The 57,671-nt window shown below is 38.9% G+C and carries 45 protein-coding genes, 2 pseudogenes and 1 riboswitch (1 of these 48 running past the window's edge); of the genes and pseudogenes, 13 read left to right on the top strand and 34 right to left on the bottom strand.

Going from position 1 to position 57,671, the window contains the following annotated elements:
• The 5 genes from MW695_RS13645 to MW695_RS13625 all read right to left on the bottom strand — a co-directional run.
• Positions 1-308 carry the 5' portion of an ECF transporter S component gene (locus tag MW695_RS13645; RefSeq protein WP_247105912.1) on the bottom strand. Its footprint begins 382 nt before the window's first position, so only the first 308 of its 690 coding nucleotides appear in the window; the start codon lies at positions 306-308; its stop codon lies beyond the left edge, outside the window.
• The gene (locus MW695_RS13640; protein ID WP_247105911.1) at positions 290-1,921 is read right to left on the bottom strand and encodes an ABC transporter ATP-binding protein; all 1,632 of its coding nucleotides are present in this window, start codon (positions 1,919-1,921) and stop codon (positions 290-292) included. The genes MW695_RS13645 and MW695_RS13640 overlap by 19 nt, the downstream gene beginning before the upstream one ends.
• Positions 1,903-2,781 (bottom strand): energy-coupling factor transporter transmembrane component T, encoded by an 879-nt coding sequence (locus MW695_RS13635; protein ID WP_247105910.1) that lies wholly within the window; start codon positions 2,779-2,781, stop codon positions 1,903-1,905. The genes MW695_RS13640 and MW695_RS13635 overlap by 19 nt, the downstream gene beginning before the upstream one ends.
• A gap of 15 nt (positions 2,782-2,796) precedes the next feature.
• A complete protein-coding gene (locus MW695_RS13630) occupies positions 2,797-3,609 on the bottom strand; it encodes a DUF4430 domain-containing protein (protein ID WP_247105909.1) in 813 nt (270 codons plus the stop codon).
• Positions 3,610-3,738: 129 nt separating this feature from the next.
• A complete protein-coding gene (locus tag MW695_RS13625) occupies positions 3,739-5,613 on the bottom strand; it encodes a DUF4430 domain-containing protein (protein WP_247105908.1) in 1,875 nt (624 codons plus the stop codon).
• A gap of 129 nt (positions 5,614-5,742) precedes the next feature.
• A riboswitch (cobalamin riboswitch) is annotated at positions 5,743-5,932 on the bottom strand.
• A 298-nt stretch (positions 5,933-6,230) separates the two neighbouring features.
• Between MW695_RS13625 and MW695_RS13620 the strand changes: the two are divergent.
• A pseudogene (locus MW695_RS13620) lies at positions 6,231-6,742 on the top strand (transposase); the annotation flags it as partial.
• Here the strand turns inward: MW695_RS13620 and MW695_RS13615 are convergent.
• The 7 genes from MW695_RS13615 to MW695_RS13585 form a co-directional block, all read right to left on the bottom strand.
• Complete coding sequence (locus MW695_RS13615) at positions 6,734-8,218, bottom strand: glutamate synthase subunit beta (RefSeq protein ID WP_247105907.1); 1,485 nt, start codon at positions 8,216-8,218, stop codon at positions 6,734-6,736. The pseudogene MW695_RS13620 and the gene MW695_RS13615 overlap by 9 nt on opposite strands.
• Complete coding sequence (gltB, locus tag MW695_RS13610) at positions 8,211-12,887, bottom strand: glutamate synthase large subunit (RefSeq protein ID WP_247105906.1); 4,677 nt, start codon at positions 12,885-12,887, stop codon at positions 8,211-8,213. Before gltB ends, MW695_RS13615 begins: the two co-directional genes overlap by 8 nt.
• Before the next feature lie 386 nt (positions 12,888-13,273).
• Positions 13,274-13,783, bottom strand: a complete 510-nt coding sequence (locus MW695_RS13605; protein WP_247105905.1) for a hypothetical protein — start codon at positions 13,781-13,783, stop codon at positions 13,274-13,276.
• A 34-nt stretch (positions 13,784-13,817) separates the two neighbouring features.
• Positions 13,818-16,154, bottom strand: coding sequence for an EAL domain-containing protein (locus MW695_RS13600; RefSeq protein WP_247105904.1), 2,337 nt, complete (start codon positions 16,152-16,154; stop codon positions 13,818-13,820).
• 168 nt (positions 16,155-16,322) lie between these two features.
• A complete protein-coding gene (locus MW695_RS13595; RefSeq protein ID WP_247105903.1) occupies positions 16,323-18,107 on the bottom strand; it encodes a methyl-accepting chemotaxis protein in 1,785 nt (594 codons plus the stop codon).
• A 426-nt stretch (positions 18,108-18,533) separates the two neighbouring features.
• Positions 18,534-19,694 (bottom strand): cation:proton antiporter, encoded by a 1,161-nt coding sequence (locus MW695_RS13590; RefSeq protein WP_247105902.1) that lies wholly within the window; start codon positions 19,692-19,694, stop codon positions 18,534-18,536.
• Between the two features lies 1 nt (position 19,695).
• Positions 19,696-20,196, bottom strand: coding sequence for a TrkA C-terminal domain-containing protein (locus tag MW695_RS13585; RefSeq protein WP_247105901.1), 501 nt, complete (start codon positions 20,194-20,196; stop codon positions 19,696-19,698).
• 151 nt (positions 20,197-20,347) lie between these two features.
• Here MW695_RS13585 and MW695_RS13580 point away from each other — a divergent pair, with 151 nt between their 5' ends.
• Positions 20,348-21,427: a DNA alkylation repair protein gene (locus tag MW695_RS13580; protein ID WP_247105900.1), complete on the top strand. Its 1,080-nt coding sequence runs from the start codon at positions 20,348-20,350 to the stop codon at positions 21,425-21,427.
• Between the two features lie 64 nt (positions 21,428-21,491).
• Here the strand turns inward: MW695_RS13580 and truA are convergent, their stop codons facing one another.
• Positions 21,492-22,226: a tRNA pseudouridine(38-40) synthase TruA gene (gene truA, locus MW695_RS13575; protein ID WP_247105899.1), complete on the bottom strand. Its 735-nt coding sequence runs from the start codon at positions 22,224-22,226 to the stop codon at positions 21,492-21,494.
• A gap of 239 nt (positions 22,227-22,465) precedes the next feature.
• On the opposite strand from truA, the gene MW695_RS13570 reads away from it, so the two are divergent.
• Both MW695_RS13570 and MW695_RS13565 read left to right on the top strand, forming a co-directional pair.
• Complete coding sequence (locus MW695_RS13570) at positions 22,466-23,323, top strand: VOC family protein (RefSeq protein WP_247105898.1); 858 nt, start codon at positions 22,466-22,468, stop codon at positions 23,321-23,323.
• Between the two features lie 229 nt (positions 23,324-23,552).
• Positions 23,553-25,031 carry a hypothetical protein gene (locus MW695_RS13565; RefSeq protein ID WP_247105897.1) on the top strand — a complete coding sequence of 493 codons (1,479 nt, stop codon included), beginning with the start codon at positions 23,553-23,555 and terminating at the stop codon, positions 25,029-25,031.
• Between the two features lie 128 nt (positions 25,032-25,159).
• On the opposite strand, the pseudogene MW695_RS13560 reads toward MW695_RS13565, so the two are convergent.
• Positions 25,160-25,686: pseudogene (locus tag MW695_RS13560) on the bottom strand (transposase); the annotation flags it as partial.
• 709 nt (positions 25,687-26,395) lie between these two features.
• Here MW695_RS13560 and MW695_RS13555 point away from each other — a divergent pair.
• Positions 26,396-27,379: a BMQ_0737 family morphogenetic spore coat protein gene (locus tag MW695_RS13555; RefSeq protein WP_247105896.1), complete on the top strand. Its 984-nt coding sequence runs from the start codon at positions 26,396-26,398 to the stop codon at positions 27,377-27,379.
• A gap of 20 nt (positions 27,380-27,399) precedes the next feature.
• Here MW695_RS13555 and MW695_RS13550 read toward each other — a convergent pair whose 3' ends face one another.
• The 5 genes from MW695_RS13550 to MW695_RS13530 all read right to left on the bottom strand — a co-directional run bounded on the left by MW695_RS13550 (position 27,400) and on the right by MW695_RS13530 (position 32,140).
• Entirely contained in the window at positions 27,400-28,149 is a 750-nt protein-coding gene (locus MW695_RS13550) for a BclA C-terminal domain-containing protein (RefSeq protein WP_247105895.1), read from the bottom strand.
• 48 nt (positions 28,150-28,197) lie between these two features.
• Positions 28,198-28,587, bottom strand: coding sequence for an S-Ena type endospore appendage (locus tag MW695_RS13545; protein ID WP_306421175.1), 390 nt, complete (start codon positions 28,585-28,587; stop codon positions 28,198-28,200).
• 140 nt (positions 28,588-28,727) lie between these two features.
• Positions 28,728-29,909: an MFS transporter gene (locus MW695_RS13540; protein WP_247105893.1), complete on the bottom strand. Its 1,182-nt coding sequence runs from the start codon at positions 29,907-29,909 to the stop codon at positions 28,728-28,730.
• Positions 29,902-30,387 carry a MarR family winged helix-turn-helix transcriptional regulator gene (locus tag MW695_RS13535; protein WP_247105892.1) on the bottom strand — a complete coding sequence of 162 codons (486 nt, stop codon included), beginning with the start codon at positions 30,385-30,387 and terminating at the stop codon, positions 29,902-29,904. Before MW695_RS13535 ends, MW695_RS13540 begins: the two co-directional genes overlap by 8 nt.
• A gap of 286 nt (positions 30,388-30,673) precedes the next feature.
• Positions 30,674-32,140 (bottom strand): gluconokinase, encoded by a 1,467-nt coding sequence (locus tag MW695_RS13530; protein ID WP_247105891.1) that lies wholly within the window; start codon positions 32,138-32,140, stop codon positions 30,674-30,676.
• 252 nt (positions 32,141-32,392) lie between these two features.
• Between MW695_RS13530 and MW695_RS13525 the strand changes: the two genes are divergently transcribed.
• Positions 32,393-33,259 carry a hypothetical protein gene (locus MW695_RS13525; protein WP_247105890.1) on the top strand — a complete coding sequence of 289 codons (867 nt, stop codon included), beginning with the start codon at positions 32,393-32,395 and terminating at the stop codon, positions 33,257-33,259.
• 119 nt (positions 33,260-33,378) lie between these two features.
• Here MW695_RS13525 and MW695_RS13520 read toward each other — a convergent pair whose 3' ends face one another.
• The 8 genes from MW695_RS13520 to MW695_RS13485 form a co-directional block, all read right to left on the bottom strand.
• Positions 33,379-33,978, bottom strand: a complete 600-nt coding sequence (locus tag MW695_RS13520) for an ABC transporter ATP-binding protein (RefSeq protein WP_247105889.1) — start codon at positions 33,976-33,978, stop codon at positions 33,379-33,381.
• Positions 33,968-34,891 carry an ABC transporter ATP-binding protein gene (locus MW695_RS13515; protein WP_247105888.1) on the bottom strand — a complete coding sequence of 308 codons (924 nt, stop codon included), beginning with the start codon at positions 34,889-34,891 and terminating at the stop codon, positions 33,968-33,970. The genes MW695_RS13520 and MW695_RS13515 overlap by 11 nt, the downstream gene beginning before the upstream one ends.
• A 15-nt stretch (positions 34,892-34,906) precedes the next feature.
• Positions 34,907-35,740, bottom strand: coding sequence for an ABC transporter permease (locus MW695_RS13510; RefSeq protein WP_247105887.1), 834 nt, complete (start codon positions 35,738-35,740; stop codon positions 34,907-34,909).
• The gene (locus MW695_RS13505) at positions 35,737-36,732 is read right to left on the bottom strand and encodes an ABC transporter permease (RefSeq protein WP_247105886.1); all 996 of its coding nucleotides are present in this window, start codon (positions 36,730-36,732) and stop codon (positions 35,737-35,739) included. Before MW695_RS13505 ends, MW695_RS13510 begins: the two co-directional genes overlap by 4 nt.
• A 3-nt stretch (positions 36,733-36,735) precedes the next feature.
• Entirely contained in the window at positions 36,736-38,331 is a 1,596-nt protein-coding gene (locus tag MW695_RS13500; protein WP_247105885.1) for an ABC transporter substrate-binding protein, read from the bottom strand.
• A gap of 221 nt (positions 38,332-38,552) precedes the next feature.
• Complete coding sequence (locus MW695_RS13495) at positions 38,553-39,140, bottom strand: thioredoxin family protein (RefSeq protein WP_247106009.1); 588 nt, start codon at positions 39,138-39,140, stop codon at positions 38,553-38,555.
• A gap of 75 nt (positions 39,141-39,215) precedes the next feature.
• Positions 39,216-40,079, bottom strand: a complete 864-nt coding sequence (locus MW695_RS13490; RefSeq protein ID WP_247105884.1) for an NAD(P)-binding domain-containing protein — start codon at positions 40,077-40,079, stop codon at positions 39,216-39,218.
• Positions 40,080-40,255: 176 nt separating this feature from the next.
• Positions 40,256-41,041 (bottom strand): Cof-type HAD-IIB family hydrolase, encoded by a 786-nt coding sequence (locus MW695_RS13485; protein WP_247105883.1) that lies wholly within the window; start codon positions 41,039-41,041, stop codon positions 40,256-40,258.
• 282 nt (positions 41,042-41,323) lie between these two features.
• Between MW695_RS13485 and MW695_RS13480 the strand changes: the two genes are divergently transcribed.
• From MW695_RS13480 to MW695_RS13460, 5 genes are all read left to right on the top strand, one after another.
• Positions 41,324-42,163, top strand: coding sequence for a MurR/RpiR family transcriptional regulator (locus MW695_RS13480; RefSeq protein WP_247105882.1), 840 nt, complete (start codon positions 41,324-41,326; stop codon positions 42,161-42,163).
• A gap of 33 nt (positions 42,164-42,196) precedes the next feature.
• On the top strand, positions 42,197-43,369 hold the full coding sequence (nagA, locus tag MW695_RS13475) for an N-acetylglucosamine-6-phosphate deacetylase (protein WP_247105881.1): 1,173 nt from the start codon (positions 42,197-42,199) through the stop codon (positions 43,367-43,369).
• Position 43,370: 1 nt separating this feature from the next.
• Entirely contained in the window at positions 43,371-44,075 is a 705-nt protein-coding gene (gene nagB, locus MW695_RS13470; protein ID WP_247105880.1) for a glucosamine-6-phosphate deaminase, read from the top strand.
• Positions 44,076-44,300: 225 nt separating this feature from the next.
• A complete protein-coding gene (locus tag MW695_RS13465) occupies positions 44,301-44,972 on the top strand; it encodes an N-acetylmannosamine-6-phosphate 2-epimerase (RefSeq protein WP_247105879.1) in 672 nt (223 codons plus the stop codon).
• A 127-nt stretch (positions 44,973-45,099) separates the two neighbouring features.
• Positions 45,100-46,542: a methyl-accepting chemotaxis protein gene (locus tag MW695_RS13460; RefSeq protein WP_247105878.1), complete on the top strand. Its 1,443-nt coding sequence runs from the start codon at positions 45,100-45,102 to the stop codon at positions 46,540-46,542.
• Positions 46,543-46,734: 192 nt separating this feature from the next.
• Here the strand turns inward: MW695_RS13460 and MW695_RS13455 are convergent, their stop codons facing one another.
• The 4 genes from MW695_RS13455 to chvE form a co-directional block, all read right to left on the bottom strand.
• Positions 46,735-46,938 (bottom strand): hypothetical protein, encoded by a 204-nt coding sequence (locus MW695_RS13455; RefSeq protein ID WP_247105877.1) that lies wholly within the window; start codon positions 46,936-46,938, stop codon positions 46,735-46,737.
• 91 nt (positions 46,939-47,029) lie between these two features.
• A complete protein-coding gene (mmsB, locus tag MW695_RS13450) occupies positions 47,030-48,196 on the bottom strand; it encodes a multiple monosaccharide ABC transporter permease (protein WP_247105876.1) in 1,167 nt (388 codons plus the stop codon).
• Complete coding sequence (gene mmsA / locus MW695_RS13445; RefSeq protein WP_247105875.1) at positions 48,183-49,730, bottom strand: multiple monosaccharide ABC transporter ATP-binding protein; 1,548 nt, start codon at positions 49,728-49,730, stop codon at positions 48,183-48,185. The genes mmsB and mmsA overlap by 14 nt, the downstream gene beginning before the upstream one ends.
• Before the next feature lie 106 nt (positions 49,731-49,836).
• The gene (gene chvE / locus MW695_RS13440) at positions 49,837-50,916 is read right to left on the bottom strand and encodes a multiple monosaccharide ABC transporter substrate-binding protein (protein ID WP_247105874.1); all 1,080 of its coding nucleotides are present in this window, start codon (positions 50,914-50,916) and stop codon (positions 49,837-49,839) included.
• Positions 50,917-51,560: 644 nt separating this feature from the next.
• On the opposite strand from chvE, the gene MW695_RS13435 reads away from it, so the two are divergent.
• Positions 51,561-52,067 (top strand): MepB family protein, encoded by a 507-nt coding sequence (locus MW695_RS13435; RefSeq protein ID WP_247105873.1) that lies wholly within the window; start codon positions 51,561-51,563, stop codon positions 52,065-52,067.
• 215 nt (positions 52,068-52,282) lie between these two features.
• Here the strand turns inward: MW695_RS13435 and MW695_RS13430 are convergent, their stop codons facing one another.
• From MW695_RS13430 to MW695_RS13420, 3 genes are read right to left on the bottom strand one after another with little or no spacing between them, the layout of a single operon-like run.
• Positions 52,283-53,497, bottom strand: a complete 1,215-nt coding sequence (locus tag MW695_RS13430) for a response regulator transcription factor (protein WP_247105872.1) — start codon at positions 53,495-53,497, stop codon at positions 52,283-52,285.
• Positions 53,497-55,329 (bottom strand): cache domain-containing sensor histidine kinase, encoded by a 1,833-nt coding sequence (locus MW695_RS13425; RefSeq protein ID WP_247105871.1) that lies wholly within the window; start codon positions 55,327-55,329, stop codon positions 53,497-53,499. The genes MW695_RS13430 and MW695_RS13425 overlap by 1 nt, the downstream gene beginning before the upstream one ends.
• Before the next feature lie 9 nt (positions 55,330-55,338).
• Positions 55,339-56,346, bottom strand: coding sequence for a substrate-binding domain-containing protein (locus tag MW695_RS13420; RefSeq protein ID WP_247105870.1), 1,008 nt, complete (start codon positions 56,344-56,346; stop codon positions 55,339-55,341).
• A gap of 225 nt (positions 56,347-56,571) precedes the next feature.
• Between MW695_RS13420 and MW695_RS13415 the strand changes: the two genes are divergently transcribed.
• A complete protein-coding gene (locus MW695_RS13415; RefSeq protein WP_247105869.1) occupies positions 56,572-57,375 on the top strand; it encodes a VLRF1 family aeRF1-type release factor in 804 nt (267 codons plus the stop codon).
• The last annotated feature ends 296 nt before the right edge of the window (positions 57,376-57,671 follow it).

Below are 57,671 nucleotides of genomic sequence, written 5' to 3'. Positions count from 1 at the left end.
ATCATCATCCCACTTTCCGCACCAAACACAAAGCCTGACATCATAATGACGAACGTCGTTGGCTGTACACTTGGTATGCTAGCAAACGGAATACGGCTAACAGCCGCAATCGCAGCAAGAACGGCTAATAATACGAGTTCTCTCGCCTCTAGTTTTCTACGTTCAAATCGAATAATAAAGAGAAGAAGAGCTGATATAATAATGACAAAACTAATCCATAAATAGTGATCAGTCCACAGCAATGAGGCGATAATCACGAAACCTACCATTGTCAGTAAAACGACCCAGGTTAATGTTGATCGAAGCATTGCAAAGCCCTCTCTATCGTCATGACGTCATCTGATTTCCCTCGGAACAACCGTTGGATCATTGTTGTATAAAAGAAATTCCCTTTAAAAAAATCGCTTGGTACACCTTCTGATGTAATTTGACCTTGGAACATCATTCCACACGTCGTTGCATAACGTGAAGCAAACTCAATGTCATGTGTTGTCATAAAGACGGTAATCCCTTTTTTCTTTAGTTCCACTAGCATATCACCTAACCGTATCTTTGAAATCGGATCTAATCCTTTTGTCGGTTCATCTAGTAATAGTAGCTTCGGTTTACGAATTAAAATACAAGCAAGTGCAGCCTTTTGTAGCTCACCACCACTCAGATCATACGGATGGCGATCTTTCAAGTGATCTATTTGCAAAGCCTCTAACAAGGAGTCTGCTTCATCTTGATCCGTTACATTCCATTGTGCCATCACCGCTGCTAACTCTTCCCCGACTGTTTCATGTATAAAGAACAGCTTTGGGTTTTGTGGTAAATAACCAACGATAAAAACAAACTCCTCAGATTGCTTCCATTTCATCAATTGACCATCTAGAGTCAGTTTCCCTTTTTGCGGCTTCAGCAATCCCATTAATACCTTCAATAACGTTGTCTTTCCAGAACCATTTCCCCCAACAAGTGCATAAATTTCCTCTTTATAGATCGCCAATGTTAAACGATGAAGAACGGCCTGATCCTCTTCATATTGAAAGGAGACATCTCGCAATCGGATCATTTCCTCGGCTTCATTTGACGCTACCTCAACCTTTTGATCAATATAAGCATTCCAAAGTTGCTGATCTAACCATAATCGTCCTTCTTTCACAGTAAGAGGAATATGTGGCAATTGTTCATTAACAGTCAAAGCTAGTGAGGGTGTTGTCGGCACAAATGGTTGATAAGAAGACTTCCATAACGTTCTCACAACCTCTTTCGGTGTACCACATTCTACAATAGCTCCTTCTTTCATTGCCACAACTTGATCAGCCAAAGCCAACACATCTTCAAGTCGATGCTCAGCGATAATAATCGTCATACCAAACTCTTCATTTAATTGCACAAGCATTTCTAAAAAATCACGAGCACTCACTGGATCAAGCTGAGCTGTCGGTTCATCAAGCAACAAAATATGAGGCTGCATTAGCAAGATCGAAGCGACATTCACCTGCTGCTTCTGCCCACCAGATAGTTCATGTGTTTTTCTTTTCAATAAATCCTCAGCACCAAGAAAATGCACCATTTCAGCAACACGGTTCCGCATCTCCACTGTCGGTAAGCCGATATTTTCTAAACCGAACACTAGCTCATGTAAAACCTCATCTGCTACAACTTGATTATCGGGATCTTGGAAAACAAAGCCAATATCTTGTTCACTCACTAATTGTTCAATCGATTCCCCCTCTAATAACCGTTCTCCTGTTAACTGACCATGAGGTTGAATCGATGGTTTTAACAGCTTTAGCAGCGTACTCTTCCCACATCCAGAAGGGCCTATTAGCACAACAAAATCTCCTCGTTGAATGTCCACGGAAATTTCATTCAATGCTGGCTTTTCACTATCTGGATAGGTAAAGCAAATGTTGTTTAATTGAATATACGCCATTTAATCATTCCACCCCATTCTAGCCATAAAGGAAATAAGAAATAAAAAATAAACAAACATAATAGAAGCATGTCGCCTCCAACCAATTGAAGCGAATCCATGACTGGATAGATCGTTAAATAGCCCAATCCTACAAGTCGACCAATCATCATAATTGTTAAACTAATTAGAATAAAAGCAACACTCAACGTATCGTATGAATACCAACGAAAGTGAGCATATGAACTTCTTTTCCCTTTTCCAAATGCTCGTGCCTTCATTGAGTCTGCCGTTTGTATCGCTTCTTCCAATGAATAGGTCAGCAAAATTTGCACATAGAGTAGCCCTTTTTTCGCTCTTTCACTCCACTTACCACGAGTGACCGAGACCCCTTTACTATGTTGAACCATGCTAATGTCGTCCAGCCTTCTTTTCATAAGAGGAATAAAACGCAATGTTAGCATTAACAGCAAAGCAAACTGTGGCAGCACACGCCCAAACAAAAACAATAACTTATTTGGCGTCATAACTCGGTTAAATGAAATAAAAAGCACAACTATGCTCATAAGTGAAAATGCAGTAATACCACCGTACAAAAGAGCTTCAAGTGTAATGCGACGATTCGCCCATTCAACTAACACATGTGACCCTCTTTGATTAAAAAAAGGATTAGCCATCACGAAAATGAGCGCTGACAAAAAGATAAATAACACCCAACCACGCACCCCACGAAAACGATCATGCAAATATTCACGAAGTAAAATGGCAAAAAAAGCAGCTAACAAATAATACGGGTGTAGCATAAGCATTAATAACGCAATTGCACCACTATAAAAAAGAAAAGTCGTTAATGGATGTAGTTGTTCAAATCGAAGGTTCATGAGGACAACCTACTGTCATTCTTCTGTATATAACCATTCAACGCGATCTCCTGCCTTTACTATTGTTACACCTGCACTTTGGGTAATACTCGTACCATTTACTTTTGCTACCCAACCGCTCCTCGGCCCATAGTCAAATTCATACACATCGGCAATTCCTCGAACATAAGCAGCTGCGCCTCTCCCCGTGTAATCAACGTAAATATCGGCCGACTTACCGTACTTTGTCAGTATATCCAAAACCGTATCACCATCTGCATATTCTACTTCTCCTTCACCCATTTTCCCACTTGGTCCTTGTATCACAATCGATACTGTTGGCTCAGAGGTAGATGTTGTTTTCTCTTCTTTAGGCTTTGACTCATTTGCTTTCGAAGACGAGCTTTCTTGCTTCTTTTCTTCTTTTGGTTTTGAATTAGAAGACTGATTATTGGATGAATTGGAATGAGAGTTCGATGTGGATCGTTCCTTCTTCTCATTCGTACTAGACTGATGATCACTTGTCTGATTCGTTTCTTTCTTTTCTGTCGATTCATTCGCAAGGTCTTCATTCGAAGAAGAAGATGTCGCCTCAGATTGTTCAATTTCCTTCGACTTACTAGGCAACACCACTTCCGCATCCTCTAGCTGTTCAACTTCTTCTTCTGCGTTACTCTCCTCGTCACCTAGTTCTGCACCTTCATCTTGTTCGATTTCAACATCCTCTATTACTTGTTCTTGATCATGACGATCATCCTGATGCTCTTCTTTATTTCCTGTCCCACAACCTATTAAAATGCCAATAGCCATGAACATGAGCAACAAAATTTGGATCCAACGAATTCTCATCCTCACAACACGCTCCTCTACTATAAGCTGATCTACTCCATACCGAAATGAGACCCCCTATTATGACTTAAAGGGCACTGAAAAAGGGAAAGCAAACCTTTTCAGCGCCCTATGCATAAACAAAAGGGATTATTCTTCCTTCATCATTCCACGACGTTTCGTTATCACAAATGCTATCACACCTATTAGCAATAAAACTAAACCAACCAAAAGAAGATTAAATGTATTCGTTGCCGTATCTGGTAACCGCTCACCTTCATCTGTTGATTCCGATGTGTTATTAGAATCTATTTCTTTTTCATTATTATTAGAAGGTAAAGGGGGCTCTGTTTCTACCTTTTCATAAGGATTAGTTGTTTCCTCTTCCTCAACAACAACATCTTCTAATCCATGCTGAACTTCTCCATCAGCTAAAGGAAGATGATACAAAGATCCTTCCCCATTTACATATAGCTGATAAGCAACAAGAGCACGATAGGCTTGGTCGGTTGAAAATGGATCACTATCAGAACCATAGCCATCCTTCCAATAGAATCCACCATCATCATTTTGGAAGCTCAATAAGTAATCAACAAGCCTCGTACTTTCACTATCACTTGGATCCTCTGGCTGGTTTGGTTCAACCCCAGCTGTCGCAAGCGCAATAATAACTTGAGAAGCAGTCGAGCTATTGTCAATTTGCGAAGCATTTGCTTGGATATAACGTAATGCTTCATTCACACTTTGTTCAACTTCTGTTTGAGATGTATGTGGCGCTAATGCGGTGATGGCCATCGCCGTTGTATCCAAATCAGCTGTACTACTTCCATCCCAAGACCAGCCACCACTTTCATTTTGCGCTTCTAGTAAATATGAAATCATTCGTTCACGATCCCACGCTGCTCCATCTGGTGTTTCAAAGCCAGCACTATCTAACGCAATTAAACCATACACAACACCGTTTAAGCCTTGACGCGTTAATTCACCATTATAAATGGCTTCAACGAGGTTGTATCCTTCAATATTTGTCGGGTTGCCACCTGCTGCTAAAATACCTAACGTCACACGCTCATAATCCGTTATAGTACGAAACTGTCCTTCATTCTCTCTTAACGTCTCTTTCACTTGATCTAAATAGCTACTCGGCACTTCTTTTCTTGCCTGTCTTAATGCTATTGCATTCCAATCACCGATTGTTCCAGCAAGAATATAATCAGTTGCTGAATCGATCGCACTTTGAATGACTTCTGGATCAACTCGTTCAGTCTCAGAACCTTCTTCTGTTACAGGATCCTCTTCTTCAGACCCGCTGTCAGCATCTCCGCCTTCATCTTCCGATTCATTCTCAATGAAGACAAAGGAAATCAGGTCTCCATTTGTCAACACGTAGTCACTAGCACCGACTTGCGAAGACTCATCATTAACGACTAATGACCAATAATCAGGATACTCTGCCTTTAAACCATTAATTCCTGTAATAAAATTCCCAAAATCATATACGTCATACTCTAAATTGTCCTTACCGATGACTACCTTAATTAAATCAAAGGCTGTTGCCCCTTCAATAAATCCAAAACTGTCATCATAAGCTTGAACTTCTTCAATTCCTACAATTTCAAGTTCAGCACTATCACTTTCAGCTGTCCAGTCAACTAGTTTAAATGTTAGAATGTCATCTTCATCGACTAAAAAGCTATCTGCGCCTGTTTGTGCTGAGATTCGATTGACATAAAATGCCCAGAAATAGTTTCCTTCTGCCTGCACACCATTAATTGTATGAATAAATTTCCCGTATTGGCCATCATCATATCCAACATTCTCCTCACCGACAGCACGCACGAGTAAGTCAAACGCCGTATCTCCCTCTTCAACCTCATACTCACTAACATCAACCGTAACAATCTGATCACTCTCTTCTAATTGCTGATCCGATGCTTCCTCAGCAAATACCGCCGTATTGACACTTCCAAAGAACAGTGAAAACACAAGCAACACTGCCATCATCTGATGCATCCATTTTTTCATTTTTGTTCCTCCTCATTTTCTATCTATCCATTAAAAAAAGCCCCTCTAACTGAGAAGGAGCTAAAATGTTAAGAGATTAATAGCATCATATACTATACATTCTTAACACCCCTTCTATCCGCGTAGAACATGGTGCTGGCAAAACAGGCAGGTTTCCTGGCTTATGGTCATCGCTTCCTACGTCTTCCCATCTTCATATGAGACAGTGACAATAGTAGGTTGCTCTCATTTACAGTGGCGGGACCGCGTTGGTTTCTCACCAACTTCCCTATTAAACTAGCATTTAATAAATGCTAGCACCTGTTTGATTAACTATGAACTTATCGAAGTAATTATACTCGAACTCACTCTAGTAATCAATATGAAAAAATGTGTAGCATTGTTTTATAAAAACCTGACACATTTCTTCTCAAAAACAAGCCTACCTTTTAAGGTAAGCTTTAGCCTGTCGACAAGGTCTCGCATTTGATTAGTAGTCAGGGTGTGGCTCTTCAACCTCGCTCCCGGGATGGGGGCACGCTTTCCGCAGGAGGGCGTTGAACTAACCGGCTGCGCCGGTGGATTTCAACCTGCCCTTTCCTCCTGCAGGAGTCGGCCCTCCCATCCCGTCCGCTTTTTATGATGAATACTATGATTGTTACATATGTCCGGAAGATCAGCTTCTTCCATATCAGACAACAAACCGAGAAGGGTATCGAGAGTACATATCTAATTCATCTATTTGCCAGACATGACCTGTCTTACACCCATGCACCAAGAGTAAAAGTCATCAAAAGCTGGTTCTACGTCACATTTGGCAAGATGCCTTGGATGAAGACGAACACCTAAGACATTCAGATTTAAACAAAGAGATCTACGCAAAACGTAAAGAAACGATTGAACGTGTCTTTGCAGGTTTGAAACAAAAGCATGGTTTGCGTTGGACCAATATGAAAGAAAAAAAAACTCAATGCAGGCGATGCTTGTTTTTGCTGCCATGAACCTAAAAAAAATTAACCAACTGACACTGGAGAAACACACGTCCTCCAGTGTCACCAACAATAAACAGACGAAATAACGTAGAAACGGCTTTGAGAATCATTTCTCAAAGCCGTTTTGTCTACGGTTTGAAGCCTACCTCTTAAGGTAAGCTTGTTTCTCCCATTAAATACTTATCGCATTCACGTGCTGCTTCTCTTCCTTCATTAATCGCCCAAACGATCAAACTTTGGCCTCGGCGCATATCACCTGCCGCAAATAAACCGTCAATATTCGTTCGGTAAGTACCATATTCTGCCTTTACATTTGATCGATTGTTTAATTGAACATTGGCTTCTGTCAGAAATTCAGTCTCCGGACCGCTAAATCCAATGGCAAGTAACACTAATTGGGCAGGCCAACGCTTTTCTGTCCCAGGTAATTCTTTCCTTATTTTCTTGCCTTCTGCATTCATAAATGTTTCCACTTCAACAGTCTCAACAAATGCAACTTGACCTTGATCATCGCCTATAAATCGCTTCGTCATGACGGCATAAGCGCGTGGATCTTCACCTAATACTGCAGCTGCTTCCTTATGTCCATATTCAACTCGATGAATGACGGGCCATTGTGGCCATGGATTATCGGGCTCGCGCTCGGTCCCTTTCTTTGGATATATATCAAACTGAGTTAGACTCCGGCACCCATGACGAACGGATGTCGCTAAACAATCTGTTCCTGTATCCCCACCGCCAATTACGATGACATCTTTATCCTTGGCCGAAATGTATACACCATCTTCATGACCAGAATCTAATAGACTCTTCGTATTCGTATGCAAGAAGTCCATCGCAAAATGAATCCCTTCTAAACCTCTTCCTTCCACTTCTATGTCACGATGCTTCGCCGCTCCGCCACATAAAATGACCGCATCAAAGTCTGAATGTAGCTTTTTTAGTGGATAATCCTTCCCTATTTCCGTATTCGGTTGAAACATGATTCCTTCTGCTTGTAAGATGTTCACTCGTCGCTCAATTACTTGATAAGGAAGCTTCATTTCCGGAATTCCATACGTCAGTAATCCACCAATTCGGTCATGCCTTTCGTAGACCGTTACTAGATGCCCTGCCTTGTTTAATTGGGCAGCTGCAGCTAATCCCGCTGGACCCGATCCGACAATGGCGACCTTTTTACCAGTCCGATCAGTTGGTGGTGTAGGCTTAACCCAGCCTTCCTTAAAGCCACGTTCAACAATCGCTAATTCGACTGATCGAATCGCCACAGGCGGTTCATTGATCCCTAGTACACACGCCCCTTCACACGGTGCAGGACACGCCATACCCGTAAACTCTGGGAAATTGTTACGTTCATGTTCACGCTCTAACGCTTCCTTCCACTGCCCTTGATAGACGAGATCATTCCACTCAGGAATGAGATGATGAACCGGACAACCTGTTGTCATACCGTTTAACATCATTCCTGTATGACACGTAGGCACTCCACAGTCCATGCAACGTGCTCCCTGCTGCTGGAGCTCCTGCTCTTGATGACGCAGTGTATAATCATCCCAATCCTTCACTCGCTCTTTCGGATCACGTTCAGGTAATGGCTTTCTAGTATAATCAATAAATCCTGTTGGTTTACCCATTGTTCACGTCACCATCCTTCACAAAATCGACGGCCGCTTTACTTTCTTCAAAAGCCGCTAAAGCCGCTTTATATGAGTCATACCCTTTCTCTTTAAATCGATCAATCCTCTTCTTCATCACCATATAATCACGTGGAATCACACGAACAAACTGCTTGGATATCTTACCCCAATTTTTCAGTACTTCTTTGCCTCGCTCACTTTTCGTGTAATATATATGTCTTTCGATCATCACTTGAATATCACTAATTTCTTCTTCACTAGCATGCTCAATAACGACTAGCTCTTGATTGCAGCGTTTCGCAAATTTCTGATCGTAATCGAGCACATAAGCGACTCCACCAGACATACCAGCTGCAAAATTCTTACCTGTTTCACCTAAAACAACGACTTTCCCACCGGTCATATATTCACACCCGTGATCACCAACCCCTTCAACAACGACGTTAGCACCACTATTTCTTACACAGAAGCGTTCACCTGCTATTCCATTCACGTAAGCCTCTCCTGCTGTTGCCCCGTAGAAGGCAACATTGCCAATAATGATGTTATCGGCAGCAACAAATGTAGACCTTTTAGAAGGACGTACAATTAGTTTCCCACCAGACAATCCTTTTCCGAAGAAATCGTTCGCATCGCCAACTAAGCGCATCGATAGCCCTCTTGGAATAAACGCACCAAAGCTTTGTCCAGCTGAGCCAATTAATGTTAGTTTAATTGTATCTTCAGCTAACCCTTCTATTCCGTACCTTTTTGTAATCTCGCTGCCGAGCATTGTGCCAGCAACACGGTTAATATTACGTATCGACAATGTCGACTCTACTTTTTCTTTTCGCTCTAATGCAGCTTCACAACGAGGAATTAATTCTTGCTGATCTAACGTCTTATCTAATCCGTGTACTTGCTCAATCGTTGCGTATCGACTTACTGATTGTACCTCTTCCGGTTGATATAATAATGGGGACAAATCAATCCCTTTTGCTTTCCAATGCTCAATCGCTTGATTGCTCTCTAGCAAATCTGTCCTCCCGATCAACTCATCCATCGTTCGAATACCCAATTGAGCCATATATTCTCGTACCTCTTGCGCAATGAACGTCATAAAATGAACGACATGCTCTGGTGTACCGATAAATTTCTTTCGCAAGCTAGGATCTTGTGTTGCAACTCCGACTGGACACGTATTCAAATGACATACTCTCATTAGAATACAACCTAAAACAACGAGTGGCGCTGTTGAAAAGCCATATTCTTCCGCTCCTAGCAATGCCGCAATCACGACATCCCGTCCCGTCATCATCTTTCCATCTGTTTCTACGACAATTCGATCTCGGAGCTTATTTAATAAAAGTGTTTGATGTGTTTCGGCAAGTCCAATCTCCCAAGGTAAACCAGCATGCTTCAAGCTCGTCCTTGGCGCAGCACCTGTTCCTCCATCGTAGCCACTAATTAATACTAAATCCGCTCTTCCTTTAGCCACCCCAGCCGCAATCGTTCCAACACCTCCACCAGAGACTAGCTTTACACTAACTCTCGCCTTCGGATTAGCATTTTTCAAATTGTGAATAAGCTCAGCTAAATCCTCAATCGAATAAATATCATGATGAGGTGGAGGTGAAATTAAGTCGACACTTGGTGTTGAACCACGAACTTCAGCAATCCAAGGATATACTTTAGAACCAGGTAAATGTCCGCCCTCTCCTGGTTTAGCGCCTTGTGCCATTTTAATTTGAATTTCATCAGCATTTAGTAAATAATAGCTGTTTACTCCAAATCGACCGGATGCCACTTGCTTGATCGCACTTCGCCGTAAATCACCGTTTGGATCAGCAATAAAACGTTCAGGCGACTCTCCACCTTCACCCGAATTGCTTTTTCCTCCTAATCGATTCATCGCAATCGCTAATGCTTCATGAGCTTCTTCACTAATTGAGCCATAGGACATTGCACCTGTTTTAAAGCGTTTCACAATCTGTTCGACTGACTCTACCTCATCAATCGCAATCGATTTTGTTTTTTTAAATAATAATAAGCCACGAATCGATTGTAAGTTATGGTTTGTGTCATTTAACAATGACGTATATTGTTTAAACAACGAATAATCATTGGTCCGACATGCTTGCTGCAATAGATGAATCGTTTGTGGATTATATTGATGATCCTCTCCTTCTTGTCTCCATTGAAAATCATCTCCAGATTCAAGGCGCAGCCTCCCACTACGGTTAGAATGAAATGCCTGTCGATGCTTGAGCCTCATTTCCTCAGCCATCCTATCTAAATTAATTCCATCAATACTTGAATACGTTCCCGTGAAATATTGATCGAGAACAGTCTGATCAACTCCAACTGCTTCAAACACTTGAGCACCTTGATAGCTTTGCAATGTGGAAATACCCATCTTTGACATAATCTTCACAATTCCACTCGTTGCTGCTTGACAAAATGTATCCACCGCCTGCACCTCATCAATCCCACGAATATCCCCTTGTTCAATAAGGGAGCGGATTGTATCAAAGGCCAAATACGGAAAGACAACCTCAGCACCAAACCCTAGCAATGTTGCGAAATGATGAACCTCACGTGGCTCTGCGGATTCAAGTAATATACTGACTTTCGCGCGAAGACCAGCACGAATTAAATAATGATGCAAGCCTGAAACAGCCAAAAGCGGTGGAATCGAATACGAATCTTTATTCACACCACGATCAGAAAGAATGACTAACTCAGTTCCACCCTTGATTGAGGACGCCACTTTTTTGCATAATTCATCTACATAAACCGCTATTTTCGATTGACCCTCCATCGGAACACGAATCGAGAAAATCTCTGTTTTAAATGAACTGTTTGTTAGTTGTCTCCATACCTTTTCCGTTGCGATCGGACTATTGATTTGAATTTTCTTGCAGCTTTCCTCAGTTGGTTGAATGATATTTCGTTCCGGCCCAATTGTCGTTACAACGGACGTAATTAATTTCTCTCTTATTGCATCAATCGGTGGATTCGTCACTTGAGCAAACTTTTGCTTGAAATACGTATACAACGGCATCGGCTTTTTTGACAATAACGCAAGTGGTGAATCATAGCCCATTGAACCAACAGGATCCTTCCCGTCTGTCACCATTGGTTTTATTAATTTATTAATCTCTTCAATTGTATAGCCAAAGGCCACCTGCAAGCGAACTAAATCATCACCAGTCATGGGATCATTGCTTTTCTTATTTGGAGAAAGCATATGTAACGGAATAAGATGTTGATCAAGCCACTTCTTATACGGGTACTGATTGGCATACGTTTTCTTTAGCTTTTCATCTGGAACAATTGTCTTTTTCTCAAGGTCAACTAACAGCATCTTTCCCGGTAGTAGTCTTCCTTTGTATTCAATCTCTTCAGCTGTTATATCTAGAGCTCCTACTTCTGAACCAAGAACAATCATGCCATCCTTTGTCACATAATAACGAGCTGGTCGTAACCCATTTCGATCAAGACATGCACCAATTTGGCCTCCATCTGTGTACACAACAGCTGCCGGTCCATCCCAAGGCTCCATTAAGCAACTATGATATTCATAAAAAGCTTTCTTCTCTTCTGAAATGAGTTCATGGTTCCATGGCTCTGGAATCATCATCATCGCAGTATGAGCAAGGGAACGACCCGATAAATGAAAAAACTCAAAAGCATTATCAAACATTGATGAATCACTTCCGCTCTCATCAATAACTGGAAACAGTTGAGCATATTCTCGCTCAGAAAATAGCTCTGACTGACATAGCGCTTCTCGCGCCTTCATCGCAAGGACATTGCCTTTAATCGTATTAAACTCGCCATTATGAATCGTCATCCGATTAGGGTGAGCTCTTTCCCAGCTTGGAAACGTATTTGTACTAAATCGCGAATGGACGAGTGCTAATGCTGATTGATAATCACGGTGATTCAAATCAATATAGAAGGAATCAAGCTGTTCTGGAATTAGCATGCCCTTATACACGATCGTTTTTGAAGAAAAACTACAGATGTATAACCCATCTCTATGAATTGAATCTGCTTGTAGGCACGCCTTTTCAATTCGTTTTCGAATAACATAAAGCTTGCGCTCAAACTCACTTTGATCATGGATTTCTTTACTAGGCTTTACAAAAACTTGTCTAATATATGGCTTAGACTTCTTGGCTAGGTCACCAACAAATGAATCATTAACTGGTACGGTTCGCCAGCCTAGTAATTGTAGCCCCTCTTCTTCAATCATAGTAGACACAGTTGTCTCTGCTTGCTTACGAACAGCAGGGTCATTTGGTAAGAAGAGCATTCCTACCCCATAAGCGCCTTCTTTATCCGGGAGGTAGATATCTTCTTTCTCACATTGCTTCACAAACAGTTTATGAGGAATTTGCGTTAAAATCCCCGCACCATCCCCCGTACTAATATCTGCGGATTGCCCTCCACGATGCTCTAAATTACACAGGATCGTAATAGCGTACTCAATAATATCATGTGTTTGTTTTCCATCAATATTAGCTACCATCCCAATCCCACACGCTTCATGCTCTTCACTCGGTCGGTACAAGCCTTTACGTTGCCTCGAAGCTTCACTCGGTCGGTACAAGCCTTTACGTTGCCTCGAAGCTTCACTCATTTTAATCACCTCTTCCACTTTCCAATAACTGTTATACATGTAAACAGTCTTATAGTATGCAAAATAAAGTGATTTATCCCCACATGATAGATTACATTGACATATAAGAAAAACAGAGATAGCGACTTAAAGCTACCTTAATTAAATGATTAAGGATTTTATAAATAAAAGGAAGTGAAAAAGTCGATTTTGCAGGGCGCTGAAAAAGTGCGATTTTCACTTTTTCAGTGCCTTTAAGTAATGTGCGTAGCCGTTGCCCGATTATGAAAGCCTTGAAATGAGTGGGTTTCTCATAGCAAGGCGCGCAACGAGCGGAGCCATTACTCTTCTTTGAGTTACTAGAAAGGACTTTTTCAGTGGACTTCGATTTTGCACTTTTTCACTTCCCTCAATAAACCAACGCCTTAACATTTCAGTGTCCTTCATTAAATACGACTTAACTCTCTTAATGATTTCATTACGTAAGAGAGCAGCTCTGGAATATCACTCATATGACGTTCATTTAGCTTCCGATCAAACCGAACTGTTATTTGATTTAAATATGTCCGTTCTTCTCGATGAAAAGTGAACTGAACCGATTGTTCAATCGGCAACCGTGATTGCCATATGTCCTGAAGAATCTGCTCAATTTGTACACATTGAGTATCTATATCTGATAGTTCCATATACAACCGTACGATTAATGAACAACCGACTTCACCTTCAATCTCTAATAACTCTGTTGCAGAATCTAATAAAGATGCACGTAAGCAAACTTCAGCCTTGATGGAAGGGACATCGTTTAATTGGAATTGTATATGGCATATTCGTTCCATTGTCGCAAGATCAACCCTATCTGAGCGATCAACAATTTCTATTACCTGATCGATATTATCTAAATCATACAGTTGATTTTCAAACGCTACTTTTAAGTTTTCATAGTGAGTAGGATGCATACACTCTTCACCTCCCGAACTTTATTTATCTCATTCATTGCAGCAGGTACTCTACTTCACTTACTGAAATAGGCTTACTATAATAAAAACCTTGAACGAGATCGCACTTTTCATTCTTCAACCATCGTACTTGCTCCTCAGTTTCAACCCCTTCAACGAGAACTCCTAATTTCAAGTTATGACCTAGCTGGATCATGGATCGTAGGATTGCTTCTCCGTTCGAATCATTTTGTAGTTGAATAAATGACCGATCAATCTTTAATACGTCGACTGGAAGCTCCTTCAAGTGTCTAAACGAAGAATAGCCAGTTCCAAAATCATCAATGGATAGCTTTATTCCTTCTTCTCGTAATCGTATGAGTTTTTCAATAATGTGGTTTTCATATGTCAATGACCAGGATTCCGTCATTTCTAATTCGAGATATTTGGGGTTCATTTCCGTTCTTGACACAATCTTCATAACTCGTTCTACAAAATCCTCACTAACAAGCTGCAACGGAGAAATATTCACAGCAACCGAAAATGGCTTTAGTCCCTGCTCCATCCATTTCTTCCATTGAAAACATGCTTCCTCTAACACCCAATCGCCTATTTGAATGATAAGTCCTGTTTCTTCTGCAACTGGAATAAAGTGAGCAGGGCTTCTCATACCTAATAATGGATGCTCCCAACGAATAAGTGCTTCTACCCCTTCTAATTCCTCTCCCTTATCACTTAGTTTGTATTTAGGCTGGTACAATAAGTAAAATTGTCTTTCTTCTATGGCCTCCATTAACCCTTTTTCTATATCAATTCGTTCATTTAACTTTAAACGAATCGAATCATCAAAGACCACTATTTGATTCTTCCTCTGTTTTTTCGCTTCATACATAGCTAAATCAGCAAATTGTAATAATTCTGATGCTGTCGTCGCACTATGAGGATATTGACTAATTCCCGCACTTAACGTCACAGTAATTTTCGTTCGATCAATTGTAAATGTGTCACCAATGATATCAATTAAATTACATGACACTTCTTCAAAGTGACTAGCACGTTCGTCAATTAGTAAAATGACAAATTCATCCCCACCAACTCTAGCTAATAGATCTTCAGCCTTTAAGGATTGTTGTAACCGTTTAGCAACTTCCTGTAATAATAGATCTCCTGCTGCATGACCTAATGTATCATTAGTAAACTTCAGCCGATCAAGATCAATGAATATGCAAGTCAACTCTCGTTTCTCTTGAACGAATGATTCTAACTTTTGCTCTAATCGATACCGATTAGGTAGCTTCGTTAACGTATCATGATAGGCCATATGCTCCACTAATTCTTCTGAACGCTTTCTCTCCGTCATATCTCTGAAAAACCATAGCGATTGGTTAAGATCTTCTCCTTTAATCTCATGTCTCTTCACCTCGATAATGTACGAACCTACTTTAATATATGTTTCCTTTAAAAATGGAAATCCCGCCATTAATTCTTGATGATATTTATGAAGATTACGCATATTGCGAGACAATCCAGCCTTTTGAAACAATTGATAAAAGGCCTCATTCGCATGTAAAATAACATTTCCTGTTTCTGTAATAACAATCCCTTCATCAGCTGAATCTAATAATGTCCCTTGGAGTACACCCTGCTTCCGCAAAACTCGATCGAGAACAATAGAGAAAAAAAACAAGACGAAAAGAAGGAGCGTAACGATTACTACAAGAATCGTTAACACTTCCCTGTTGAACATACCCTCATTAGAGATCATATCCGCACCATCTATGTAAAAATAAGAAGCTTCCATACCTGAATAATGCATTCCGGTAATTGCAATAGCCATTAACAAAGAAAAAAGCACCTTCAAATTCCACTTCATCCCTCTAATAGCATATGGTGAGAAGAATCCCACCCATAAAGCCGTCATCGAAGCAATCACAGCTATAACCACTGATACACCGACCAATAGAATGTTATAGGATATCGTGACAGGCTGTATCGCTTCCATTCCGATATAATGCATCATGGCAATTCCACTTCCCATAATGAATCCTGCTAACAATAATTGAACATAATGTGTACCATGATAAGATACTATGTAATAACCAGCTGTACAGCCCACAATTGCCGCTACGACCGAGACGACGACCACAGACGGATCATAATAGATCATTTCAGGTAAACGAAATGCGAGCATAGCAATAAAATGCATTGACCATATCCCAATTCCTAGTATGCTACCACCAGCAAGAAGCCATATCTTCCTTGCTGACCCATGTGTCATTCTCACCCTCCCAGCTAAATCAATAGACGCATACGCTGCCAATCCAGCAATTAAATATGATAATAGAACGAATTCAAAGTCATGCTGTCCGTGCAATTGAATTTCACCTGTCATATGTCACCTCATGTTTGTTTATCATTGCTCGTCAAAATGAATAGAATAACCTAACACTCCTTCTTATATGTTAACATTTCACTCCTATGGAAATAGATTTTATTATATAAGATAACGAGATATAAAGCATCTAGAAGAGCTACACTCTCATAGATGCTTCGTTTTCTACTACATCGTGAATTCCTTAATCTGCTCTTGTAGCTCAACAGCCATGGAACTTAACTCTTCTGCAGTTTTAGCGACAACGTTCATAGATGCAAGAGTCTGCTCAGAAGTAGCAGCCACCGTATCCGTCCCCTCAGTCATTGACTGTGAAATCGTTGAAAATTCATTTATCGCCGCCATCAAATCCTCACCCTTTTCATTCATAAATTGCGTAATTGTTGTCACTTCAGAAATTCTCTCATCGACTTGCTCATTGATTTGTTCAATTTGATCAAATAACTGCTTCATCTCACCCATTGAAACTAGACCAACTTGAACATCCGCTTGTACTCTTTCCATTGATGACACTGTCGAGCTCGTATCCCCTTGAATTTCACCGATCATTTCCTTCACTCTCACTGCTGACTGACCGGATTGTTCAGCAAGCTTACGAACTTCATTCGCTACTACCGCAAACCCTTTTCCATGTTCCCCTGCACGTGCAGCTTCAATGGAAGCATTCAATGCAAGTAAATTTGTCTGCTCACTTATATCTGTCATCGTGCTAATGATTTCATTAATTTCACTCGAACGCTCCTCGAGACGACGGATCATCACCATCGATTGACCTACCGATTCTGACATTCCTGTAATTTGGCCAGAGGTTTGATCCATCTTATTCTTTCCTTCTTTGGAGATATGAACGGATTCATGAGATTGCGACTTTAAATCATCCGTAGCTATAACGACTTCCTTCAAGCCTTTCTGTTGCCCTTGAACAACCTCTAAACTAAGATCTGCTCTATTTTTCACCTTTTCAGCTAATGTCGAAAGCTCTTGGATTTCATAGGCTGTATGCTCACTCGTCGACGCATTTTCTTCGGCACTTGCCGTTAATTCTTCAGAGGAAGAGGTTACTTGCGAAGACGACTCGGCAATGTGACTAATCATATTTTTAAGCTTCACTTGCATTTGATTAATAGAATGCGCCAGTAAAGCAATCTCAGTCTGTCCTTTTTCATCGAGTTCATCTCCACTTAAATCACCCGCAGCAATTTTTTCGGCAGCCACTCTTACGAGGTCAATTTTCTTCGTCAATTTCTTCATCACAACATACAAAATAGTCGAAGCAACTACTGTTATCACAGCTCCAATGATGAATGCTGCCCATGCAAATAAATGAACAGACTCATAGAACTCCTCACTATATGCTGCTACTCCATACATCCAGCCCCATTCATCATAGAACGTCACATACGCATGCTTCTCACGTGGAAAATCCTCTCCCTCATTCATCCACATGTATGTATAATAGCGATCATCCGGATTGGACTGTCCAGCAGCTTCAATCAGCCCTTGGATCATATAGTTTCCATCTGAATCCTGCGCATTGTACAAATTCGTACCTTCATTGCCATGTGGATGCAATACCGTTGTACCATCATCTAAAAAGCCATAGAAGTACCCATCATCCCCATAAGTAAAAGAAACGGATTGGTAATCTCTGTATGGCTGGCCGGATTCGTTCATACTAACTATTTCACCTGATAATTTCACTCTCGCTTGTTCTTGTGCTTCATCTAACGTAATCAAGCCTGCATCGACTTGATCTTGCAACGTTTCCATTAATGAACCGGCTGCATCAACTAAATTCCTTAAATCTTGCTGACCAGCTTCCGTTAATTGAGTTTTTGCAATTTGATAGCTTGAAACACCTAATAACCCAACTGAAACAACCATAATACTTGCCATAATAAGAAAGATTCGATTTGCTAATTGGTTCGTCCACTTTCGTTTTTGCTTTGCCATCATACCACTCCCCCAGTACGCCTCTTATTATTGTTTATCATGATATAAAATTACGCTTTTATCTTGATAAGCTCATAAAGACTACCCATTCGTCTTCATTCGACTTGTTTTTACAATGAAAACGTTTTATATTCTATATATCGACAAGTATAAGTAGTTTATTAACAAAATGCTTCGTTTTTCACATAAAAAAAGGTGCCTTAAAGACACCTCAGACCGTAGGCAAACACCTTTGAAAAATGACTCTCAAAGGTGTTTTTTACGTTACTTTTTCTATTTTCTGTTGATGACACTGAAGGATAGGTGTTCCGTTAGTGCAAGTTGGCAAATTTTTCAAGGTTCATGGCAACAAAAACAAGCATAGCCTGCATACAAAACATTCTGCAAAGTGCACCATAAAACTAGCTCTTTAAATTATTTTAATTCCTAGTCCAGAACGATCTTTTTCTTGTCTTTTTGCTTCATCAATTTCTTTGAAATCATAGGAGCAAATTGAAAGAGTAATATACCAATCATCGCTGAAATGAGTATAAAGATACTGCTAAAGGCTTGTATCATTCCAGTTGCTAGTGTAGCGATAATAATCGAGAATTCTCCTCTTTGTGTGAGCGAAAAGCCCGCTCTTAAGGCAACTTTTTTTGACAATCCATACCATTGCCCTCCAAAATAACCAACAATCAGCTTAGCTATAATTGACCATACAACTAACGTGATCAAAAGTGGAACCATCGGTATCCCTTCGCTAAAGGTGATCGTTGTACCAAAGTATAAAAAGAACAGAGGTAATAATAGATCGCGTGCTCGAAAGACTAGCTCTTCTAACTCATGTGTTCGTCTAGCTTCAGCTAACATTATTCCGGCAAGGAAAGCTCCTAACACCTCAGATAAATCCAAATACAGCGCTAAACCACCATATGCTAGAGCTAATCCAATGACAAATAGAAGGAAAACCTCATGATTCATATAGCGATCAAATACCGGCCCCAGTTTACTAAATAGAAAGCGTCCTAATATAAGAGCACCAGCAATTAATGCGAACACTTTAATAAATAATAACGACATAGAAGAATATGTAATAGCGGTACCAGCTGTTAAACCAACAAGAATCGCAACGAGAATCGGTGCAACTAAATCTTCAAATATGAGAAGCCCCAGCATAAACTCTGATTCTGGATTAGCCATTCTTTTAGAACTTTCAAGCATTTTAGCCGTAATCGAGGAGCTTGTTGCGTACGCAACTCCACCAATGATTAAAGAAGGTATAACCTCTAGCCCCATTAATAGGCAAATCGCAACTGTAACACCAAAACATAAAATTACGTCTAATACTCCTGCAGACATTACTTTTTTCGCAACATTTAGTAATTGTTTAATAGGAAACTCCATTCCAAGCATAAAGAATAGTAGAACAATCCCAATTTCACCAGCGAGATGCAACAAATGTGTATCCGTTATATAGCTAGCAACGACAATTCCCGCCAAAATATAGAAAACGACATTAGGAACCTTCAGCTTCAAGCCCACAAAACCTGCAACAAATAATATAAGAAGTAACAGACCTGCTGCTAATAATTCTGGAAACCCCATGTTATTGTTCCTTTCCTTCACAAATTAATTCAAATTCATCGACCGCGCTCTTCTTCCCGACAATCATAATTGTATCGCCTCGTTCAATTAGATCATCCTCTGCTAAATCGACGATAAAGTCATCCCCCTTAAAAATACCGATAATAGTCCCACCTAGTGGAACTAACTTTTTTACCTCATAGAACTTCATCCCGACTACTTTGGACTTTTTTGGAACGTCTACCCATTCAACAATGACATCTTTTCGAGCCATCTTTAACTTCTCAAGCTTGTCACTTTCTAATGGATTAAATGTAGCACCGAGTAATTGCGCACCTATTTGCTTCGTTTCTTCAGAAGATAAATTAAAAGTAAAAATCGCCTCGTCATCATCACGGTTCTCAAAAAAATACAGCTCTCGTTTCCCAGTATAATGTATAATGATAGCCATCATTTGATCGTCACCATTAATAAAGGTAATTTTCTTTCCGACACCTGGCAAATTAGACATATTCATTTCCATTCCAATCACTCTCCCTCATCTCTCTTTTATTCCTTGTATAAATATGATTTATTATACAACGATCTAATTGACTTCTCCATTCTCAGCCCTTAATCTATATACTCCTACATTCAATTCGGCTACAATTAAACTATGAGAAGGAGGCACCCCAATGGCTGAACCACTTAAGAACATGTACAACGAAACATTCTTTCGACTATTCTCAGAAAAAGTATTAAGCGTATATCCCTCTTTTCAATCTGATACGTTTTTGAAGCTCATTTTTAATGAGGAGTGGGATACTAAAGAACTGAAGCAGCGAATCCGTCATATAAGTGAATGCTTAGCTGAGACCCTTCCAAAGGGTTATTCAAATGCTCTTGCCATTCTTCAAAAGCTCGCACCTACTTGTCGTGGATTTGAATACTTATTCTTCCCCGATTTCGTCGAAAGGTACGGACTTCATTCGCGCGAAGAGTCTCTTCATGCTCTTAAAGAATTGACATCCTCTTCCTCAGCAGAGTTTGCGATTCGTCCATTTATTGAAGCTCACCCTGAAGAAACGATGGCCCTTCTGCTGAAATGGGCTACCAATTCGAATGAGCATGTACGGCGACTTGCAAGCGAAGGCTGTCGCCCACGTCTACCGTGGGCTAAACCACTAACGACATTTAAGAAGGACCCATCGCTTATTATCCCTATTTTACAAGCACTTAAAGAGGATGAAAGTGAGTATGTGAGGAAAAGTGTCGCTAATAATCTCAATGATATTGCCAAAGACCATCCCGCTATAGTAAAGGAGATTTGTTTACAATGGAGAGGGCAGCACCCTCACACTGATTGGATTTTAAAGCATGGCTGCCGCACGTTACTTAGGAAAGCAGATCCTGACATACTAGAATTATTCGGATTTGAACGTCAGCCGCATGTACTAATAGAGGCGCTCACTCTTTCTCAGACATCGATACAACGCGGTGAAAGCCTCACCTTCATATTTCAATTGAAAAATGAGACAAGTACACCATACAAATTAAGGATTGAATACGGAATAGATTTCGTTAAAGCGCGCGGGAAGACGTCGAGGAAGCTATTTAAAATAACAGAAAACACTTATCAAAAGGGGAGCTACTCCTTTGAACGAAACCATTCGTTTAAAGATTTATCAACGAGAAAGCATCATCCAGGGGAGCACTATATCGTTATCATTATTAACGGTGATGAATATGCTCGTTCAACTATCATGCTAACATAATCCTCAATCAGCAACAGGCGTTCCTTGAAAAAGTTAAACTTCCACGGAACGCTTATTTGTATGACTAAAATTCAATTTCCTCCAAATGCAATCCTTGAGCCTCGGCAAAACCTGCACGACTTCGGTCTTTCGTTTGAAGAATATTAGCTACCTCTCTGGCCTGCTTCTCTCCTAACCCGACTTCGATTAAGGTCCCGACCATTTTTCGAACCATATGATATAGAAAGCCATCTCCGATTATTCGAATTGATATTAATCCCTCCATATCATCAATATCGATCGACCGAATCGTTCGTTTCATTGATTTCTTTTTCGACTTCGCATTTGAAAAAGCAGTAAAGTCATGATTTCCTAGAAAGCTCGTACTCGCTTTCTTCATCTCCTCTAGGTTTAATCGATCATTGACATGCATGCTGAACTTTCTTAAGAATGGATTCGTATAGCTTTTGTTCCATATCTGGTATAAATACGTTTTATCCTTTGCATGATAGCGAGCATGAAAACGATCATCGACTTTTTCTACTTCAACAACGCTAATATCATGAGGTAAATATTGGTTAACATAATGTTGTAGCTCTTCGGTAGAAAAGAGTTTACTCAATTTAACATTAGCAATTTGTCCGTAAGCATGGACCCCTGCATCCGTTCGACTACTTCCAACAATCTCGATCTCTTTGCCTTCTAATTTTGTTAAAACTAGCTCAATCTTTCCTTGAATTGTATTCTCTTGATTTCCTAACCTTTGCCAGCCTTTATATCTTGCTCCATCATATTGAATCACCAGTTTGTAATTATTCATGTATGGTACTCCTTCATTATTCATTTCCTGTTCATGTGTGTATCATATCATCCTCATATATGAAATACGAACAAGGGAAGCACTAAAAAAGTGTGGTTTTTAACTTTTTTGGTGCCCTTTAAGCAATAAATCGTCCAAAAAAATGATATGACATTAAACTATTAAGCATAAAATTAGATTTTGCATCTTCTATTATAATAAAATGATATCAAATACAATGAATTTTAAGGAGAATGAATATGAATTTCCATACAGCTCCACACACATTTGTGAGTGCCGTTCATTTACTTGTAGAAGATCTTGAGCGTTCTTTCACCTTCTATACAGAGCTTCTAGGCTTCACCCTTTTTGATAAAAGTGACAATCAAATTCGTTTAACAGCAGACAACTTACACCCAATATTGACCATTGAACAGCCTAAACATATTAAACCGAAAGTTCGACGAACAACCGGTCTTTATCACTTTGCAATCCTTTTACCAAGACGGTCTGATTTAGCTAAGTCTGTTCTTCATTTGAGAAACAACCAGTGGCCGATTGCCTCTTCCGATCATCATGTAAGTGAAGCTATTTACTTATCTGACCCTGACGGAAATGGAATTGAACTTTATACGGACCGTGACCCAGCTTTGTGGCAATGGCAGAAAGAACAAGTCCATATGACGGTTGATCCACTTGATTTTGAAAGCTTATTATCAGAAATACATGAAGATACGGAGTGGAGTAGAATTCCTCCTGAAACCGAAATAGGCCATATTCATTTACACGTTTCTCATATAGACGAAGCCGAACGATTTTATCGTGATGCTTTAGGGTTTGATGTCGTTTGTCGCTATGGTGCACAAGCTAGCTTTCTCTCAACCGGAAAGTATCACCACCACATTGCTATAAATACATGGGCAGGTGTAGGTGCACCGACACCTACGCGGAATGAAGTAGGCTTAAAGCAATTTACACTTATATACCCCTCAGAAAATGCACGGAGTCAAGCCATATATGCTTTACATCAAAAGAGCTTCGAAGTAATTGAGGACAACAAGAAGGTTCTCACTTTCGATCCATCTGGTCAGACAATTGAATTAGACATCCTTAAATAATCAGCTATTTTGTACAAGCCTTTTGTACTACTCTTCTTTTTTTTCTTTGAGAAAGTAGTTTTTTTTCTTGGTAATCATTACTTTTGATATGGCATTTCCCATTAAACAACCTACTTTCTTCCTGCAATTCACCTCCTTTAATTTCGTAAAAAATGATTCTCACTTCCTATGATTTTTATGAGACAATAACAAACGTATTTTGATTACCAAGAAAAGGTGTGATTGTATAATGAGAGAAAATAAAGCTAAGTTTGGGTTAGGGATAGGTATTAGTGTTATTGCCATCTTCTTAATTGGTGGACTTATTGTTTATTCATTCTTGTCATCACCAGAAGTAAAGCTTGCCAACGGTCTACAAAATTTGTTGAACGAAGACCGTGTTCAAGTCGAAAGTGAATTTGACTTAAGCTACGACTTTGACTTCGATGAACTATTGAATGATCCTTACATGAGTGAGATGGATGACTTTGCATTCAATCTTATTGAAGATCTGTTTAATAGTCTTTCAGGAACAAGCTCTATAATCTATGATAAAGAGTTAGATGTTATGGAAGTGTCTGGAACTTATGGAATTTCAGGTGATATTTCAGGTGAAGATATTTCTTTACACATTCCAATATCTATGTATTTCTCTGGAGAAGAGGACGTTATAGCAATTGATTTAGATCCTTACGCTCAATTTATTCCAGAAGCAATTGATGTTATTTCATATAACATTTTACCAAACATCGAGGAAGCTCAAGAGGAATTAGATCTGATTACAGGTGGAGAAGACATAGGAGACTTTTTCTCCAGAGAAGCAAACAATCTATTAGAACCAATGATCGATTCACTGTTTACTAGTAAACAGTTTTCTGATTCGTTAGACTTAGATCGTGACCGTCTGTTTACGCAGTTAGAAGATAACGAACGCTATGTTCTTGAATTTGTATTTGAAAAGATGATTGAGTACTTTGATGAACACAATGAAGAGGAACTGATCACTGAAGAAGACGGGTGGATTTATGTTAACCTTGATGCTCAGCTTCTGCTTCAGTCAATCTTGTATGCATTTGAAGAAGCAAAAGAAAATGAAGAAACTCTTGAAGCTCTTGAAGAAGAATTAGAAGTACCCATTGATACGGCTATTTCAAATACTGAAGAGTTCCAAGAAGATATAAGTGAAATGACATTTGACTTTAACATCGGCTTTCTCATCGAGAGAGGGCAAATTGTAAAGAGCATAACAACCTCGACATTCTCATTTGAAGAAGACGGTATCTCCTTTACGGGCTCCTCAACTGTGAACAGTGAATTCATTTATGGAGAGCAAGCTGCGTTTTCTTTCTACGATGCAGAACGTGATGAGTTAAGTGAGTCTGACATAGACCAGTATCTCTTTGACCTAGAAATGCAAGTTGAGTCACTTCTCGATGAAATATATGCTGATCTTTTTGAAGACATGTACTATGACGAAGAGTTTGACTGGGAAGCAGAGTGGGATGAAGATTATGAATTAGATTGGGATTACGACGAAAGCTATTACGATGAATACTATGACTATGAGCTAACGGAAGAAGAGCTTGAGTTAATTGAATCCATCGAATCGCAAAGCGTTTCTCATGAAGATTTTGATATCTCTGAAGAAGAAATGTACTATTGGGTGCTTGATCTTGAAATTGAAGGCTTTGTAGAGTTTGGTACAGCGGATTATTACTATCCTGAATAAATCTACAGTCTAATGAATACGAAGCCACTGAAAAACTTCTGTTTTTCGTGCTAATAAGATTTTAATTAAAAAGAAAAGGCAAATTCCCTCCATTTTCGGATGAGAATTGCCTTTTCTTTTGCTACTTGTTACTCTTTTTCATTCAAAAGCTTTATTATTCTCTTGGGATTCACCGCAAATATCGTGGTAGCAGCTTGAATTTGCATACCAAACAGACCCGAGGATGATGCAATTTTTAACCCGTGTCTATTTTTTGCTTCTATTTTATAACGTGACTTTGCCATTTCTTTAAACTCTTCTGTTTGTTGAAAAGCTTCTTGATCAGAATGTTCCTCTGATTTAATCGTCACATAATACGATTTTTGTTTTTGCTCCTTTTTTATAACACCCTTCTTGAAATGGACAGATTTTGCACTTTTCAACATCAAATAAGTATCGGACTCGTGGATTCGTCTCTTTCCCTTTTCGTTCATCATATTTTTTGTGAGTAGCCATATGTCAAGCTTTACAAACATACATCCCGGCATCTTTATTAATTAAATTCGAATTCATCATTTTTTCGTGTTCCATGTGTAATGATAGGATGTAGTTTGGAAACAAGGTTCATGTTATTTGTTTTTGCAAATAACATATTGTCTTTTTCAGAGTAGGCTGTTAAATACCCATATATGGACTGAGTGTTATTGTTTCTTCATTTGATTCACCTGCATCTATGTACTACCTAAATGATAAAATAAAATGACAGGGAAGTGTTTGATAAAATGAAACTTCAAACTGTAGATAAAAGGCCTTTGAGTCTCATTTCTCAAAGGTCTTTTTAGACGATTTCTCTTATTTTCTTTTTATCGTTGAAGAGTAGGGGATGTCTATCTTACCTCACAACAAAGCGGACGGGATGGGAGGGCCGACTCCTGCAGGAGGGAAGGGCAGGTTGAAATCCACCGGCGCAGACGGTTAGTTCAACGCCCGCCTGCGGAAAGCGTGCCCCCCATCCCGGGAGCGAGGGCAAAGCTCCCTTTCAAGTCCGAAGTAAACGAGCACTTTTTCAGTGGCCTCATGAATACAGAGGCTGGGACATCATAAAAGTGTTAAATTGAAAAGAAGGAACAATATAAGAATGTAGCATGAAATGTACACATGTGCACCACTATATATTTATTCGTATTTCTTTATTAAAGCACTTTTGTCTCGGCCTCTTTTCCTCTTAATTTGTTTTATACTCTATTTACTTCTCAAACTACTAACGAAGATTACTTCCTTAAACAATTTATAGACATTTATTCTCCTTCATTTTTTTATCACCAGAATAGGCACCTGCCCATATGATGTAAATGTATTTAACTTAAACAGGGAGTGGAGTCGTCATGCTTCAAATTTCTGAGAACCAACATTCGCATTGTATTCGTGCTGAAAAGGTTTATGATTGGATTCATTATATGGACGAAATCACCAAAAAGAAAGTCATCAAATTGCCCTTAACCCCAACCAAGAAAGTAAAAGATCATATGTGCATCAAATTTAAAGTTAATTGTAACGAAAATTCTCCCACGATTATTTGGAAAGCAATAAATGTAATAAGCACAGTTTCTTTCAGCATACAGGCTTCCTCTGAATCTGCATGCGATTTAGTCGTTATGATCGATGACAAAGAACTAACAACACTTACGCCTGGGCAAACATTTAATGCAACTGCTGGATCTTTAGAACGCATTTCCGTACTTTGTAATAGTAACAGTAACGAAGGAATTTGTTGCGGTGAACTTAATATGTCTATCAATTATCAAATTGGTAAAGAAACATGTTTCAGTGATATAAAGACTTCTCGTTGCTTTCTTTCAAATAAAAAAGGAGAACCCATTCACCTTGACACGGATGTATTAATTTGTAAAGAGGTAAATTGTATAGAAGGAAGAAAATCCACTCTATCCCGTTTGCCGAACGGGAAAGCAATTTATCTTCAAGATGTATTAATACGTAACAAATTTTTTATAACAATTGAACTTTTAAATGCGACAGGAACCATTTTACATTCTTGTACATTTCCAATTGACCATGTAACAACGGTTCAACTTTGCGCCCCAAAAGGGACAAATATTCTATGTAAAGTAACAGAATTTCATTGTCTGTCTTTTATTAAATGTATAAAAAAAGATTGTATTGAAATTTGTTATTCCGTTCAGATATGTAAAGATATTAAAGTTATTTACGAAACAACGCTTGACATAAATGGACGCTTGTGTAGTCCTCGTAACCATCAAGACCTAAATCAGCTGTGTACCTTTGAGAAAAAGGCCAGGAAGCAGCCAGACCATTTTTTCCCAATCAAAAATAAAACAGATCCTAGCTAGTAGAACCTGTTTTTCCTATCTTATATTAAATCATCATCTAATCGAATAATCGTAAGTGAAGCTCCTTGCCCACCTTGAAGCGTTGTAACTGTTGCCAATCCAAACAATTCAAGAGAGACTGTATCCCCTGCATTTAGATTCAAAATGATATCTGCGCTATAACTACTTACAGTTAACAATGGGCTACGAGCACTTGCAGCTACTGGGCTTCCATTCACAACTAAACGACTACTTGACAACAAAGCCGCTGTAGCATTTAAGTTATAAGTGATAAAGTACCTACCTTCTAAATTGACTGTAAATACGGTATTTGCCGCATTAACAGTAATATTCCTTAAATTTTGAGCGTTCGGTAAAGGAATTAATGTCCCTCCAAGAAGAACAGTAATAGCCGTTCCTTGCGTATTAGCTGCAAAACCGGATGTCTCAGTCACATTTGGTCCAGGTGGTCCAGGTGGTCCTTCTGGTCCTTCTGGTCCTTCTGGTCCTTCTGGTCCCGCTGGTCCTTCTGGTCCTTCTGGTCCCGCTGGTCCCGCTGGTCCTTCTGGTCCCGCTGGTCCTTCTGGTCCTTCTGGTCCCGCTGGTCCTTCTGGTCCCGCTGGTCCTTCTGGTCCTTCTGGTCCTTCTGGTCCTTCTGGTCCCGCTGGTCCTTCTGGTCCTTCTGGTCCTTCTGGTCCTTCTGGTCCCGCTGGTCCCGCTGGTCCCGCTGGTCCCCTAGGTCCTCTAGGCCCTCTTATGCAGCAATTATCATCAAATCCCATATTTGCCATTTCATATTCTCCTCTCATATTCACCATTCTCATTTATTGCATTATTTTTCAATCTTCCGTTTCACAATTCACTTGATATCGCGGAGTTAAACAGATTAAGCCAGAAGCTATATCATCTGGATTGCCTGATGGCACACTAACTTCAATTCTATTAAAACCAGTAGATGTAAACGCAACACTACTCCCTTCAAATACTGTCAAAGGACCACCTACTAACAAATTCCCATCAAAGAATCTAACTGTAACAAAATCTAATTCTCCAGAATCGTAACCAATAAAACCAGACACATGTACATTTTCTAATCCGGTTATTATATAAACATCTTGTGAAATACCTTGAGGTATGCTCCATCCCGTCGTAATTCTATCCTGCACAAACTTACATTCTGAAGTTTTCCTTACACAATGCTTTGTGCAATTGTGACAACCACAACTCATTCACTACACCCCTCTTTCCCGATAATTTATTACAATTATAATTATTAAACAACCAGGAAAACGGGAACGTACAATGCCTATAAAATAAAAGAAATCATCCACTAAAGATGATTTCCGTTAAATTTCTAAACTCTAACCTCTTAACTACCTTTCATATCTTGATTACTTCCATTAATTGTGCTTCGTCTACTACTAGCATGAATTAAAAATCCAGTACTGACCAAAAACAAACTCCCCGCTAATAAAAAATACGTAAATCGTATCGATCCATCTCCAACTAATATACCAATACTATCTAATATAATCGGAGACAAAAATTGACCTAGAAACAGCATACTTGTCACAACCGCCATTGCCTGCACAACTTGAACACGTGGAACTATACGCGTCACATGATCAAATACGGTCGGCATCAATGATCCAAATCCAAACCCCATCAATCCAACACCACAACCAATGATGATCGCATTTGGTGCAAAAGCTATAATCAAAAAACCAATAGCCATTAACAGTAGCATAACCGTATAGAAAAAACGCTGAAATATTCTCTTTATTTGGGCTAATATAAGACCGGCAACGAAACCGGCTGCTGTTCCAGCCGAAATAACCATCCCCGCATTTTGTGAATTGCCGATGCCTTCTTGCTGCATAAATAAAGCCATATTAGATGGTAATGCAAAGAACACTAGTATAATAAAGAACATAGAAGCACCTGTGAAGTAGACACTTTTTGGTAACGGCTCTAATTTCACCTTACTTCCTCGATCAATGAGCTGTTGTTTCGGCAAAAACAACCAGACAATGATCACGGAGACAACAACTAATGTATACACGCTAAACGCCATTCTCCAACTAATCGCTGACAGAACTCCTGATAATAAAAACAAAACCACACCACCAAGATTATTAACGGCACTTACCTGTCCCATAGTAGTGGTCCGTTCTTGTCCATCAAAGAAATCAGCTACTAACGAGGTCGACAGAGGCATCATTAGACCGACCCCAATTCCTAAAATCGCTCGAAATAATAATAATAACTCAATCGTTGGAACGAGCCCACCACCTAGACCACCAATGAGATAGAAAACCATCCCAATCAGTAAAATAGATTTCTTTGAAAAGCGTCTAGTCAGATGGCTTGAGACAAAAATAAAAGGAATAATCATCACCGAAGGCAAGGTTAAAATCAGTTTAATCGTCGTCTCATTTGAATTCGGAAAGGCAAGAGCGATATCACCTAATGCTGGTGAAATAGCAGCTCCAGCCATCACTGTAAGGAGTGATACCGATAAAATCGCTGTTTTGATCAGTTGCTTATTCATTTACTCCCTTCTTTCCATCAAGCTCCTGAAACACTTTATTCGTAGCAGTATTTCTAAAGGAAATTTCCTTAAGCACTCGTTTTGTTGTTACTACATCTTCTTCAGGTATTCCAGCTGTCGCCTCCTCTAACGTTCGCTGGACTAAATTCATTAAATTAACCTGCTGTTCCTTCCCCTTTGTCGTTAAATAAATTCGTTTGCAACGGCCATCTCTCGGATCCTTCTTCCGATCAATCAGTTGTCGATTCAACATATTTCGAATCAGCCTAGACATGCTTGCCTGATCTCTTCCTGTCCGTTCAGCTAACTCTAATTGTGTCAATCCATCTCGATTCCATAGCTGAACTAAAACCGTCCAATGCTCTGTTGTCGCATCAAACCCATTTTCAGTAAACGTACGTTGCACACTATTAGACAAAGATCTCCCTGCCATTGAGACAAGAAATCCTAACGCATCTTCTAATCGATATGTATTCATCTTTTCAACACCTCAAACGTATCATACTAGCAAAATACTTGTTTATGCAAGTATTTTGCTTGCATAAGTAAACCGTGCAATTCCCTTCTCTGAGTACCTTAATTAGACTTCATTGCCAATTGTAAACTCTATACTCTGAAAAAAATAGGAGGCTGAGACTAAAGTATTTTCATAAATGAGAAGCCGAACAAATACACAGCTGTGCCCATAAACCGCTCCTGAATGTTCGGATTCTCAGCTAAACATTTTTGTTATGTTCCCGACTCACCTCTCAGTCGATCATCCTCTAAATGAAATGCTTGCCTAAATCTTTTCCAATCACACAAAAGCGCTCAAAAGCCTTTTGATACGCTTGATGCCGTTCAAGATCTGGCACAACGACTTCCTTCAACTGAATCGTCTCTTTAATCTCTTTAAAGGAGTTCACTCTACCAATACCGACTAAAGCTGTCCAAGCCCCTCCCCATGCAGCGCTATGATGCGTATCTAATACATAAATGTTCTTCCCAAAAACATCGGCTACCATTTGAACCCAAAAGGACGATCGTGACAAGCCTCCATTCACATAAATTTCTTTCGACTCTCCCGCCATTTCTACAAGCGATTGCTCAATTTGATATAAATTTAAAGTGATTCCTTCAAGAACGGCACGAACGAGATGATGCCGTTTATGAGTCATACTTAATCCAAAGAAATTCCCTTTTGCTTTCTGATTCCATAATGGAGCTCTCTCCCCGTTAACGTATGGAAAAAACAATAATCCATCTGACCCTACTTCAGCCTTACTCGCTTCGTGGATCAACTCCTCCATACCTCCATCATATTCAAGCAACTCCTTTAACCATTGTAAAACAATTCCCCCATTATTAGTCGGCCCACCAATAATTGCAGTTCGTTTATCAAAGGCATACGTGAATGTTTCTAGTCGCTTATTTACTTTCACACCATCTATGAATTGTCGAATTGCACCACTTGTCCCAACAGAAATAGCCACTTCACCAGGTGAAATCGCACCGCTTCCTAAGTTAGCTAGTTGACCATCCGCAGAGCCAATGACACATGGAACACCTTCTAACAATGGGATTTTAGTATCTGACCATTGCGTAATCACTTTTGTTGGTTCCACAATTGTTGACAGCTGTTCTCTTTTTACACCAACTAACGTTAATAAATCATCATCCCAATCATACGTATGTATATTAAAGAGGCCAGTAGCTGAAGCCATTGCGTAATCAACAACTCTTTCTCCAAACCATCTATATAGCAAAAATTCTTTAATCGACATAAAATAGGAAGACTTTACGTAAGGAACATAATTCGTTTTCTTCATCCACAATAATTTCATGAAAGGGGTCATCGGGTGAATTGGTGTACCTGTTTTTGCAAAAATATTTGCACCATTCGTTTTCATGATATCTTCCGCCTGCTCACTACTTCTTCCATCAGCCCATATGATCGCATTCGTCAGTGGGTTCATCTGTTCATCCAGGCATATAAGTGAGTGCATCGCACAGGAAAAACCAACCGTCAACACCTCCCCCTCAAGAACGTTTGCTTTATGCAATATTTCACTCATTGCTTGCTCTGAAAACATGGCAATTTGTTCAGGATCTTGCTCCACCCAGTTATCATTTAAATACTTAGATTCAATCAATTTCTCCGTTTCCGCAATAAGCTTCCCATTCACTGTGAATAAAACCGCTTTCACACTTGTTGTTCCTAAATCCAAACCAATGACTAACTCTCTTGACATATTCTTTTTCTCCTATCCATTCTGTTTTCCTTCTTTTATACTAACATGAACTGATTTGATCTTGGAGGATGATTTATAGGAATAATATTTTTAGAATTATCGGTAGGAAGGATTATAAAATGTATTACAAACTTTGTACAATTGCTTGAATGTCTTGACGCCTACTTAATCGAATGTTACTTTTAGCAATAACAAGTGGTTTTCTGACCTTAAATCAAATTATACTTTTATTAAAAGGATGCGAATAAACGAATGAAACTCGAACAAGCTTATAAAATCATGGAAGTTCCTGAAAACGTTTCAATAGATGAACTAGAAGATAAATACATGATTTGGATCCGTATTTCAAAGTCACAGGAGCAGCTTCAAGACTCCAAATCAGAAGAAAAGTTAGTTAATATGGATCAAATCACCCTTGCTTATACTACGATTAAGAACGATTTAAACGGGATTGATCCAGATGCGACGAACCAACCTACTGGCTTTCGAGAAAAGCTTGATCATTTTTTATATCATTATAAGTTCCAAACCTTTTTTGGCATCGTTCTCGCCTTAATCATCGGATCTATTTTGTACAGCATTATCGACTATCGTATTGAAGAAGCTAGATTAGCTAATCTCCCAGCACCTGACCTAGAGGTACTATTAATAGGTGAATACCATACAGAAGATGTTTCCCCATTAGAAGACTCACTACTAGAACATTTTCCTGAATGGGAAAGAACTGTCGTTAAATTTGAATATGCACCCTCTGAAACTCGAAATGAGCTAGACATGGCTGCTTTGCAAAGAAGACAAATTGTATTTGCCACAGAAGAACCAGATATTTATATAATTGATTTACACCACTTTGATTTGATGAAGGATATGGAGTCATTTCAACCAATTGAAGGATTATCAGAGGAATTACTAGAGAGTATTGACGATAGCCGTCTCCATTATTACCAAGGTGAAAACGAACGAGAGGAACGTTTATATGGTGTTGATATATCAGGAAGTTCTATTTTCGACTCTGTTGATATCATTGCTCAAGAAAAGATCGTAACAATTCGCTTTGATAGTGAAAACATAACGAATATTATCGACTTTCTTGAACAATCAATAATTGAATTGAACTAATAGCTAAGAAGGTCTCATTACAGTCGGAGACCTTCTTTTTAATACACCGTTAAACAAATATAATTTCTTTACGATTACATCAAAAAGGGAAAAACCAAACTTTTTCAATGCCATTCTCATTACATTTGTAGTTGCTCCATTCGATCACAAACCCGTTTCATTAAAGCTATTTCATGACTAATGACCAGTAAGCCAATTCCTCTTTCTTTTGCTATACGTAACAAAGCATCCCAAATTTGCACCTGTGTCACCGTATCAAGCATAGCTGTCATTTCGTCAGCAATTAAAAATTGTGTTTGTGGACCGAGTGCTCTTAATACACAAAAGCGTTGTAGTTCTCCCCCTGATAACTCATTCGGATATCTCTTAAGCCACTTGTGTTGAATCCCCATTAGATCAAACCATTCTTCACTAGGGTCCCAACCTTCTTTTAAAATTTGCTCCATCTTCCACTTCGGATTGACAGAACGTTCAGGGTGTTGATGAATGAGTTGCACCGGGTAATAGGAGTTGGTTTGAATAGCTTTGCCATCTAGCAACACTTTTCCTTCCTTGGCATATTCATAACCAGCTAAAATACGAGCAAAAGTCGTTTTCCCTGTGCCACTAGGAGCTGTTACCCCAACAACCTCCCCATGATTTAAGGAGAATGTTAACTGTCGGAAAATCCACTTATTTTTTTTATAATAAAAGCCGAGTTGTTCTGCTTTAAGTTGCATGATGACACCTTACCATTCCGTTTTCAACGTATCGTACTTCCGGTTTCTTTTTATGACAAATATGAGTGGCCCAATTACAGCGAGGCGAAAACGCACAGCCCTTTATAGACTCACTTAATAACGGCTGATGTCCATCAATCGTTTGGAATTGATTTTGAGGTAATGCCTTCCACAATGCTTGTGAATAAGGATGCTTTAATTGCTCTCCGTTTCCTTTAAATGCTTCGATAGGAGCGATTTCAACAGTCGTACCAGCATAAAACACAGCAACCTTATTCGCAATACGAGTTGCCATTTCGATATCGTGAGTAATCATCATAACAGCAGCACCATCATCAGCTAATTTTCGAAAAGAAGCCAATGTGTCTTTCATCACCTCAGCATCAAGGCCAGGAGTCGGTTCATCAGCAACGAAAAGCTTTGCTCCACTAACCTTTGCAATCGCTAGCAAAATCCGTCGTGCCATTCCACCTGAAAGCTCATACGGGTACATGTCAGCAACATGTTTATCCAATTGAAAGTCATGAAACACTTTTTCCTGAGCCTTATTTTTATTTCCGTTTCTCACAGCATTGCGTACTTGCTTGCCAACTTTCATCGTGGGATCTAAATACGTTACAGATTGTGGGACAAAAGCAATTTCACACCCTCGTAATCTTTCAATCCTCTGTTTCGTTAAATTATGCCCATTATAATACATCCGTCCTTTTACCGTTGCATGATTAGGTAAGATCCCTAACAAAGCGTGCGCTAAAAGACTTTTACCAGATCCACTGGAGCCGACAATGGCGACGATTTCTCCCTCTTCGACCATGACATGTAACTGATGAATAACCTCAAGCTCGTCTTGTTTGAAACGCGAAGTATATTGTTTAAATGATATAGATAAATCTTCAATTTCAAGCAGCGTCAACTAAAGTCCCCTCCCTCATTCATGCGTGTGATATGGATTTAGCAATGTTCGCAAATGACCACCGATTATGTCAAACAGCCTTACTAAAAGAAGTAAGCATAATCCTGGAAAAAAGGCTAACCACCACATCCCCGTTGATAAGTATCGCATCGATTCAGACAAAATAATTCCAATAGCAGGCTGATGAGGTGATAACCCTAAACCTAAAAAGGTAATCGCTGCCTCATGTAAAATCGCATGAGGGAAACAAAGAAAGAACCCGATGAGCATTTGTGGTAGCAAATGTGGCAAAAGGTGCTTCCACGCTATATAATACGTTGATTTTCCTAGTTTATAAGAAATCTGTATATAATCAGCCGACCTTAATTGCATCACTTCTGCTCGAATGACTCTTGCCAAAGCAGCCCAATGTGTTAGTGCAATTCCAATAATAACGCCTTGTATTCCTCCACCAAAAATAAAGGCAATTAAGATTAGAAATATTAAATGGGGAACACTTAAAAATAAATCAATTAACCACGAAATAAAACTATCAACCATTTTACCTAAAGTTGCCGCCATTAAGCCGAGGATAACTGCAATAATGACACTAATACCGGAAGCGATGACTCCTACTCCCATACTTAGAGCTAGCCCCTTTATCGTACGGGTAAACATGTCCCTTCCTAACCAATCTGTCCCAAATGGGTGACTCCAAGATGGTGCAAGGTTACGCACCTCTAGTTGCGTAACAATACGCTCATCACTTAACGCTACACTACCTATTAAGATCACCAGCAACAGGAAGCTCGAAACCATGATTGAAATGAGCATTTTTTTACGGCGATTGAAATTAAGCACCTTATTCATAAACGCTCCTCCTTCACTTTCGGATCAATCATCCGATAAATGAAATCTGCAATTAGATTTCCGAGGAACACAAAAGTTGCACTAAAAAGTACGATACCTAATAATAACGGTACATCTCCTCGCAACCCAGCTTCCACTGTAGCCTGTCCTAATCCAGGATACGAAAATACCTGTTCCGCTAATACAGCCCCACCAAATAACTCACCAAAAGCGGCAAATTGTAACGAAATGGCTGGTAGTGCAATATTTTTTAAGCCATGACGCCGAAGAAGCCTCCAGCCACTTTCTCCTTGAGCACGTGCAAATAAGACATAATCACTCGATAAGACATCAATTAATTTTTCTCTAGTATGCAAGGCAATATTGGCTACACCAATAATACTTAATGTTATTGCTGGTAGCATAAGGTGCTTCACTTTATCTAATAATGTAATATCTTCTGCTAATCTCCCTGCCGGTACTCCTAATCCTACCGGAAACCAACTTAACCAAACAGCAAAAACCATTAATAGCAACAAGCCCATCCAAAAGGTTGGTGTCGAGGCAAGCGTATAGCAATACCATTTAATGGCACGATCCACCCATGTATCCTTCTTCATTGCTGCAACAATTCCTATAACAAATCCAATGACTCCAGATAAAACCCAAGCAATAAACATTAAAACAACCGAATAAAGAAACTTCTCGGCAATAACCTCCGTCACAGGCTTCCGATAAATCATTGATGTACCAAGATCACCTTGGATCACAGCAGAGCCCCAATGAAGAAATTGCTGTATTGGCGGTTCGTTCAACCCCCAATACGCGGCAATTTGTTCACGTTGCTCTGGTCCTACTCTCATCATATCTGCCCCAATATATGCCTGAATCGGATCAATCGGTGAGTATGTCATTAATAGAAAAGTAATGATACACAAGGCTATTAATAACGTACAGAATCTAACGACCTTTTTTGTAATAAAACGTATTAATGAATCAACTTTTACATTCATCTTTTACTCATTCCAAGTCCATTCAGCAATATTATTCGTAATCGGCCAACCATGACCATGTGGTTGAATCGGCTGTTCTCCGATATCCAAACGCTCATGAACAAAATAAACATGCTCCAAATTAACAAGCCACGCCCAAGGTGCATCCCCCAATGTACTAAAACCCGTTTTACCATCCCATTGCGCTTGCTGCCAGTAATCAATGGCTTCCTCTTCAGTTAGAGCCGTTAAAGCTTGATTAAAATAATGTTCAACCGTCTCATTCGCATAATAACCAGGATTAAACCAGTCAACTCCCGCATATTGCACACTATAAACATGAACCATTTCAAGCGGATCATGGCTTCCCCAGCCGAACATAACTGCCTCAGAATGCATCAATTGAATGATTTCATCCCAACTCTTTCCTTCTACGTCGATTTGAATACCAATTGGCTTCAACATGTCAGCTACCGCTAACGCTAACGATTGTCTCGTTACATCATTAGATGGATAAAGCAGACGAAATTCAGCGCGTAATCCTTCCTTTTCACGTACGCCATCTTCATTTTCATCAAACCAGTCATTCTCCTCAAGTAATTGAATAGCTCCTTCTAAATCACCATCCTCGATCATAGTATCTGGATTCCACCAAGGGAGACCATCAACTACCGAATAACCAGGTGTACCAAAGCCCTCCAATACTCCGTCAACTAGTGCTTGACGATCTACTGCCATATTGATGGCTTGACGAATAGCAAGGTCGCTCGTTACGTCATTTCCGATCGGATAACCATCTTCCGTTGTTTCTCCTCTAGCAACGAAAGGAAACATGATCCCACGATTATCAACACTTTGCATCGATTCAACTCTCATTCCAGCTACTTCTTGTAAACCAAATACAGCCGGAACACTAGCAACATCAACCTCTCCAGCTTGTACAGCAGCAAATGCAGAATCTTCACTTAAAAAGACAAACGTAATCTGTTCGATTTCAGAACTCGGACCATAATAATAAGGGTTAGCTTCCACTATTAATTGCTGTCCTTGATCCCATTGCTTAAAAACAAACGGCCCCGATCCAATCGGTGATTGAGCATAATCATCGTCATATGCGTGCTCAGGTACAATTCCAATCGAAATTAATGTATGGATAAAGGTTGATTGAGGCTCAACTAAATGAAACTGAATGGTCAAATCATCTTCAACACGTATTTCATCGATCATCGTTAAGTCTAATATAGAACCACTTTCTTTAGCTGTTTCATAAGTAAATTTAACATCTGATGCTGTTAAAGGTTCGCCATCAGAAAAGACTGCGTCATCACGAATTACCACTGTCCAAACAAGACCATCCGAACTCAATTCATAGTCAGTAGCCAAATCATAATCAACTTCTAAGTTATTATCCCTTTTAAATAATGTACTTTGAAACAAGGGTGAACCGTAACGTCCCCAGCCAGTTGTTGGATCAAAGCCCGTATCTGGCTCCGAACCTAGCGCCAATACTAATTCATTCTTTACTTCTTCAACCGTACCTTCTTGAATTTGTTCAGCACTATTTGGAGCACAACCAACAACAAACAGCGTCAAAGCAAAAGCCATTAGCCCCTTCTTCATCAAATCTATCCACTCCTTTATATTTCTATAAAACTATTTGCATAACTTGAATTATAACATGTGAAAAAGGTAACAAAGAAATCTTTTTTCTTCACAAGATGTATAACTGGCTTTCCATATATGTACCATGCTCTTTGCTGAAAAGAGAACGTCCGAAGAATTTCTCAAAAAAAAATGCTTGAAAAGGGGCACTCCCTTTTCAAGCATATGAATGATCCATATTATGATTGCACTAAATCACAAGCATCAGCTGGCATCCAATGCTCATCTTTTCCATCCCATTTTACATTACAACCAATTGGATTCGTTAAAGGTATACTAATTTCCTTCCCTGTTAAATGCTCCTCTAAAGCACGGTCAAGATCATTCACCTTCATCTTCTCCGACTCACGTGGGTTATCAATGGCTCTTCCTGTGTAAATAAGCTCACGATTTTGGTCAAACACGAAAAAGTGAGGTGTTCGCAAAGCCCCATAAGCTCTTGCGACATCCTGTGATTCATCATGGCAATACGTCCATGGAAATTGCTGCTCTTCCATTCTTTTAACCATTCCATCCCATGAATCTTCTGCATACGTGTTAGGGCTATTTGAATTAATTCCTACAAATTTAACCCCTTGATCCTCAAACCGTTGAACCGTCTTTCGTGTCACTTCATCAGAGCCAGTAACAAACGGACAATGATTAGCCGTAAAGAAAATTACTAGAACCTTTGCATCATTAAAATCATTAAGTGAGTACGTCTTCCCATCTGTTGCAGGTAGTGAAAATTCCGGTGCTTTTTGACCAATTTCTAGTGTGAAAGCCATATGAATAAATTCCTCCTTCATTTCCATTTAATTTATATTGACATACGTGAGTATGACAACAGCTCCTTCATATTGCTACTGATTCTTTTGTAAATAGGTGTACAAGCTTGAATGGTCAAGCTCACCCATGCCTTCCCTATTCATTTCATTCATAAAGCGCTGAATTTCATTTGTAATAGGTAAATGAACATCTAACTCATTAGCAGCATCCAAAACATTGTTTAAATCTTTTAGATGAAGGGCCACTTTAAATCCTGGGTCATATTCTCCTTCTACAACATTGCTTATCTTTTGATCGAGGACGTGACTACCTGCCAACCCATTCCTTACTGCATGATACAGCTGCTCGGCATCAAGATTGGCTTTTTTTGCGAGTGTAAAAGCTTCAGACATCGCTTGAAGGTGTAGCGCTACCATAATTTGATTAGCTAGCTTTGCATAGCCACCAGAGCCAACCGATCCGACATGAACAGGAGAACCCATTACTTTCAGAACCTTCTCAGCATCCTTAACAACCTCTTTCCTTCCACCAACCATTATCGCCAATTTTCCAGCTATCGCTCCTTGCTCGCCTCCGCTTACTGGTGCATCTATGAAATGGATTCCCTTTTCACTCAACCTTAAACTAATTTGTTTTGAAACCTCAGGATTGATTGATGACATATCAATGATAGTTGAACCACTGCTGGCAGAATGAATGACACCATTTTCTCCAAGGATGACCTCTTCGACATCACTCGAATTAGAGACAATCGTAATGATATAATTGGCTCCTACAGCGGCTTCCTTCGGTGTATGACTTACCTCCAGCCCTCTTTCAAGGAAATAATCCGCCTTTGCTTTCGTGCGATTATATACTTTATACAAACAACCAGCTCTATATAAATGCTTTGCCATCGGTAATCCCATAATCCCTAAACCAATAAAAGATACGTTCATACTCCCACTCCCTTGTATAGAACCATTCTACAGAAATCCTCTTTCTCCTGTAACAAATTCAAATCGTTTGAGTGTAGCTTTCTTACACGCACGCCTTCCTTGTTATACTATCGAGCACTCAATAAAAACACCTAAAGAGCTTTACTACCCTTTAGGTGAATGAGATATTTCAATATTTATTTTAATAACCCAACTAGCTTCAAGCCGTGATAAATGCCATCTTCTTCAACTGATTTCGTTACATACTTCGCAGCTGATTGAACTTTATCTACGGCATTACCCATCGCCACACTATTGTAAACCTCTGAAAGCATCTCGATATCATTTAACCCATCTCCGAAAGCGTATTGCCTTTCCTTTGAGTAGCCTAGTTTTTCAACAATCTTCTCAATTCCAATTGCTTTTGATCCACCTTTAGGCAAAATATCGACCGAAAGAGGATGCCAACGAATAAAATCAAACTCTGGATAATTACGCTCATATCGTTCCTCTGAGCCTTCTGGACAGAACAGAAGAGATTGATATAGGTTACGATCTTTATAATAATGAGGGTCATGTGCTGGAAAATGAGCTATTTTTAATGAATCAATACTTTCAGTAATAAATGAATGCTCTGGTGGGACATTCGCTTTCATATCCTCATGATCCATAAACACAACCGGGTGTTCTTGACTAACTGCTTCCTCCGTCAGACGGACCAACGCTTCCGTATGAAGTGGATTCGTGTAAAGGACGTCTCCATTTAGGACGACATACTGTCCGTTATAGCTCACATATGTTTGAATATCGAGTTCCTTACGAATATCCTCAAACATAAAAGGTGCTCTCCCTGTTGCAATAGCCACTTCATGCCCTTCCTCCTTCAATGCAAATATTGCTTTTTTAGTAGAAGGTGGTAATGTCTTATCCTCTCTTAATAATGTACCATCAATATCAAAAAAAATAACGCTCTTCTCTCCCATTTCCAAACCAACTTTCTCTATATAGTCTATTTCTATTATAACGCCTTTTTCCTTTTCTATTCTTCTTATCCCTTCATATTGTATCGTATGGAACGCGTTTCATGTCAACAAGAAACATTCATATCTCTTAGCTCACACTCCAAATATTGCACTCTACCAACTTGTTAAAGACATTTCCACCTATTTTGACAATTGACTTTCAATAATTAATTTTAAATTGACAATTTACAATCAAATTGATACAGTTAACATATGCACATTTAATCAAAGGGAGGATTTCAGTTGGATAGCAAATCAAATCGATATAAGCCTTCTATTATGATGGAACAGCATAAGCACAGCCTTACAAAATCTGAAACGAAAATATATGACTATATCACTTCTCACATTGATCAAGTCCTATACTATTCCTTAACTGAGCTTTCTGAAGCATGCGATGTAGCTGAAGCAACGTTATTACGCTTTTTTAGAAAACTTCACTTCAAAGGATTTCAAGATTTCAAATTTGCTCTTGCTCAAGAGGTTTCATCAAAAAGAACTCCGAATGAAGAAAATAGCACGTATATAGAGAAAATTCGCAACTATATGGTTCAAGCCATTCATAATTCCTATGACCTCATAGACGCTCTAGCACTAGAAGCTGCTGTAAAAACAATCGCACAAGCTCACGATGTCGTTATTTTTGGAATTGGTTCCTCTGGTATTGCAGCTAATGACATGGAAAACCGTTTACTTCGAATTGGAAAACATATTCAGGCCGTTACCGATCCTCACACTCAAGTCATGAGAGCATCAAGTATGACAAAAGAAACGGTTGTGATCGCCATTAGTGTAACGGGTAGTACGAAGGATATCGTTGATACAATACAAATTGCCAAAGCACAAGGTGCAACGATCATTGCCATCACGAACTATTTAAAGTCACCATTAACAAAGCTTGCCAATCAAGTCTTACTTACATCAGCAAAAGAAAGTCCATTAGATAGTGGTTCCCTTATTACAAAAGTTGCGCAATTATATCTTATTGACCTTATTTGTACAGGAGTCACTTTAGAAAATTATGAGCAATCAGTAGAGATGAAGCATCAAATTTCAGAAAACACAGCAAAGAAGCTTTATTAGGATACTTAGTTTCATGATAAAAGAGGTGATAGGATGAAACAGACAAACGGCATTGTTTTCTACAATGTAAACATTCATTGTGAAACAGAGGTCATTAACGGATATATTCGTACAAACAATAAGACCATAATGGAAATAGGACAAGGTGATCCTCATTTAGGAGAGTGTGAATATGCGATAGATGGCAATGGGCACCATATCATTCCTGGATTTATTGATACTCATATTCACGGTGCTGCGGGAGCTGATGTGATGGATGGCGAAGAGGCTGCTTTACGAACGATAGCTGAGAGCTTACCAGCAGAAGGAACGACCAGCTTTTTAGCAACCACTATCACACAATCTAAAGAAGCTATTGACCAAGCGTTGAATACGGTCGCCAACTATCCTATCAAGAATCAGGGAGCAGAGCTATTAGGTATTCATTTAGAAGGTCCCTTCATTAACATCGAAAAGGCTGGAGCACAACCGTCCGAGTATGTCATTCCTCCTTCAATTGAACAATTTAAACATTGGCAAAACGTATCCAATGGACGAATTAGAGTCATTACCCTAGCTCCAGAAATGGATAAACAGGAGGATTTCATTTCTTTTTTAGTAAAGTCTGGAGTAATTGTTTCTGCCGGACATACGAATGCTTCAATGGCAGAAATAAAACATAGTGTCAAAAAAGGCGTAAGTCAACTTACTCACCTTTGTAATGCCATGACTGCTATACATCACCGTGATGTCGGGGCCGTTGGTGCTGGATTATTATTAGAAGAGTTAGTGTGTGAATTGATTGTCGACGGTCTACATGTTTCGCCAGATATGGTTAATCTCATTTATCAACAGGTCGGTCCAGATCGGCTCATCCTCATAACCGACTCGGTTGAAGCTAAAGGAATGCCTCCCGGGACCTACTCACTAGGAGGACAAATCGTGACCACAGACGGAGAAAAAGCGTTATTATCAAATGGAACATTAGCTGGAAGTGTTTTGAAAATGATTGATGCTGCGAAAAACATGCAACAAATGACAACTGCAACGATCGATGACGTGGCGAAGATGGCTGCAATAAACCCTGCCAAACAGCTAGGTCTTTTTGATCATAAAGGGAGTATATCAGAAGGAAAGGATGCTGACTTCCTATTAGTTGACGAACATTTTAATCTTATATATACCATTTGCCGTGGATCAATTGCCTACAAGCGAGAGGAGTACTAACATGAAAACCGTACATTTGCACAACTATGAAGAAATGAGTACGTATGCATACGAAATCATAAAAGCAAAGTTGTTGCATGTCAACGAGCCAGTACTTGGACTTGCAACAGGCTCAACTCCAGAAAGGTTATATGAGCTACTTATAAAAGGCTACACTCAAGAACAGCTCTCCTTTTCGAATGTCACAACGTTTAACTTAGATGAATACATCGGACTCAAGCCAACAGATCGAAACAGCTATCATTATTATATGGATGAGCATCTTTTTAGGCATATTAACATACGAGAAAGTCATATTCACATTCCAGACGGAGGCACAGACAATGCTGAACAAGAATGTATACGGTATGAACAACTTATAAAAGAAAATGGCGGTATTGATGTACAATTGCTAGGTCTTGGATTGAATGGCCACATCGGCTTTAATGAACCAGGAACACCTTTCTCCACTCAAACTCATATCGTTGATTTAAAGCCTTCTACACGCAAGGCGAACGCACGCTTCTTTGAACGTGAAGATGACGTTCCACATCAAGCCATAACAATGGGGATTCAAACGATTATGGAAAGCAAAGAAATTTTGCTGCTTGCATCAGGTGAAAAGAAACGGCCTGCCATTAAAAGATTGCTTGAAGGAGAAATATGTGAGGACTTCCCAGCATCTATTCTCCATAACCACCCAAATGTCACCGTTATTATTGGATAAGAAAAAACGCTATGCGTTTTTTCTGCATTACGTCGTACGTAGTCGTTATTATGACTTGAGTACTTTTGAAAGTGAGGTTCTTTCAAAAATATGTGTAACGTACGGAGTCGACGTCACCCGCGAGTTCGCCTATCCCCTCCTTGATTAAACCTCTAAAGATTTTTTCATTTGATACTGTAAGAAAAACCGCGCAGTCGCTTTTCTTACTTGAACAGGAGAGATACTATGTTAAATACCATTAAAGGACAGCTAATCGTTTCTTGCCAAGCTCTACCTGATGAACCAATGTACGGATCAAGAATAATGGGATGTATGGCTTATGCTGCTATGCTCGGTGGTGCAAAGGCGATCAGAGCGAACAGTATTGTCGATATTCGTGAAATAAAAAAATCAGTCGAGCTACCCGTCATTGGAATTATAAAAGCTAACTATCCAACATCAGATGTCTTTATCACACCTACAGAAAAAGAAATTGACCTTCTACATGAGGAAGGTGTTGATATGATTGCCTTAGATGCGACAAACCGAATGAGGCCTAACGGACAGACAATTAACGAATTCTTCCCTTCTATTCGTAGACGTTATCCAAATCAATTATTCATGGCTGATTGTTCTACATTTGAAGAAGGCCTATTTGCAAGCGAAATCGGATTTGATTGCATTTCCACAACGTTAAGTGGCTATACAAATGCTACAAAAGGACGAATATTACCAGATATCTCACTTGTAAAGGACTTAGCTTATAAGCTTTCCATTCCTATCATTGCAGAGGGAGGAATTCAAACACCCAAACAATTAAAACAATTATTCGAAGTAGGTGCATATTCAGCCGTTGTCGGATCGGCTATTACGAGGCCACTAGAAATTACGAAGAGGTTTGTCAATGAGATAACATAGTGAGTCTTCATATGTTTCATTATTAAGCAAATGTAATATTTTACAACCTTCTATGTATAAAAAGTATATTGTTTCACTTAGATTATTACTATATACTTAGTCCTAATTACACACTAGGAGGTTTCATATGCAAACAGACTTTTTAACACAAACAATTAGGAAAAAGAACCAATTTATGCTTTATGTGTTATATTTAGTTGTTGCAATTGGCATTATTTTAACCTTTTTATTTGACGGTCGGTTCATTGACAATTTATTAGGTATTTTCTTTGCTAGTATACTTAGTATCCTACATTTTAAAAACAAGGTTCCAAAGTTATTACCCTATCTCATCTTTATGTCATTAACTAGTCTATTATTTCTCATTACTTTAATCACACCTGGTGATTTATCAGATTTTTATTTCTTTCTTATCGTTTTATCAGGCTTTTATTTAAGTAAAGCATTTTATCTTGCAAACTCTACAGTCGTAACCATTTGCTTTTTTATATACAACTACATAAATAGACAATTTCCCATCGATGAGTTAGTAGGCTTTTTAATCATTTATTTTATTATTTTTATTACGTTATTGTTGATTATTATCATAGCTGAGAATACAAGCAAAACAGCTGAATTGATGCAAGAGCAAGTTAATGCTTCGTTGGATCAAATAAATGAAGACAAAAAACGTCTTGAAACAGAAAGTATATCCATTGCCAAACAGATGGGTGTTATTCAAGAACAAGCATCTACCAATGTGAAATCATTTCAAGAAACAAATACCGCTGTTCAAGAGGTGGCGACTGGAACACAAGTACAAACTGAATCAGCTGCCAACATTTCCTCATCTGTAGAACGTACGAATGAAGCGATGAGAAATATGCTTAAATTCGTAGTCGAGCTAAGAGCCGAATCTGAAAAGGCAGGAAATCATTCTGTTGATGGTACAAAACAAGTTACGCTTCTAGCTGAACAAATGGAACAATTTCAGAAATTAGTTGAACAAATGTCTCTTGATATGAGTAATCTCAGTCAAATTATTAGCCATTCTGTTCAATCGATTGAATCAATTCAAGAAATAACAGCTCAGACAAACTTACTAGCACTTAATGCCTCTATTGAAGCAGCAAGAGCTGGCGAAAGCGGAAAAGGTTTTTCTGTTGTAGCAGAAGAAATTCGTAAGCTAGCTGAAACGACTGAACGAGCAGCCAAAGATATTTCTATTAACTTAAATCAAATTGATACAACGAATGAACAAACACAGTCTCAAATGACTGCAATCTCAAGTGAAATGCAAACTAATATTCTAACAACTAATGAGACGAAAGAATCCTTTCATCATATTGATAAAGCGATCAACTCTTTACTCGATCAGTTTCAAGCACTTTCGGCTACTGCTACACAAGTCGGAGGCGATTCTGAAGAAATCGAAAAAGCCGTCAATGAATTTGCTTCTGTTTTAGAACAAACAACGGCATCAATTGAAGAAATATCGGCAACAGTCGAAAATCAATCTTTACGAAATGAAGAGCTCCAAACAATCATTGAGGAGACGAGTAGCAGAGTTGAGAAGTTAGTAAAAGAATAAAAAGATTCATACAACTACTTAATAAGGGCACCGAAAAAGTTTTGTTCAACTTTTTCGGTGCCCTTTCAGCAATGTACGTAACCGTTTCTTATTTTGAAAAGCTTGATATGAATGGGTTTCTTGTATTCAAATGTACTTGTACTTTTTCAATGACCTACCACTTAATAGGGAGGATTTACGCCCTCTATTTTTTCATTTAAAAAGCTTCTTCAATAGCTTAAATAGATCAAATGTAGTACGCCTATATACTTTATTATATGCATGTTTCTTCGGGCTCCGAATCCAGCCATATCCACGTGGCATTTTCATACCAGCACGATGAACGACTTGCCTTTTTATACTTGTCCTAGCACGAATTCTCTTCTTCAAGCTAGGCTTTCTCATTCCAAATTTCATAGACGTTCACCTCATTATTGGCTTTGTTATAGCCATAACAAAAATACTCTTATTACAATGATCACACATCGTAATAAGAGTATTTACTACTTTATTTTGACTTATTTCGATTATAAATATCAAATCCAACTGCTGCAAGTAATACTAAACCTTTAATTGCTTGTTGCCAATCAATCGTAATACCGATTAAAGACATTCCGTTGTTCATAACACCCATGACGAGACCCCCGACGACAGCACCGACAATGGTACCGACACCACCAGCCATTGAAGCACCACCAATGAATGCTGCGGCAATCGCATCAAGCTCAAACATCGTACCAGCTCTTGGAGTTGCTGCATTCAATCGAGCCGCATAAATTAAACCAGCGATTGCAGATAAGAAGCCCATATTGACGAATACCCAGAACGTCACTCGTTTTGTTTTAACCCCTGATAACTCGGCAGCTTTTTGGTTACCACCTGTTGCATAAATGTGCCGTCCCATAACCGTTTTATTCATAATAAATGAGAATACTACAATTAACACAAACAAGATGACTAGAATATTTGGAATTCCTCGATAAGATGCTAAGACAAATGTGAAAACATTAATAACCGCTACCATTGCAACAAGCTTGGCAATGAAGAAGCCTGTTGGTAATACCGAGAATTTGTTTTTCAGTTGAACACGACGTTCTTTTAACTCACTGAAAATAACAAGCAGTGAGAGCAAAGCACCAACTATAATCGTCAAAACATGATAGGAGGATAAACCGAGAAATGGGATATCCGGAATAAAGCCTGAACTAATTAAACGGAACTCTGCTGGATAAGGGGAGAGTGATTGCCCCCCTAATACGACCATTGTTAACCCTCTGAACAAAAGCATACCAGCTAATGTTACGATAAAAGAAGGCATCTTTAAATAAGCGATAAAGAAACCATGCCAAGCACCAATGAGCGCACCTAATAGTAAACATAGGAAGATTGCAACAACTGTTGGCATTTGCATTTCAATCATAAAAATTGCAGCTATTGCTCCTACAAAGGCACAAACTGAACCAACTGATAAGTCAATATGACCCGCTATAATAACCATAACCATCCCAATAGCTAGCACAAGAATATAACTATTTTGTAAAATAAGGTTTGTCACATTAAGTGGCCGTAACAAAATCCCATCTGATAAAATACTAAATAATAGAATAATAAACATGAGCGCCACGATCATGCCATATGATCGCATATTACTTTTCAGGATATCACCCAACTTCATGTCCATCGCCCCCTGTTCTCGTCATATATTTCATTAATGTCTCTTGGTTTGCTTCTTCTCTAGGTACTTCTCCCGTAATACACCCTTCACATAACGCATAAATGCGATCACTTAACCCGAGTAGCTCAGGAAGCTCAGAGGAGATCACCAAAACGGCTTTCCCTTGAGCCGCTAGTTCATTAATAACACTATAAATCTCATATTTAGCTCCGACATCAATACCACGGGTTGGCTCATCTAATATTAAAATATCAGGCTGAGACAAAATCCATTTGCTTAAAACGACCTTTTGTTGATTTCCGCCACTTAAATTCCCTGTCTTTTGATCGATACTAGGGGTACGAATATTCATCTTCTTTCTAAATCCTTCAGCTTCACGTATTTCTTGATTTTTATCTACGATTTGATGCTTTGATAGCTTTTCAAGACTCGTTAATGAAATGTTATGTTTAATATCATCAATTAAAATTAACCCATACGTCTTTCGATCTTCTGTAACATAAGCTAACCCTTGGTCAATGGCATCTTTAATCGACTGTACGGAAATTTCTTTTCCTTCTTTTATTAATTGCCCTGTAATGTTCTTTCCATAGGATTTACCGAAAATACTCATAGCTAATTCTGTTCTTCCTGCCCCCATCAGCCCGGCAATACCAACAATTTCTCCTCGTTTCAGATGCAAGTTCGCATTTTTAATGAGCTTTCGACCTGCATGTAGAGGGTCATCAACATTCCAATTCTTCACTTCAAAGATCGTTTCACCAATGATAGGCTCTCTCGGAGGAAAGCGATTTTCAAGGTCACGTCCAACCATTCCTTTAATAATTCGATCCTCCGTTACCTCTCCACTCGTTAAAGACAACGTTTCAATCGATTGACCATCTCTTAACACAGTCAAGTTGTCAGCAACATACGAGATTTCATTTAATTTATGTGAAATAATAATCGATGTCATCCCTTGCTTTTTAAACTCTAATAATAAATTTAATAAATTCTCACTATCTTCTTCATTTAATGCAGCTGTAGGCTCATCCAATATAAGAAGCTTTACCTTCTTAGATAGCGCCTTTGCGATCTCCACTAGCTGCTGCTTCCCAACTCCAATGTCCATTGCAAGCTTTCGTGGTTCATCTGTTAAACCAACCTTCGCCAATAGTTTAGCTGCTTCATTAATAGTTTGATTCCAATTAATGACCCCTTTATTCGCTTGCTCATTTCCTAAGAAAATATTTTCAGCAATCGACAGCTCTGGAATGAGTGCTAATTCCTGATGAATAATCACGATCCCTAGTTCTTCACTTTCTTTTATATCTTTAAATTGACATACTTTTCCTTCAAATAAAATATCACCATCGTATGTCCCATGTGGATAGACGCCACTTAATACTTTCATCAAAGTCGACTTCCCTGCACCATTCTCACCTACTAGAGCATGTATTTCTCCTGTTTCAACTTTGAAATTGACATGATCTAGCGCCTTGACACCTGGAAAGGTTTTCGTTATATTTTTCATTTCTAAAATGGTATTAGCCATGTTCGATCACCTTCTTCCTTAGATGTAAATAACGATTTAGTGATAGCTATCATCACTATCACTAAATCGCTTACAAAACCTTTTCAAAGATTATATGATGATGATTTTATTCTTCTTCAAAGTCACTCTCATCATAGTATCCACTTCCAACTAACACTTCTCTATAGTTATCAATGTCAACAGAAACAGGCTCTAATAAATACGAAGGAACGACTTGAACACCATTATCATACGTTTCAGTATCGTTCACTTCTGCCTCTCCATCTTGAAGAACAGCATTAACCATTTCAACTGCCTTCCCAGCTAACTCACGAGTATCTTTGAAAATCGTTTGTGTTTGCTCTCCTGCAATGATCGATTCGATCGATGGACGCTCTGCATCTTGCCCAGTTACGACAGGCATCGGTAAATCTGCTGAACCGTAGCCTACACCTTTTAATGAAGAAATAATTCCAATACTAATTCCATCATATGGTGAGAGAACAGCATCTAATGTTTCGTCTGTATAAAAACCACTTAATAGATTATCCATACGCTCTTGTGCTAGTGATCCATCCCATCTTAATGTTGCAACTTGCTGGAAGTCTGTTTGATCACTTTGTACAACTAATTGGCCATTATCAATATAATGCTGTAAAACAGATAATGCACCATCAAAGAAGAAATAGGCGTTATTATCATCAGGAGATCCCGCAAACAATTCAATATTGAATGGACCTTCCCCTTCATCAAGTCCTAAATATTCTTCAATGTATCTACCTTTTAATACACCGACCTGGAAGTTATCAAAAGTTGCATAGTAACTAACATGCTCAGAATTACGAATTAATCGGTCATACGCGATAACGGGTATATCCATATCCGCAGCTAAATCTAGTACTTCTGTTAGTGATTCACCATCAATCGAGGCAATCACTAACGCATCTACTCCACGTGTAATCATATTCTCAATTTGGTCTATTTGATTTTCAATGACGTCTTCTGCATATTGCAAGTTTGTGTCATAGCCTAGCTCCTCAAATTGCTCAACCATATTATTACCATCAGCAATCCATCTCTCAGATGATTGTGTAGGCATCGAAATCCCAACTGTACCAGTTCCATCTCCACTAGCTTCATCTCCACCACAAGCTGCAAGCGCTATCATACCAATCGAAAGAATAAAGACAACTAACCATTTTTTCATTTCTATTTCCCCCTTAAAATGATGTTGTTTTGTCTTGCTTATAACGTCATTCTAAATGAAAGCGCTTCAACTTTCTTTGCAATATCTTTTAAATTTTTATAAATTTTTAACCTTATACATGTTCGAAACAATTTATTATTACACTCAACTTTTGAGATTAAGGTCAATTAAACTACATTTTTTCCAAAAGATAGAGGAAAGCCGACCGCTACCGGAATGGGGGCACGCTCCTGCAGGCGGGCGCTGAACTAACTGGCTACACCAGTGGATTTCAGCTTTCTCTATCCTCCTGCGGAAGTCGTCCATACCATCCCGTCCGCTTGAAATTTTTATCAAGATATGATTTGCTCCTACTTCGCTTCGTAAAACTCAAATAACCATCCATCATGAACTTTTCAGATGAATGGTTATTTAAATGTGTCCTTTACGTAATCGACCATTTGAGAACAGGTGAAGTGAGTTTAAACTTATAATCATTAGTGATTCAACTAACATTGATTTATTTAAGAGGTTATTCCAATAAAATTGCTACTAATAGCATATACAAGGGGGTTTATTTACTACTTTATGGTAGTATTAGATTTATATGTTTTTCTTTAACTAAGCACTCGATCAAGTAGCATAAAGAGAGGGGAATAAAAGTAGTGAATGAATTTCATAAGGCGTTAACATATGTAAATAAACATTTTTATGAGCCCAATCACTTCGTTATAAAAACTATCCGCGAAGAAGTTCAAAATTCTGATTACGGGGCAGGCGTATTTCAGCTAAACTCGAAATCGGTTAGATTTAGAGTTGCAAAGAAAACACCTACTAAGATAGGACAGTTTGTTGCTTTTTGGGAAAAAGATAAAAATCATAAAAACCAAGCCTTTTCTTATGAAAAGGCTACCGATTTATTAGTTATCAATACTTTTACTAGCAAAAATATTTTGGGACAATTCGTTTTTCCAAAAGTAGTTCTTGTAAAACAAAATATCCTTAAAACAACTACTACAAAAGGAAAAATGGCAATTAGAGTTTATCCTAGTTGGGAAAAACCAACTAGTAAACAAGCTGTTGAAACACAAAAATGGCAATTAGAATACTTTTTTGAGATGAATCATACTAATCATTTATTTCACCAAGATTTATTAAAGTTATATTCCTAAAGTAACAGCATTCCTGTAATAAAAGATGTACAAGAGGGGTGTTGTGTGAATTACGATGTACATAACATTCAAAATGTAAAAACTTATTTCTTGATCATCGTCCAAGACATATAACTTCAAGCGAAACTTTCAAAAGAAGTTTCACGTTATATTAACAAATTATCACATTACGAATAAGCTAAGTAGAGTTTTATGTTCTAATCCAAAAGCTAAGATTAGTCTGATGATGCCATCTTCCCCTTTCGATAGCCATTTGGTGTAACACCAACTACCTTTTTAAAGGCCGTACTAAAATAATGCTGCGTTTCATAGCCGACCTGCTGAGAAATTTCGTTAATCGTTAAGTCTGTTGAATGTAGAAGCTGCATCGCTTTTTTTATTCTTAATTTCGTTAATGCATGCACAAACGAAACTCCGACTTGCTGTTTAAATAACCGACTTAAATAAGCAGATGACACATGTAGCTCGCGAGCTACAGTCTCAAGTGTTAATCTAGACTCATGAAAGTGGGTACTCATATACCGCTCGGCGCCTCTAACAATCTGTGAGACTTCATTTTGATCATATAGTGCTTCTTTACAACGCTTAATAAAAGATGGAAGATCACCTACATCACCGTGAAACGGCTCCAACCTATGAACAATGCGAATTTTTAGTTTCTCCTCCACCTGCTGTTCAATCGTAACAAACCTTTCTTCATCTAAATCATTCCATATACATACATAAATACAGCCTGTAATCGACTCACGAACAACAATGGCCTCTTCATTAGATACTCCATCCTTCACTTGTTCTTCAAGTGAAAATAAGATCGATTGTTTTTCTTGCTCAGTTAGTAGAGCTTGATTGACTTCCATCTCTGGCCAACGGAAGACTCCTCCCCATTTAGGCGCTGACTGAGGCAGCTGCAAAAATTGAAGCTGCTCCCTTATGTCATGGTCTAATAATTCACCCCTTATCCACTGTAGACAAAATCTTTCTCGTAGTAGTGGGACATTGCGTTCGAGTTGTTTGGAATGCTGCTCTATTTCTTGTTCTCGATCCTCAAAATGACGTAGTTTTAGACAAATCTCGTCCAAAACGCGATATAGCTCCTTTGTATCCACCGGCTTAATAATATAATCAACTACACTTAATCGAAGAGCCTCTTGCGCATAAGAAAATTCATCGTGACCCGTAATAATAATGACTTTACAATTCGGAAGCTCCTCACTCAAATGCTTAATCAGTGTCAAACCATTCATGATGGGCATATTCAAATCTGCTAACAAAATGTCAACCTGATGTTCAACAGCAAATTCAAATGCTTCCTCTCCATCTTCTGCCTCCGCTACAACGTCTAAATTTAATTGATCCCAATCAACAGACTCTCGAATGCCTTCACGAATAATCATTTCATCATCGGCTATTAAAACCTTCCAACGCTTCATTATTTCTCCCCCTTCATTGCCGATTGTAGCGCTTGGTGATTTTCTAGAACTGGATGATAGATCGTCACAATCGTCCCTTTATCCAATTCACTCTCAATCTTAACCCCGTACTGATCACCAAACGTTAAACGTAACCGTGCATGAACATTGACGACACCATACCCTGTTGTTAAACGACTTTCCATTTCATCCTCAGTACTTCCTAAAAAGGAATTAAGACTCTCTCTTAGCTGTAGCAATGTTTCCTCTGTCATCCCCTTCCCATTATCACCAATTTGAATAATGAGCATTTCATGTTCGACCTTTGCTTCAATTGTTATCAGCCCTGGCCCTCGCCTTTCTTTAATCCCATGATAGATTGCATTTTCAACGATCGGCTGCAAAACGATTTTCAATATCGATAGATGCTTTAAATCCGGTGAGACTGTTAATGAATAATTTAGTTTATTTTTATACCGAACCGATTGGATTTGGAGATAGTTTTTAATATGTTCCATTTCATCCTCCAATCGTATAATCGTCCCTCCCTTGCTTAACCCAATGCGAAAAAGCTTCGAAAGTGATCCCACTAAATCAGCCACATCTGGTGCATCTTTCTTACGCGCCATCCATTGAATTGTATCTAGTGTATTATAGAGAAAGTGTGGCTTGATATTCGCTTGCAAGCTATGAAGCTCTGCTTCTCGCTTCTTTCTTTCTTGACGCTCTGTTAAGGAAATTAATTTATGAATCTGTTCGATCATCGTATTAAAGCTTCTCCCTAGACGCCCAACTTCATCCATCCCCCCCGCCTTATAACGGCTCGTTAAATCTCCTGATTCAGCTTTTTGCATCGCACGCATTAATTGATTAATGGGGCGTGAAATCGTATGAGAAAGAAAATAGGATGCCGTAATCCCGACAAAGCATACAAAGAATACAAATGTAATGACATAAAAAAGAATTTGCTGTACTTCAGCAACAGATTGATCGCTTGAAAATACACCGACTGTGTTCCAATCAGTAAAAGTCGATTTTTGATAAATAAACTGATATTCTTCACCGTTAAGATTTCCTAAGGAAATTCCGTAATTTTGACTGAATGTTGTCGAGATATCTAAATTGTCTAAGTTGGACTGTGTTGGTGAATAGACCGTCTCTCCTTCTTGGTCAATCACCATTAAATAACCAGACTTCCCTAAACGAACATCACGAACCGCTTCCTCAATCACACGAAGCTTAAGGTCAATCAAAATAACTCCTTTCTCCCTGTTCGTTTCCGCATCCATGATAGCGCGAACGACTGTAACGATTTCATCTTCTCGATAATTAACATGCGAAGTAATTCTTCTCCCTTCTGGTTTACCAATTGTTTTCGCAATTCCATTATTCTCAACTGCTTGGCGATACCAGCTTTCATGAGTTAATTGAAAGGCAGATCTTGTATAGAGCTCATTGCTTAAATAATCGCCTTCGCTATTTACGACTAATATCCCTGCTATTTCTGGATGCAACGTCGTAAAATTCTGCAAAAATTTAGATATTTCATATTCCTCATCAGGTGTCATTTCCTTTTGGTTCAATTCTCCATCAAGAAATGATTGGATGTTCGGATCAAAGGAAATAAAATAGGTCATGTTTTGAACATTTTCAATATGTGATTCAACCGTACTATTCACTTTATCAATGAGTTGTAACGTATTATCATTAACCTGTTGATCGATAATTCGATCAACCGCCCAACTTATTAAAGCTCCTAACAACAATGACGGCAAAATACTAATAAGTAAAAAGTGAATAACGAGCTTATATCGGATCGGTAAATTATTCATTTCAGACAGTTTTTGCAACATGATTTTCACCTAATCTGCGTAGTAGTAGTCAACATTTTCATCTGTTACAATTGTGATCCCTGTATCGACATAGAGTGGTAATGGAGCGGTATCTCTCGTTTGCAAAATTTGTGGCTCTGTCAGGTCATGTTGCAGATGAAACAAGTACACTAGCGACCAGTAACCCATATTCCATGTTCCTTGTGCCAGCGTTGCTGAAATAATTCCTTCATCTACTAAATCCAACGTGCCCTTATCTGTATCAAAGCTAATAATTTGTACATCATCAACCCTCTTCTCTAAACGAATAGCATCTCCTACCCCGACCCCACCATTCGCCTCCGTTGCAAAAATCCCTGAGATATTTGGGTACTCTTCCATTAATTCATGTGTAACATTTCGCGAAAAGAGACTGTCGCCTTGTCCATCCTCAATCGAAATAACTTTCATATTTGGATATTCTTTCTCTAATGTATCTTGAAACCCTTTCGTTCGTTCTTGATGATTGAGTTGATTAGGGAGAGTAATGACAGCTACCTCTCCCTTTTCATTTAATAACTTAGACATCTCATGCGCAGCCGTTACACCTGCATTATAATTATTCGTGCCCAAAAAAGAGTCCGCCTTACTTTCTGCAGCACCCGAGTCAAATAGGACTACCGGTATACCTGCATCAACGGCCTTATCAATCGTTTCAGTTAAATCAAAAGGATCAATTGCCGAGATGGCTATACCTGCTGGATTTTTAGCGATGGCTTGTTCTAATACAGTAATTTGCTCTTGAATGTCATATTGCGCAGCACCTCGATACTCAACTGATACATTTAACGCTTGAGCCGCATCTTCAAACCCTTTTAAGCTACTCTTCCAGTAATCCATCCCTGACTGAAACGTAACCATAATATAGGTTTCATTAATATCCCCTTGTAATCCTTGAGTATCCCATGGATTAGGCGTGGCTTCTTTAAAGTGAAAATGATAAACATAAATCATAAAAACCCCGATAAGTGCAACATAGACAAATAATAGCTTCTTCACTAATCATGTAACCCCTTTCAAAATGTACCTGAATTCAACGACAATCAAGCTTTTAAGTCTCTTTCGTTCCAGTGTTATTTCTAGTTGTTACAGTTATATCCATTTACAAGTCTTCCCTTATTTTAATATAGAGACGTTACCATCCTTTATATCTATGTTTCATTTTACCATGTTTCGGTTACAGTACAGTATACTCGAAATGATTAAGAGAGGAGAAGTGCGAATATGGATATTCAAAAAGAGATCGAAAAACTAGAAAAGATCTATTTAGAAAAATCCAACAAAATCTTAACTATGTACTTAAACACAGATCGCTCTGACCCTGACCAGCAAGGGGGAGAATGGAAAATCCACCTTAAAAATGGTCTACGGAATTTCGAAAGTTATTTGAATGAAGTAGATAACGAGGAGGAAAAAAGAAATTACTCCATTGTAAGAAAAAAAATAGAAAGATATATGAAGGAAAACGAACAAAGTCTAGCAAGAAGTGTTATTATATTTGCGACAGCAGACCAATCAGTATGGTTTGCAGAGAAGTTTCAAATGCCTGTTCAAACAGAGTTTGAGTGGAAGGAAGTAGCAAACACAAGTCAATTAAGAGAATTACATCAAACATTCCCAAAAACAGGCGTGATCCTCACACAAAAAGAACAAGTCAAGGTTCTTGATGCCGAACTCGGATCTTTAAAACAATCACATCATTTCCAGCTAGACTTAGATACAGAAGATTGGCGAGAGTACGTAGGCCCTCATGAATCTCGTGCAACCGTTGGAAGTGGAGGAAAAAGCACACAACAAGAAAAGTTCCGCGAACGGTTTGAAGCAAATCGTTATCGTTGGTATAAGAGTCTAGCATCCACACTAGATCGATTGGCTAAGCACGCAGGCTGGCAAAATATTTATGTAGTTGGTGATAAAGAGGAGACGAATGATCTTTTGAATCATATGAACAAAGCCATTACAGATGTGATTCATAAAAACATGCTGAATCACGAAGAGAAACAAGTACTTCATGAAGTTGTCCTATAATAAACGTGGTGTTCCAATTGCTTTTATTGTCTGAAAAAAACATTCAGACAACTGTATCACGGACGAAGTTTGAAGCCTTAAGTAACTTATAGACAAAAGCAGAGGCTGGGACAAAACCCTCCTCTGATAAATAGAAAAAGGTTAATTTGAGTACACTCAAATTAACCTTTCAGCCTGTCGACAAAGTCGACAGGCTGGTTTGTTTAGTAGTCAGGATTCGGCTCTTCGACTACGCTACCGGGATGGGGGGCACGCTTTCCGCAGGCGGGCGTTGAACTAACCGGCTGCGCCGGTGG

Source organism: Halalkalibacter sp. APA_J-10(15), assembly GCF_023017105.1.
Lineage (GTDB): Bacteria > Bacillota > Bacilli > Bacillales > Bacillaceae_D > Halalkalibacter.
Note: the sequence above shows the minus strand (reverse complement) of the source record. Positions and strands in the feature narration are given on the sequence as shown.

Coding starts and splice junctions, on each gene's coding strand:
- MW695_RS13640 (WP_247105911.1), bottom strand. CDS start 1,921: ATGGCGTATATTCAATTAAACAACATTTGCTTTACCTATCCAGATAGT.
- MW695_RS13635 (WP_247105910.1), bottom strand. CDS start 2,781: ATGAACCTTCGATTTGAACAACTACATCCATTAACGACTTTTCTTTTT.
- MW695_RS13630 (WP_247105909.1), bottom strand. CDS start 3,609: ATGAGAATTCGTTGGATCCAAATTTTGTTGCTCATGTTCATGGCTATT.
- MW695_RS13625 (WP_247105908.1), bottom strand. CDS start 5,613: ATGAAAAAATGGATGCATCAGATGATGGCAGTGTTGCTTGTGTTTTCA.
- MW695_RS13615 (WP_247105907.1), bottom strand. CDS start 8,218: ATGGGTAAACCAACAGGATTTATTGATTATACTAGAAAGCCATTACCT.
- gltB (WP_247105906.1), bottom strand. CDS start 12,887: ATGTATAACAGTTATTGGAAAGTGGAAGAGGTGATTAAAATGAGTGAA.
- MW695_RS13605 (WP_247105905.1), bottom strand. CDS start 13,783: ATGCATCCTACTCACTATGAAAACTTAAAAGTAGCGTTTGAAAATCAA.
- MW695_RS13600 (WP_247105904.1), bottom strand. CDS start 16,154: ATGACAGGTGAAATTCAATTGCACGGACAGCATGACTTTGAATTCGTT.
- MW695_RS13595 (WP_247105903.1), bottom strand. CDS start 18,107: ATGGCAAAGCAAAAACGAAAGTGGACGAACCAATTAGCAAATCGAATC.
- MW695_RS13590 (WP_247105902.1), bottom strand. CDS start 19,694: ATGGGGTTTCCAGAATTATTAGCAGCAGGTCTGTTACTTCTTATATTA.
- MW695_RS13585 (WP_247105901.1), bottom strand. CDS start 20,196: ATGGAAATGAATATGTCTAATTTGCCAGGTGTCGGAAAGAAAATTACC.
- MW695_RS13580 (WP_247105900.1), top strand. CDS start 20,348: ATGGCTGAACCACTTAAGAACATGTACAACGAAACATTCTTTCGACTA.
- truA (WP_247105899.1), bottom strand. CDS start 22,226: ATGAATAATTACAAACTGGTGATTCAATATGATGGAGCAAGATATAAA.
- MW695_RS13570 (WP_247105898.1), top strand. CDS start 22,466: ATGAATTTCCATACAGCTCCACACACATTTGTGAGTGCCGTTCATTTA.
- MW695_RS13565 (WP_247105897.1), top strand. CDS start 23,553: ATGAGAGAAAATAAAGCTAAGTTTGGGTTAGGGATAGGTATTAGTGTT.
- MW695_RS13555 (WP_247105896.1), top strand. CDS start 26,396: ATGCTTCAAATTTCTGAGAACCAACATTCGCATTGTATTCGTGCTGAA.
- MW695_RS13550 (WP_247105895.1), bottom strand. CDS start 28,149: ATGGCAAATATGGGATTTGATGATAATTGCTGCATAAGAGGGCCTAGA.
- MW695_RS13545 (WP_306421175.1), bottom strand. CDS start 28,587: ATGAGTTGTGGTTGTCACAATTGCACAAAGCATTGTGTAAGGAAAACT.
- MW695_RS13540 (WP_247105893.1), bottom strand. CDS start 29,909: ATGAATAAGCAACTGATCAAAACAGCGATTTTATCGGTATCACTCCTT.
- MW695_RS13535 (WP_247105892.1), bottom strand. CDS start 30,387: ATGAATACATATCGATTAGAAGATGCGTTAGGATTTCTTGTCTCAATG.
- MW695_RS13530 (WP_247105891.1), bottom strand. CDS start 32,140: ATGTCAAGAGAGTTAGTCATTGGTTTGGATTTAGGAACAACAAGTGTG.
- MW695_RS13525 (WP_247105890.1), top strand. CDS start 32,393: ATGAAACTCGAACAAGCTTATAAAATCATGGAAGTTCCTGAAAACGTT.
- MW695_RS13520 (WP_247105889.1), bottom strand. CDS start 33,978: ATGCAACTTAAAGCAGAACAACTCGGCTTTTATTATAAAAAAAATAAG.
- MW695_RS13510 (WP_247105887.1), bottom strand. CDS start 35,740: ATGAATAAGGTGCTTAATTTCAATCGCCGTAAAAAAATGCTCATTTCA.
- MW695_RS13505 (WP_247105886.1), bottom strand. CDS start 36,732: ATGAATGTAAAAGTTGATTCATTAATACGTTTTATTACAAAAAAGGTC.
- MW695_RS13500 (WP_247105885.1), bottom strand. CDS start 38,331: ATGAAGAAGGGGCTAATGGCTTTTGCTTTGACGCTGTTTGTTGTTGGT.
- MW695_RS13495 (WP_247106009.1), bottom strand. CDS start 39,140: ATGGCTTTCACACTAGAAATTGGTCAAAAAGCACCGGAATTTTCACTA.
- MW695_RS13490 (WP_247105884.1), bottom strand. CDS start 40,079: ATGAACGTATCTTTTATTGGTTTAGGGATTATGGGATTACCGATGGCA.
- MW695_RS13485 (WP_247105883.1), bottom strand. CDS start 41,041: ATGGGAGAGAAGAGCGTTATTTTTTTTGATATTGATGGTACATTATTA.
- nagA (WP_247105881.1), top strand. CDS start 42,197: ATGAAACAGACAAACGGCATTGTTTTCTACAATGTAAACATTCATTGT.
- nagB (WP_247105880.1), top strand. CDS start 43,371: ATGAAAACCGTACATTTGCACAACTATGAAGAAATGAGTACGTATGCA.
- MW695_RS13465 (WP_247105879.1), top strand. CDS start 44,301: ATGTTAAATACCATTAAAGGACAGCTAATCGTTTCTTGCCAAGCTCTA.
- MW695_RS13460 (WP_247105878.1), top strand. CDS start 45,100: ATGCAAACAGACTTTTTAACACAAACAATTAGGAAAAAGAACCAATTT.
- MW695_RS13455 (WP_247105877.1), bottom strand. CDS start 46,938: ATGAAATTTGGAATGAGAAAGCCTAGCTTGAAGAAGAGAATTCGTGCT.
- mmsB (WP_247105876.1), bottom strand. CDS start 48,196: ATGAAGTTGGGTGATATCCTGAAAAGTAATATGCGATCATATGGCATG.
- mmsA (WP_247105875.1), bottom strand. CDS start 49,730: ATGGCTAATACCATTTTAGAAATGAAAAATATAACGAAAACCTTTCCA.
- chvE (WP_247105874.1), bottom strand. CDS start 50,916: ATGAAAAAATGGTTAGTTGTCTTTATTCTTTCGATTGGTATGATAGCG.
- MW695_RS13430 (WP_247105872.1), bottom strand. CDS start 53,497: ATGAAGCGTTGGAAGGTTTTAATAGCCGATGATGAAATGATTATTCGT.
- MW695_RS13425 (WP_247105871.1), bottom strand. CDS start 55,329: ATGTTGCAAAAACTGTCTGAAATGAATAATTTACCGATCCGATATAAG.
- MW695_RS13415 (WP_247105869.1), top strand. CDS start 56,572: ATGGATATTCAAAAAGAGATCGAAAAACTAGAAAAGATCTATTTAGAA.